Source organism: Lysobacter defluvii IMMIB APB-9 = DSM 18482, assembly GCF_000423325.1.
In the GTDB taxonomy this organism is placed as follows: Bacteria; Pseudomonadota; Gammaproteobacteria; order Xanthomonadales; family Xanthomonadaceae; genus Novilysobacter; species Novilysobacter defluvii.
The window spans coordinates 226,976-281,241 of sequence record NZ_AUHT01000005.1 but is presented as its reverse complement, the minus strand read 5'-3'; the positions used below and the strand labels follow the sequence as shown (position 1 = coordinate 281,241).

At 70.9% G+C, this 54,266-nt stretch carries 59 protein-coding genes and 4 tRNA genes (2 of these 63 running past the window's edge); 34 read left to right on the top strand and 29 right to left on the bottom strand.

Annotation, left to right across the window (positions count from 1 at the left end):
* Both G545_RS0103605 and G545_RS16030 read left to right on the top strand, forming a co-directional pair.
* Positions 1–274 carry the 3' end of a pilus assembly protein gene (locus G545_RS0103605; RefSeq protein WP_161625766.1) on the top strand. 2,999 nt of this gene lie to the left of the window's left edge, so the window shows 274 of its 3,273 coding nt (coding positions 3,000–3,273); the start codon falls outside the window, past its left edge; it ends in the stop codon at positions 272–274.
* Positions 275–276: 2 nt separating this feature from the next.
* Positions 277–711 carry a type IV pilin protein gene (locus G545_RS16030; RefSeq protein WP_027069192.1) on the top strand — a complete coding sequence of 145 codons (435 nt, stop codon included), beginning with the start codon at positions 277–279 and terminating at the stop codon, positions 709–711.
* Positions 712–767: 56 nt separating this feature from the next.
* On the opposite strand, the gene G545_RS0103595 is transcribed toward G545_RS16030, so the two are convergent.
* Positions 768–844, bottom strand: a tRNA-Asn gene (locus G545_RS0103595).
* A 50-nt stretch (positions 845–894) separates the two neighbouring features.
* On the bottom strand, positions 895–1,425 hold the full coding sequence (locus G545_RS0103590) for a GspH/FimT family pseudopilin (protein WP_027069191.1): 531 nt from the start codon (positions 1,423–1,425) through the stop codon (positions 895–897).
* 151 nt (positions 1,426–1,576) lie between these two features.
* Between G545_RS0103590 and uvrB the strand changes: the two genes are divergently transcribed.
* From uvrB to G545_RS13405, 14 genes are all read left to right on the top strand, one after another.
* Positions 1,577–3,637 (top strand): excinuclease ABC subunit UvrB, encoded by a 2,061-nt coding sequence (gene uvrB, locus G545_RS13415; RefSeq protein WP_052106557.1) that lies wholly within the window; start codon positions 1,577–1,579, stop codon positions 3,635–3,637.
* 153 nt (positions 3,638–3,790) lie between these two features.
* Positions 3,791–3,865, top strand: a tRNA-Val gene (locus tag G545_RS0103580).
* 158 nt (positions 3,866–4,023) lie between these two features.
* Complete coding sequence (locus tag G545_RS0103575; RefSeq protein WP_027069190.1) at positions 4,024–5,727, top strand: hypothetical protein; 1,704 nt, start codon at positions 4,024–4,026, stop codon at positions 5,725–5,727.
* A gap of 200 nt (positions 5,728–5,927) precedes the next feature.
* On the top strand, positions 5,928–6,941 hold the full coding sequence (locus G545_RS13410; RefSeq protein ID WP_052106766.1) for a UDP-glucuronic acid decarboxylase family protein: 1,014 nt from the start codon (positions 5,928–5,930) through the stop codon (positions 6,939–6,941).
* Between the two features lie 4 nt (positions 6,942–6,945).
* Positions 6,946–8,097, top strand: a complete 1,152-nt coding sequence (locus tag G545_RS0103565) for an NAD-dependent epimerase/dehydratase family protein (protein WP_052106765.1) — start codon at positions 6,946–6,948, stop codon at positions 8,095–8,097.
* On the top strand, positions 8,094–9,188 hold the full coding sequence (locus tag G545_RS0103560) for an SDR family NAD(P)-dependent oxidoreductase (protein ID WP_027069188.1): 1,095 nt from the start codon (positions 8,094–8,096) through the stop codon (positions 9,186–9,188). Before G545_RS0103565 ends, G545_RS0103560 begins: the two co-directional genes overlap by 4 nt.
* Positions 9,185–10,147: an MDR/zinc-dependent alcohol dehydrogenase-like family protein gene (locus G545_RS0103555; protein ID WP_027069187.1), complete on the top strand. Its 963-nt coding sequence runs from the start codon at positions 9,185–9,187 to the stop codon at positions 10,145–10,147. The genes G545_RS0103560 and G545_RS0103555 overlap by 4 nt, the downstream gene beginning before the upstream one ends.
* The gene (locus G545_RS0103550; RefSeq protein ID WP_027069186.1) at positions 10,144–11,157 is read left to right on the top strand and encodes a Gfo/Idh/MocA family protein; all 1,014 of its coding nucleotides are present in this window, start codon (positions 10,144–10,146) and stop codon (positions 11,155–11,157) included. Before G545_RS0103555 ends, G545_RS0103550 begins: the two co-directional genes overlap by 4 nt.
* Positions 11,147–12,301 carry a glycosyltransferase family 4 protein gene (locus G545_RS0103545; RefSeq protein WP_036137185.1) on the top strand — a complete coding sequence of 385 codons (1,155 nt, stop codon included), beginning with the start codon at positions 11,147–11,149 and terminating at the stop codon, positions 12,299–12,301. Before G545_RS0103550 ends, G545_RS0103545 begins: the two co-directional genes overlap by 11 nt.
* Positions 12,298–13,419 (top strand): CgeB family protein, encoded by a 1,122-nt coding sequence (locus G545_RS0103540; RefSeq protein ID WP_027069184.1) that lies wholly within the window; start codon positions 12,298–12,300, stop codon positions 13,417–13,419. The genes G545_RS0103545 and G545_RS0103540 overlap by 4 nt, the downstream gene beginning before the upstream one ends.
* The gene (locus G545_RS0103535; RefSeq protein WP_027069183.1) at positions 13,412–14,509 is read left to right on the top strand and encodes a CgeB family protein; all 1,098 of its coding nucleotides are present in this window, start codon (positions 13,412–13,414) and stop codon (positions 14,507–14,509) included. The genes G545_RS0103540 and G545_RS0103535 overlap by 8 nt, the downstream gene beginning before the upstream one ends.
* Before the next feature lie 2 nt (positions 14,510–14,511).
* Positions 14,512–15,630 carry a CgeB family protein gene (locus tag G545_RS0103530; RefSeq protein WP_043711350.1) on the top strand — a complete coding sequence of 373 codons (1,119 nt, stop codon included), beginning with the start codon at positions 14,512–14,514 and terminating at the stop codon, positions 15,628–15,630.
* Positions 15,614–15,889 (top strand): hypothetical protein, encoded by a 276-nt coding sequence (locus G545_RS0103525; protein ID WP_027069181.1) that lies wholly within the window; start codon positions 15,614–15,616, stop codon positions 15,887–15,889. Before G545_RS0103530 ends, G545_RS0103525 begins: the two co-directional genes overlap by 17 nt.
* On the top strand, positions 15,882–16,661 hold the full coding sequence (locus tag G545_RS13405; protein WP_036138154.1) for a TIGR04290 family methyltransferase: 780 nt from the start codon (positions 15,882–15,884) through the stop codon (positions 16,659–16,661). The genes G545_RS0103525 and G545_RS13405 overlap by 8 nt, the downstream gene beginning before the upstream one ends.
* Positions 16,662–16,700: 39 nt before the next feature.
* Here G545_RS13405 and G545_RS0103515 read toward each other — a convergent pair whose 3' ends face one another.
* The 18 genes from G545_RS0103515 to G545_RS13385 form a co-directional block, all read right to left on the bottom strand.
* Entirely contained in the window at positions 16,701–17,438 is a 738-nt protein-coding gene (locus tag G545_RS0103515; protein ID WP_027069180.1) for a DUF6683 family protein, read from the bottom strand.
* A gap of 70 nt (positions 17,439–17,508) precedes the next feature.
* A complete protein-coding gene (locus G545_RS0103510; protein WP_027069179.1) occupies positions 17,509–17,832 on the bottom strand; it encodes a hypothetical protein in 324 nt (107 codons plus the stop codon).
* A gap of 134 nt (positions 17,833–17,966) precedes the next feature.
* A complete protein-coding gene (locus G545_RS0103505) occupies positions 17,967–18,431 on the bottom strand; it encodes a hypothetical protein (protein WP_027069178.1) in 465 nt (154 codons plus the stop codon).
* 85 nt (positions 18,432–18,516) lie between these two features.
* On the bottom strand, positions 18,517–18,807 hold the full coding sequence (locus G545_RS0103500) for a hypothetical protein (protein WP_027069177.1): 291 nt from the start codon (positions 18,805–18,807) through the stop codon (positions 18,517–18,519).
* Positions 18,804–19,073 (bottom strand): hypothetical protein, encoded by a 270-nt coding sequence (locus G545_RS0103495; RefSeq protein ID WP_027069176.1) that lies wholly within the window; start codon positions 19,071–19,073, stop codon positions 18,804–18,806. Before G545_RS0103495 ends, G545_RS0103500 begins: the two co-directional genes overlap by 4 nt.
* Before the next feature lie 145 nt (positions 19,074–19,218).
* Positions 19,219–19,818 carry a hypothetical protein gene (locus G545_RS0103490; RefSeq protein ID WP_027069175.1) on the bottom strand — a complete coding sequence of 200 codons (600 nt, stop codon included), beginning with the start codon at positions 19,816–19,818 and terminating at the stop codon, positions 19,219–19,221.
* A gap of 33 nt (positions 19,819–19,851) precedes the next feature.
* Entirely contained in the window at positions 19,852–21,213 is a 1,362-nt protein-coding gene (locus G545_RS16025) for a peptidoglycan DD-metalloendopeptidase family protein (protein ID WP_052347254.1), read from the bottom strand.
* 96 nt (positions 21,214–21,309) lie between these two features.
* Entirely contained in the window at positions 21,310–21,972 is a 663-nt protein-coding gene (locus G545_RS0103480; RefSeq protein ID WP_027069174.1) for a hypothetical protein, read from the bottom strand.
* Between the two features lie 10 nt (positions 21,973–21,982).
* Complete coding sequence (locus G545_RS15585; RefSeq protein ID WP_027069173.1) at positions 21,983–22,474, bottom strand: hypothetical protein; 492 nt, start codon at positions 22,472–22,474, stop codon at positions 21,983–21,985.
* A complete protein-coding gene (locus G545_RS0103470; RefSeq protein WP_036138370.1) occupies positions 22,471–23,805 on the bottom strand; it encodes a FliI/YscN family ATPase in 1,335 nt (444 codons plus the stop codon). The genes G545_RS15585 and G545_RS0103470 overlap by 4 nt, the downstream gene beginning before the upstream one ends.
* The gene (locus G545_RS0103465) at positions 23,802–24,536 is read right to left on the bottom strand and encodes a FliH/SctL family protein (RefSeq protein ID WP_081677698.1); all 735 of its coding nucleotides are present in this window, start codon (positions 24,534–24,536) and stop codon (positions 23,802–23,804) included. Before G545_RS0103465 ends, G545_RS0103470 begins: the two co-directional genes overlap by 4 nt.
* A gap of 13 nt (positions 24,537–24,549) precedes the next feature.
* Positions 24,550–25,173: a hypothetical protein gene (locus G545_RS0103460; RefSeq protein ID WP_043711324.1), complete on the bottom strand. Its 624-nt coding sequence runs from the start codon at positions 25,171–25,173 to the stop codon at positions 24,550–24,552.
* Position 25,174: 1 nt separating this feature from the next.
* Positions 25,175–25,951, bottom strand: coding sequence for a type III secretion system inner membrane ring lipoprotein SctJ (gene sctJ / locus G545_RS13395; RefSeq protein ID WP_081677697.1), 777 nt, complete (start codon positions 25,949–25,951; stop codon positions 25,175–25,177).
* 13 nt (positions 25,952–25,964) lie between these two features.
* The gene (locus G545_RS15775; protein WP_052347253.1) at positions 25,965–26,405 is read right to left on the bottom strand and encodes a hypothetical protein; all 441 of its coding nucleotides are present in this window, start codon (positions 26,403–26,405) and stop codon (positions 25,965–25,967) included.
* Positions 26,406–26,432: 27 nt separating this feature from the next.
* Positions 26,433–26,756 (bottom strand): hypothetical protein, encoded by a 324-nt coding sequence (locus tag G545_RS0103445; RefSeq protein ID WP_052106920.1) that lies wholly within the window; start codon positions 26,754–26,756, stop codon positions 26,433–26,435.
* A 66-nt stretch (positions 26,757–26,822) separates the two neighbouring features.
* Complete coding sequence (locus G545_RS0103440; RefSeq protein ID WP_161625765.1) at positions 26,823–28,085, bottom strand: FHA domain-containing protein; 1,263 nt, start codon at positions 28,083–28,085, stop codon at positions 26,823–26,825.
* Positions 28,086–28,135: 50 nt separating this feature from the next.
* A complete protein-coding gene (gene sctV / locus G545_RS0103435; protein WP_197050232.1) occupies positions 28,136–30,187 on the bottom strand; it encodes a type III secretion system export apparatus subunit SctV in 2,052 nt (683 codons plus the stop codon).
* A 277-nt stretch (positions 30,188–30,464) separates the two neighbouring features.
* Positions 30,465–30,887: a flagellar biosynthetic protein FliO gene (locus tag G545_RS13385; RefSeq protein ID WP_036137961.1), complete on the bottom strand. Its 423-nt coding sequence runs from the start codon at positions 30,885–30,887 to the stop codon at positions 30,465–30,467.
* A gap of 93 nt (positions 30,888–30,980) precedes the next feature.
* Here G545_RS13385 and G545_RS13380 point away from each other — a divergent pair, with 93 nt between their 5' ends.
* From G545_RS13380 to sctT, 6 genes are all read left to right on the top strand, one after another.
* Complete coding sequence (locus G545_RS13380) at positions 30,981–32,078, top strand: sensor histidine kinase (protein ID WP_027069166.1); 1,098 nt, start codon at positions 30,981–30,983, stop codon at positions 32,076–32,078.
* A 72-nt stretch (positions 32,079–32,150) separates the two neighbouring features.
* Positions 32,151–32,744: a response regulator transcription factor gene (locus tag G545_RS16020; RefSeq protein WP_027069165.1), complete on the top strand. Its 594-nt coding sequence runs from the start codon at positions 32,151–32,153 to the stop codon at positions 32,742–32,744.
* Positions 32,737–33,828 carry a type III secretion system cytoplasmic ring protein SctQ gene (sctQ, locus tag G545_RS0103415; RefSeq protein WP_154656505.1) on the top strand — a complete coding sequence of 364 codons (1,092 nt, stop codon included), beginning with the start codon at positions 32,737–32,739 and terminating at the stop codon, positions 33,826–33,828. The genes G545_RS16020 and sctQ overlap by 8 nt, the downstream gene beginning before the upstream one ends.
* A gap of 3 nt (positions 33,829–33,831) precedes the next feature.
* Positions 33,832–34,695, top strand: coding sequence for an EscR/YscR/HrcR family type III secretion system export apparatus protein (locus tag G545_RS16075; protein ID WP_027069163.1), 864 nt, complete (start codon positions 33,832–33,834; stop codon positions 34,693–34,695).
* A gap of 11 nt (positions 34,696–34,706) precedes the next feature.
* Complete coding sequence (sctS, locus tag G545_RS0103405; RefSeq protein WP_027069162.1) at positions 34,707–34,973, top strand: type III secretion system export apparatus subunit SctS; 267 nt, start codon at positions 34,707–34,709, stop codon at positions 34,971–34,973.
* Positions 34,970–35,758, top strand: coding sequence for a type III secretion system export apparatus subunit SctT (gene sctT, locus G545_RS13375; RefSeq protein WP_052106697.1), 789 nt, complete (start codon positions 34,970–34,972; stop codon positions 35,756–35,758). The genes sctS and sctT overlap by 4 nt, the downstream gene beginning before the upstream one ends.
* 30 nt (positions 35,759–35,788) lie before the next feature.
* Here the strand turns inward: sctT and sctU are convergent, their stop codons facing one another.
* On the bottom strand, positions 35,789–36,853 hold the full coding sequence (gene sctU / locus G545_RS0103395; protein WP_027069161.1) for a type III secretion system export apparatus subunit SctU: 1,065 nt from the start codon (positions 36,851–36,853) through the stop codon (positions 35,789–35,791).
* A 180-nt stretch (positions 36,854–37,033) separates the two neighbouring features.
* On the opposite strand from sctU, the gene G545_RS0103390 reads away from it, so the two are divergent.
* From G545_RS0103390 to G545_RS0103340, 11 genes are all read left to right on the top strand, one after another.
* On the top strand, positions 37,034–37,354 hold the full coding sequence (locus tag G545_RS0103390) for a hypothetical protein (RefSeq protein WP_027069160.1): 321 nt from the start codon (positions 37,034–37,036) through the stop codon (positions 37,352–37,354).
* An 85-nt stretch (positions 37,355–37,439) separates the two neighbouring features.
* Complete coding sequence (locus G545_RS0103385; protein ID WP_027069159.1) at positions 37,440–38,144, top strand: hypothetical protein; 705 nt, start codon at positions 37,440–37,442, stop codon at positions 38,142–38,144.
* 222 nt (positions 38,145–38,366) lie between these two features.
* Positions 38,367–40,271, top strand: a complete 1,905-nt coding sequence (thrS, locus tag G545_RS0103380; protein ID WP_027069158.1) for a threonine--tRNA ligase — start codon at positions 38,367–38,369, stop codon at positions 40,269–40,271.
* 63 nt (positions 40,272–40,334) lie between these two features.
* A complete protein-coding gene (infC, locus tag G545_RS0103375; RefSeq protein WP_197050207.1) occupies positions 40,335–40,859 on the top strand; it encodes a translation initiation factor IF-3 in 525 nt (174 codons plus the stop codon).
* Positions 40,860–41,074: 215 nt separating this feature from the next.
* Positions 41,075–41,272: a 50S ribosomal protein L35 gene (rpmI, locus tag G545_RS0103370; RefSeq protein WP_027069156.1), complete on the top strand. Its 198-nt coding sequence runs from the start codon at positions 41,075–41,077 to the stop codon at positions 41,270–41,272.
* 13 nt (positions 41,273–41,285) lie between these two features.
* Entirely contained in the window at positions 41,286–41,645 is a 360-nt protein-coding gene (gene rplT, locus G545_RS0103365) for a 50S ribosomal protein L20 (RefSeq protein ID WP_027069155.1), read from the top strand.
* Positions 41,646–41,765: 120 nt separating this feature from the next.
* Positions 41,766–42,776: a phenylalanine--tRNA ligase subunit alpha gene (gene pheS, locus G545_RS0103360; protein WP_027069154.1), complete on the top strand. Its 1,011-nt coding sequence runs from the start codon at positions 41,766–41,768 to the stop codon at positions 42,774–42,776.
* Between the two features lie 18 nt (positions 42,777–42,794).
* The gene (pheT, locus tag G545_RS0103355) at positions 42,795–45,185 is read left to right on the top strand and encodes a phenylalanine--tRNA ligase subunit beta (protein ID WP_027069153.1); all 2,391 of its coding nucleotides are present in this window, start codon (positions 42,795–42,797) and stop codon (positions 45,183–45,185) included.
* Positions 45,186–45,216: 31 nt separating this feature from the next.
* Positions 45,217–45,519 (top strand): integration host factor subunit alpha, encoded by a 303-nt coding sequence (locus G545_RS0103350; protein ID WP_027069152.1) that lies wholly within the window; start codon positions 45,217–45,219, stop codon positions 45,517–45,519.
* Complete coding sequence (locus tag G545_RS0103345; RefSeq protein ID WP_027069151.1) at positions 45,512–45,868, top strand: MerR family transcriptional regulator; 357 nt, start codon at positions 45,512–45,514, stop codon at positions 45,866–45,868. The genes G545_RS0103350 and G545_RS0103345 overlap by 8 nt, the downstream gene beginning before the upstream one ends.
* Positions 45,869–45,940: 72 nt before the next feature.
* Positions 45,941–46,017, top strand: a tRNA-Pro gene (locus tag G545_RS0103340).
* A 107-nt stretch (positions 46,018–46,124) separates the two neighbouring features.
* Here G545_RS0103340 and dxs read toward each other — a convergent pair.
* From dxs to G545_RS0103310, 6 genes are all read right to left on the bottom strand, one after another.
* Complete coding sequence (gene dxs, locus G545_RS0103335) at positions 46,125–48,044, bottom strand: 1-deoxy-D-xylulose-5-phosphate synthase (protein ID WP_027069150.1); 1,920 nt, start codon at positions 48,042–48,044, stop codon at positions 46,125–46,127.
* Between the two features lie 63 nt (positions 48,045–48,107).
* Positions 48,108–49,205 (bottom strand): hypothetical protein, encoded by a 1,098-nt coding sequence (locus tag G545_RS0103330; RefSeq protein ID WP_027069149.1) that lies wholly within the window; start codon positions 49,203–49,205, stop codon positions 48,108–48,110.
* A 74-nt stretch (positions 49,206–49,279) separates the two neighbouring features.
* Positions 49,280–49,954 carry an HNH endonuclease gene (locus G545_RS0103325; protein WP_081677694.1) on the bottom strand — a complete coding sequence of 225 codons (675 nt, stop codon included), beginning with the start codon at positions 49,952–49,954 and terminating at the stop codon, positions 49,280–49,282.
* Positions 49,955–49,996: 42 nt separating this feature from the next.
* Positions 49,997–51,790: an acyl-CoA dehydrogenase C-terminal domain-containing protein gene (locus tag G545_RS0103320; protein WP_036137802.1), complete on the bottom strand. Its 1,794-nt coding sequence runs from the start codon at positions 51,788–51,790 to the stop codon at positions 49,997–49,999.
* Between the two features lie 24 nt (positions 51,791–51,814).
* On the bottom strand, positions 51,815–52,300 hold the full coding sequence (locus G545_RS0103315) for a hypothetical protein (RefSeq protein WP_027069146.1): 486 nt from the start codon (positions 52,298–52,300) through the stop codon (positions 51,815–51,817).
* Between the two features lie 124 nt (positions 52,301–52,424).
* Positions 52,425–52,500 (bottom strand) — tRNA-Phe (locus G545_RS0103310).
* A gap of 130 nt (positions 52,501–52,630) precedes the next feature.
* Between G545_RS0103310 and G545_RS15205 the strand changes: the two genes are divergently transcribed.
* Complete coding sequence (locus G545_RS15205; RefSeq protein ID WP_052106842.1) at positions 52,631–53,074, top strand: DUF6491 family protein; 444 nt, start codon at positions 52,631–52,633, stop codon at positions 53,072–53,074.
* On the opposite strand, the gene G545_RS0103300 is transcribed toward G545_RS15205, so the two are convergent.
* Complete coding sequence (locus tag G545_RS0103300; protein WP_027069144.1) at positions 53,044–53,325, bottom strand: oxidative damage protection protein; 282 nt, start codon at positions 53,323–53,325, stop codon at positions 53,044–53,046. The two genes, G545_RS15205 and G545_RS0103300, sit on opposite strands and share 31 nt — an antisense overlap.
* Positions 53,326–53,348: 23 nt before the next feature.
* A protein-coding gene (gene mutY / locus G545_RS0103295) for an A/G-specific adenine glycosylase (protein ID WP_027069143.1) crosses the window boundary here: on the bottom strand, positions 53,349–54,266 show its 3' portion. It continues 123 nt past the right edge of the window; the window shows 918 of its 1,041 coding nt (coding positions 124–1,041); the start codon falls outside the window, past its right edge; its stop codon occupies positions 53,349–53,351.

Below are 54,266 nucleotides of genomic sequence, written 5' to 3'. Positions count from 1 at the left end.
CTTCACCGGGGCCAGCGTCCCCGAGCACTTCTTCGATGTCGACGGCGATGGCGAGTTCAGCGACGACGAAGTCGGTGGCGGCGGGCAAGAGGGAGGCGTGGAGCAGTCGGTGCCGGTCGGGTCGGTCGATCTCGGCCTTGGAGGCAACACCGATCCGGGCTGGGTCACTCCGCTGGTGTGCGTCAACGGGGCCGGAGGCGGGACCGGGTGCCTCCCGTATGCATCGAGTGCGATTTCCGGCCGGATTTCCTGGCGCGAGATCCTGAGGAACTGAGCATGACAGCCAAGCGTATTGCCCGGGCGGGTGGCTTCACCCTGATCGAGCTGATGATCGTGGTCGCGGTCCTGGCGATCATCGCGGCGATCGCCTATCCCAGCTACAACAGCCACGTGACCAAGACGCGGCGCGGCGCCGCTGCGTCCTGCACCATGGAAGCCGCGCAATTCATGGAGCGCTTCTATACGACGAACCTGCGTTACGACCAGGACCGGGACGGCAACCCGGTTGCACTGCCACAGCTGCAGTGCGTCAGGGACATCGAGGGTCACTACACGGTCCGGCTTGCCGCCGTGGACAGCGGGTCCTATCTGGTGGAGGCGGAACCGCAAGGCACGCAGGCCGCCCGTGACGAGGCGTGCGGGGCACTGTCGCTGGACCAGACCGGCCAGAAGGACGTGGCTGGAGCAGCAGAGGTGAACGCCTGCTGGTAGCGCGGTCCGGCTCGAAATGCAAAAGGCCTGCAGCGATGCAGGCCTTTCACGTATTCTGGCGCCCGAAGTTGGACTCGAACCAACGACCCCCTGATTAACAGTCAAGTGCTCTAACCAGCTGAGCTATTCGGGCGGGGACGGCAATTGTAAGCGCTGGGGCCGCCCCGTCAAGCGTTCGCAGGATCAGCAGGCGGCGCTCCCGGTCACACGTTCGGTCCTCGTGCGGCCGATGTTGTTCACTACCACCCTGGCCAGCAACTGGTCCTCCCCGCGGCACACCCGCAGGCTCAGGTTGCTCCCCGATGCCTTGCCGTTCGGCAGGTAGCGGACCAACGGCCGGCCGCGGCTGGTGCGCACCTGCAGCCCGCCACCAATGGGATCAGCGCGCCGGAGGACGTCGGCCGGATCTGCCGGCTGGCCGTTCCGTAGTGGGTCTGGAAACACGATCCAGCCATCCTCCCAGACCAGGTCCTTCCGGCAGCGGACCCCGTCCGCGCTGGGGCAGACCGCGACCGGCTCCCGCCGCGTGACCGCCGCCGAGCGGGCCAGCATCAATGACGCGGTCAGCTGGTGGTAAACCGTCGCCGTGCGCGTACGTTCGACCACGCCCTGGAAAGAGGGCACTGCGATGGTGACGGTCACGACCACCACTGCCAACGTGACCATCAGTTCCAGCAGCGTCAGCCCCGCCATGGTGCGTGCGTCGCGCGTCATTCCGGCCTCCCTTCCGTGGCACCGAGTGTCCCCGCACGCTGGCTGAACCGCAGTCGGTGGCACCACCGCTCCGGGGTAGGGAAACGCCGTCGCAGCCCCCACTCCATGCGGGTCCTTACACTGGGGTCTCCCCCGCGTCCCCTGCATGCCGATGCCCAGCTCCGCCACGCGCAGCGCCGCCCCCGAGACCGACCACTCCCCCGGCCGCTTCCAACTCGTCTCCCCCTACAAGCCCGCCGGCGACCAGCCCCAGGCCATCGAGCGGCTGGCCGAGGGCTTCGAGAATGGCCTGGCCCACCAGACGCTGCTGGGCGTCACCGGGTCGGGCAAGACCTACACGATTGCCAACGTGATCGAGCGGGTGCAGAAGCCCACTTTGGTCATGGCGCCCAACAAGACGCTGGCGGCGCAGCTGTACGGGGAGTTCAAGTCGTTCTTCCCGCACAACGCGGTCGAGTACTTCGTCAGCTACTACGACTACTACCAGCCGGAGGCCTACGTCGCGGCGTCGGACACCTTCATCGAGAAGGACAGTTCGGTGAACGAGCACATCGAGCAGATGCGGCTGTCGGCGACCAAGGCGCTGCTGGAGCGGCGGGACGCGATCATCGTCTGCACGGTGTCGGCCATCTACGGTCTGGGTGACCCGAACGAGTACTTCCGGATGGTGCTGCACATGGTGCGCGGCGAGAGGATCGACCAGCGCGAGCTGATCCGGCGCCTGACGGAGATGCAGTACACCCGCAACGAGACCGAGCTGCGTCGCGGTACCTACCGGGTGCGCGGCGACGTGGTCGACATCCATCCGGCCGAGAGCGACGACGAGGCGGTGCGGATCGAGCTGTTCGACGGGGAGATCGAGAACGTCACCATCTTCGACCCGCTCACCGGCGAGACGCTGCGCAAGGTGCCGCGCTACACCATCTATCCGGGCTCGCACTACGTGACCACGCGCCGCACGGTGCTGGACGCGGTCAACACCATCAAGGAGGAGCTGCGCGAGCGGCTGGAGCAGCTGTACGCCGCCAACAAGCTGGTCGAGGCCCAGCGGCTGGCGCAGCGCACCCAGTTCGACCTGGAGATGCTGGCCGAGGTGGGCTACTGCAACGGGGTGGAGAACTATTCGCGGCACCTGACCGGCCACATGCCCGGGGAGCCGCCGCCATGCCTGTTCGACTACCTGCCGCCCGACGCGTTGCTGGTGGTTGACGAGTCGCACGTGACCGTCCCGCAGGTCGGCGCGATGTACAAGGGCGACCGGTCGCGCAAGGAGACCCTGGTGGAGTTCGGCTTCCGGCTGCCTTCGGCGCTGGACAACAGGCCGCTCAAGTTCGAGGAGTGGGAAGGCCGCTCCCCGCGCGCGATCTTCGTCTCCGCCACGCCCGGCAAGTACGAGCTGGAGCACTCGGGCGGAGAGGTCGTGGAGCTGGTGGTGCGGCCCACCGGCCTGATCGATCCGGAGGTCGAGATCCGCCCGGTGGCCACCCAGGTCGACGACGTGCTGGGGGAGATCAACAAGCGCACGGCGATGGGCGACCGCGTGCTGATCACCACCCTCACCAAGCGCATGGCCGAGAACCTCACCGAATACCTCGGCGAGCACGGGGTACGCGTGCGCTACCTGCACTCCGACATCGACACCGTCGAGCGGGTGGAGATCATCCGCGACCTGCGGCTTGGCAAGTTCGACGTGCTGGTCGGCATCAACCTGTTGCGCGAGGGCCTGGACATGCCGGAGGTGTCGCTGGTGGCGATCCTGGATGCCGACAAGGAGGGCTTCCTGCGCTCGACCGGCTCGCTGATCCAGACCATCGGGCGCGCGGCGCGCAACGTGCGCGGCAAGGCCATCCTCTACGCCGACCGGATCACCGACTCGATGAAACGGGCGATCGAGGAGACCGACCGGCGCCGGGAGAAGCAGATCGAGTACAACACCGAGCACGGCATCACCCCGCAGTCGGTGAACCGGCCGGTGCAGGACATCATGGAGGGTGCGCGGGCCGAGCCCGAGCAGGTCAAGGGCCGCGGCAAGGGCCGCCGCGCGGCGGATGCGCCGGCCGACTACGCCAAGCTCAGCCCGTCCGAGCTCGCCGCCCGGATCCGCAAGCTGGAGCAGCAGATGTACCAGCACGCGCGCGACCTGGAGTTCGAGCAGGCCGCCGCCGTGCGCGACGAGCTCCACCGCCTGAAGGAGCAGGGCTTCATCCGGTAGGGTGCAATAGCCGCCCTTGGCGGCGTATTGCGCCGTATGGCGAACGACGGCCGCGTCTCCCGATCCGGCGCAATACGCCGCCGGAGGCCGCTATTGCGCCTTACGGGCGCGGCGGGATAAACTGCGCGGCCTCGCCGGGTTGACCGCGGCGACGGGCGGTTAGCTCAGCGGTAGAGCACTACCTTGACATGGTAGGGGTCACAAGTTCGAACCTTGTACCGCCCACCAGATTCGCATCGAAGCCCCGGCACTGCCGGGGGCTTCGTCGTTCCGGCACCCGGAACCGCGCCCTTGCTCTAGGGTCGGCCCCAGGGTTGCACCGCATGGCGGGGACGGTAGCGTCAGGGGACCACCGCTGCCTGGCGAAGGCCAGTGGAGTGTCCCCCATGCCGATCGACCTTGGTGGCGTGTTGTCACGGCTTCCGGACCCGCTCGGGCTCTTCTCGGGCCAGGGCAACAACGGCGTGGGCACCGGGGCGAAGAGCCATCCGGTCTTCGGGGACCACGGGCCGCCGCGCGGTGCCGGGCATGATGCCGGCCCCGGCCAGGGCCCGGGAATCGGGCACGGCCCCGGCACCGGCCGGGGCCAAGGCCCTGGCATCAACGCTGGTGGACCGCAGCCTGGCGGCCCCGCACTGCAGCTGCCGCCAGCCCCGCCGGTGCCGGTGATCCACCATCCGGCAAGCCCCGTGGCCGTGGCAAACCAGGTGGTGCAGCACGCAACCCAGACCCTTGGCGGATTGCCCGGTGGGCCCGCACAGGGGCCGCTGGGGGTACCGCAGTCGGTGGCGACCGCCACGTCCATGCCGGGCGCCGCCGCCACCGGCTTCCCGGCCGCGGCGCCGGGGGCACCGGCGTTCACCGGCGGTCCCGGGCAGCCGGCACTCCCTTCCATGGGAGGGCACGGGCACGGACTGGTCGGCACCGTGGCCTCGCTCCCCGGCCAGGTGGTCAGCCAGCTGGCGCGTGCCATGAACCACGCGCTGCCCCAGGGGCAAGCGCACGCCAACCCGCAGGGGCAGGCGTTCACCGGCACCCAGGCCCAGTCGGGCCTGTCGCACTCCGCCGCCCATCGGGCGACGGAGACGCCGGTGATGGCGCGCCCGCCGTCCTTCCAAGCCGGCTCTCCCGTTCCGATGGCCCGCGCCAACGCGGTGCCTGCGCACGCGGGGCTGCCGCAGATGGCGGCAGCCCTCGCGGGTCGACCGGCCACCGCGGCTGCGCATGCACAGCCGGCGATGGTGCAACCGGCCATGGCGCAGCCCGCCGCGGCCCAGCCGGCGGCCTCGAATTCGCCAGCGACCCAGCCGGCCGCCTCCCAACCGCTGCCCGGCAACGCCGCCGCGGAAGCGCGCAGCATGCCGGCGCCCGCCCATGTCCCCGCGCGTGCGGCGCAACAGGCGCCGGCCAACCCGTCCGCGCAACAGCCGGCACAGGCGCAGACCGGTTCACAGGCCGCGGCCCGGCCGGGCCAGGCCGTACCAGGCAACCCGGCGGCGCAGCAGGCAGCGACGGCCGCGTCCCAGGCTCCGGCCGGCAATCCCGCGGCCAATGCCGCCAGCCAGGCAGCCAATGCCGTGTCCCAGGCGCAGCTGGCCGCCCCGCTGGCCATGGCGCTCGCCGGCAGCACCGCCGTCGAAGCGCGCCCGGTGCAGCCCGGCTCCGCGGAGCGCACCCAGCTGCACCAGGACAGTCCGCACGCCGCCGGGCACACCGCTGAGCGCGGCGTCCGCCGTGGGCTGCGCAGCCGCGTCGACGGGGTGCGCAAGTCGCTCCTGCAGATGCTGGGCCTGTCGCAGCTCGACGCAGGATTGCGGCGGACGCCGGATGGCCACACCGCCATGGGCGCATTGCCCCACGCCGGCAAGGGCACGTGGTTCGCCCTGCCGTGGCTGTTCTGGCTGCTCGCGGTGGTGGCCTACGGCTGCCTTGCCCTTGCACTGATCGTCATGGCCGGACCGGCCGTCATCGGCGTTCCCTCCGGTGGGAGAGGGTGGGTGATGCCGCTGGTCCTCGCACTCGGGGTGCTCGCCGGCGCGGGCGCCTGGCTGATGGCCCGCGCCGGGCGCGGGCGCCGCACCCGCCGCTGAGGCCCGGAACCCTTTCCGATGCAGGCGCGCGGCCCTCCCGGCCGCGGCGGTCGCGCGTGCGTGCCGGTTCAGCGGGCTACTCACCTTCACAAACCACTGCCGCCGGGGGATGCAAGGTCCTGTTGTTCCAGATGACTCCCCGTGGGCAGCCGCGTACGGCTCGCGCCTGCCTGCCTCCCCAGAACAAGAGGTGAGAAAGTATGGACGCAGCGACCGGGAAGAAGCGGTTCGGGACTGGCCGGAGGGCCCTCGTCACCGGTGGTGCCGGGTTCCTGGGTACCCACCTGTGCCAGCGGCTGTTGCGCGACGGCTGGCAGGTGACGGCGGTCGACAACCTGGCCACGGGTTCGATGGACAACGTGGCCGCGCTGCGCGACCAGCCGGGCTACCGCTTCATGCGGCACGACGTCACCGAGCCCCTGAACGTCGCCGCCGAACGGATCTTCAACCTGGCCTGCTGCGCCTCGCCGGTGCACTACCAGGAGGATCCGATCAAGACGATGCGGACCTGCCTGGACGGGGCCGCAAACCTGCTCGACCTCGCCCGGGCGAACAACGCCACGATCTTCCAGGCCTCCACCAGCGAGGTCTACGGCGAGCCGGAAGTGCATCCCCAGCACGAGAGCTACCGGGGCGCCGTCAGCACCACCGGTCCGCGTGCCTGCTACGACGAGGGCAAGCGCTGCGCGGAGACCCTGTTCTTCGACTACCACCGCCTCCATGGCACCCGGATCAAGGTCGGCCGGATCTTCAACACCTACGGGCCGCGCATGCAGGCCAGCGACGGCCGCGTGGTGTCCAACCTGATCGTGCAGGCGCTGCGCAACGAGCCGATGACCCTCAACGGCGACGGCAGCCAGACCCGCTCCTTCTGCTACGTCGACGACCTGGTGGAGGCGATGGTCCGGATCATGGACACGCCCGACGATTTCACCGGTCCGGTCAACCTGGGCAATCCGTCCGAGATCACCGTCGCCGAGCTGGCCGAGATCATCATCCGCCTGACCGGCACGCGCTCGAAGATCGTGCACCGGAAGATGCCGGTCGACGATCCGACCCGGCGCTGCCCGGACATCTCGCTGGCACGCAGCGCCATGGACTGGCAGCCGGTGGTCCCGCTGGAAGAGGGGCTGCAGCAGACCATCGCCTGGTTCGACCGCTGCCTGTCGGAATCGGAACTCGCAACAAGGGAGGAACGCCGTGGGGTCGCCTGAGTCGATGGTTCACCAGAAGGGGAACGGCGGGCGCGCCCCGTCGGTGGAGACGGTACTGATCACGGGCGGGGCCGGCTTCGTCGGCTCGCACCTCGCCGACCAGCTGCTCGCACGCGGTTACCGGGTCCGGGTGCTGGACAACCTGGCCGAACAGGTCCACGGCACCTCGATCACGCGGCCGGACTACCTCGCGCCGGAGGTGGAACTGGTGCGCGGCGACGTCCGCGACGAGGTCGCGGTCCGCAAGGCGCTCCGCGGCGTCGACGCGGTCTACCACCTGGCGGCGGCGGTCGGCGTCGGCCAGAGCATGTACGAGATCGAGCACTACACCGACGTCAACAACCGGGGCACCGCGGTGCTGCTCGAGGCGCTGGCCAACGCGCCCGTGCAGCGGCTGGTCGTCGCCTCGAGCATGAGCATCTACGGCGAGGGCATGTACCGCAGCGCCAGCGGCGAGGTCGTGGCCCCGCCGGAGCGTTCCCCGGAACAGCTTGCGCGCGGCGAATGGGAACTGTCCGACGAGGCTGGCGTGCTCACTCCGGTCGCCACGCCCGAGACCAAGGTGGCCTCGCCCTCGTCGGTCTACGCGCTGTCCAAGCTCGACCAGGAGCGACTGTGCCTGATCGTCGGCCAGGCCTACGGCATCCCGACCGTCGCACTGCGCTTTTTCAACATCTACGGCACCCGCCAGGCGCTTTCGAACCCCTACACGGGCGTGCTGGCGATCTTCGCCTCGCGCTACCTCAACCGGCGCCCGCCGCTGGTGTTCGAGGACGGGCGGCAGCGGCGCGACTTCGTCAGCGTGCATGACGTGGCCCGCGCCTGCCGGCTCGCGCTGGAGGTGCCCGAGGCCGCGGGCGAGGTGCTGAACATCGGCAGCGGGCGGTCGATCGACGTGCTCGGCGTTGCCGCCGAGATGGCCTCCGCGCTCGGCATCGACGACCTGCCACCGGAGGTCACCGGCAAGTCGAGGACCGGTGACATCCGCCACTGCTTCGCCGACATCGCGCGGGCCGGCGAAGTGCTCGGCTACCGGCCGCAGGTGGAACTGCGCGACGGCATGGAGGAACTGGTCGAGTGGATGCTCGGGCAGCAGGCCTTCGACCGGGTCGACGATGCCGCCGCCGAACTCGTGCGCCGGGGGCTGGCACGATGAACACCGCACGCGGCGAGGCCCGCCCGGTACTCGTTACCGGCGGCGCCGGGTTCATTGGCACCAACCTGTCCGCGCGGCTGGTCGCCGACGGCGAGCGGGTGCTGGTCTTCGACAATCTCTCGCGCGCCGGGGTCACGGAGAACCTGGACTGGCTGCGCGCCCGTTCCGGCGACCGCCTGGAGTTCATCCACGGCGACCTGCGCGATGCGGAGGCCGTCGAGGACGCGGTGGAGCGCGCGGGCGAGGTGTTCCACCTGGCGGCCCAGGTGGCGGTGACGTCCAGCCTCGACGACCCGGGCGCGGACTTCGAGGTCAACCTGCGCGGCACGCTCAACCTGCTCGAGGCCATCCGGCGGAGCGCGCACCGGCCGCCACTGGTGTTCACCTCGACCAACAAGGTCTACGGCGCGCTCGATGATGTCGCCCTGGAGCAGCACGGGCGTCGTTATCGCCCGGTAGACGAGGGGCTGCGCGCACGCGGGATCGGCGAGGACCGGCCACTGGATTTCCACAGCCCCTACGGCTGCTCCAAGGGCGGGGCGGACCAGTACGTGCTGGACTACGCGCGCAGCTACGGGCTCGACACCCTGGTGCTGCGCATGAGCTGCATCTACGGCCCGCACCAGTTCGGCAACGAGGACCAGGGCTGGGTCGCGCATTTCCTGCTGCGCGCGCTGGCCGGCCAGCCGGTCACGCTCTACGGCGATGGCATGCAGGTGCGCGACATCCTCCATGTCGACGATCTGGTCGAGGCCTTCATGGCCTGTCGGCGCTGCATGCCGCGCCTGCGCGGCAGGGCGTTCAACATGGGTGGCGGGCCCGGCAACGCGGTCAGCCTGCTGGAGGTGCTCGAGCGCATCGGCAGCCTCACCGGAGGCATGCCGGAGGTCGGCCACGCCTCCTGGCGCACGGGCGACCAGCGCTACTACGTCTCCGACGCCAACCGGTTCGCCGCCGAAACCGGCTGGGCGCCGCGCATCGGCGCCGCCGACGGCATCGGGCAGCTGTACCGGTGGATGCGGGAGTTCCGCGTTCCGTCCGGCTCCGCTGTTTCCGCTGCGCCGGTCACCGAAGGGAGCGACGTCGCATGAGCTTGATGGAGGCGGCGGTGTTCCAGGGGGATGGTGCGGTGGCAGTCGAGCGGGTGCCGGTGCCGGTGCCTGGCGCGGGCGAGGTGCTGGTACGGCTGCACGGCTGCGGCGTGTGCAATTCCAACCTGCCGGTCTGGGCTGGCAAGCCCTGGTTCGAATACCCGTTCGAACCGGGCGCACCCGGCCACGAAGGCTGGGGCGAGGTCGAGGACGTCGGCGACGGCGTGGAGGGCTGGAAGCGCGGCGACCGCGTCGCGCTGCTCTCGGGCAAAGCCTACGCGCAGTTCGATGTCGCCAATGCGGACGCGTTGGCGCGGCTCCCGGAAGGCCTCGACGGGCGCCCTCTGCCGGGCGAGCCGCTGGCCTGCGCGATGAACATCTTCCGGCGCAGCGACATCCGCGAAGGGCAGGTCGTCGCCGTGGTGGGCGTGGGTTTCATCGGTGCGCTGCTGATCCAGCTGGCGCGCAGCGCCGGCGCGCAGGTGATCGCGCTTTCGCGGCGCCCGTACTCGCTGGAGGTCGCGACGCAGTGCGGTGCGACCGCCACGTTCGGGACCGAAGACTGGTACGCGGCCATCAATGCGGTGAACGAGCTTACCGGCGGGGCCGGCTGCCCCCGCGTCATCGAGGCCGCCGGGGAGCAGGCGACGCTGACCATCGCCAGCGGCATCAGCGGCGAGGGGGGCCGGCTGGTAATCGCCGGCTACCACCAGGACGGGCCGCGACAGGTCGACATGCAGCAGTGGAACTGGCGCGGGCTGGACGTCATCAACGCCCATGAGCGGGATCCCGCGGTCGCGGCCCGGGGCCTGCGCGAGGCCATGGAGGCGGTGGCCGACGGACGGATCGATCCCTTCCCGCTGCTGACCCATGACTACCCCATCGGCCGGCTGGGCGAGGCCTTCCAGGCCATGCAGGAGCGCCCGGACGGATTCCTCAAGGCAACGGTGAGCCTGTGAACGCACAACTGGACGTACTGCCGCGTAAGCCGCGGCTCGGGTTCCTGGGAACGGGATGGATTGGATGCCAGAGGATGCAGGTGCTGGCGGACAGCGGGATCGCGGAGGTCGCCGCGGTGGCCGACGCGCATGCCGGAGCGCTGGACCGTGCCCGCGCCTGCGCGCCACAGGCACGGGTCGCGCGCGACCTGCAAGGCCTGCTGGCCGGCGGTGACCTGGACGGCATCGTGATCGCGACCCCGAGTGGCGCCCACGCGGGGCAGGCGATTGCCGCCTTGGAGGCCGGACTGGCGGTGTTCTGCCAGAAGCCGCTGACCCGGACCGCCGCGGAGGCGCGCCAGGTGCTCGCCGCGGCGCGCCGGGCCGACCGGCTGCTGGACGTCGACTTCAGCTACCGCCACGTCGCCGGCATGGAACGGTTGCGCGAGGCGGTGCGTTCCGGCGAACTGGGCCGGCTGTACTCGGTGGACCTGGTGTTCCACAACGCCTACGGGCCCGACAAGGACTGGTTCTACGACATCACCCAGTCGGGCGGCGGTTGCGTGATGGACCTGGGGATCCACCTGGTCGACCTCGCGCTCTGGATCGCCGGCCCCGCGGAGCCGGGCACCCTGGACGCCCGCCTCCATGCCGGGGGCGAGCGCCTCGGCACGCCCGTGGACCGGGTCGAGGACTACGCCACCGTGCAATGGCAGACGGCCGATGGCGCGAGCGTCCGGATGGCCTGCTCGTGGCGGTTGCCGGCCGGGTGCGATGCGGTTATCGGCGCGGCCTTCCACGGCACCGGCGGCGGCGCGGCGCTGCGCAACATCAACGGCTCGTTCTACGACTTCCAGGTGGAGCGCTACGACGGGACCGCGACCACGGTCCTGGCGTCGCCCCCGGATGCCTGGGGCGGACGGGCGCTGGTCGACTGGGCCGCCCGGTTGGCCGCCGACGGCCGCTACGACCCCTCCGCCGACCATCTGCTGGAGGTCGCGCAGGTAGTGGACTCCGTCTATGGCCGCTGAACCGCTGCAGGCCGCATCGCTCCGGGTGCTGATGACCACGGACACGGTCGGCGGCGTCTGGCAGTACGCCATGGAGCTGTGCGCCTGCCTCTGCGCGCACGGGCACCAGGTCGTGCTGGCCGCGACCGGCGCGGACCCGTCCCCCGACCAGCTGGCCGAGGCGGGTGCAATCGACGGGCTGGAGTTCCATGCCATGCCCTGGCGGCTGGAATGGATGTCGCAGCCGTGGGAGGACATCGCGAAGGCCGGGGACTGGCTGCTCCACCTAGCGGCCCGGACCCGGCCGGACCTCATCCATCTCAACGACTACAGCCAAGGGGTGCTGCCATGGGAGGCCCCGGTGCTGATGGTCGGCCACTCTTGCGTGTTCTCCTGGTGGCACGCGGTCCACGGCGAAGCGCCGCCGGCGGAATGGGACCGGTACCGGGAGCGGGTCGGCGCCGGCCTGCGCGCGGCGGACCTGGTGGCCGCGCCCACCGGCGCCATGCTCGGCGAGCTCGGGCGGCACTACGGGCCGTTCCGGGATACGCGGGTGATCCCCAACGGGCGCTCGCCTGCGCCGGCCAGCGACGCACCGGCGGCGGAAGGCCCCGTGGTGCTGGCCGCCGGCAGGTTGTGGGACACCGGGAAGAACATCCAGGCACTGACCGCCGTGGCCGACCGGCTGCCCTGGCCGGTATGCGTCGCCGGCGAGTCCTGCCACCCGGACGGAGGCCGGTCGCTGCACCCCGGCGTGCGGCTGCTCGGGCAGCTGGACCGCGCTGCGCTGGCGGGCTGGATGGAACACGCGCCGGTGTATGCACTGCCCGCGCGCTACGAACCGTTCGGGCTCTCCCCGCTGGAGGCGGCGATGGCGGGCTGCGCGCTGGTACTGGGCGACATCCCCAGCCTGCGCGAGGTCTGGGGCGACGCGGCGCTGTACGTGGCGCCCGATGACCACGACGGCCTGGCGTCGGTGCTGAACCGCCTGATCGACGATCCGGGCCTGCGGGAGCGGCAGGCGCGCCGCGCACGGGACCGCGCCGCCCGGTACACGCCGGGGGCCATGGCGGCCGGCTACCTGGACGCCTATGCGCGCCTGCTCGCCACCCCGGCGCGGCGATTCGGGTCGCCCGTTGCCGTCGCCGCAGGAGGACGCCCGTGAGGTTCGTGCTGTTCTACCACTCGCTGGTTTCGGACTGGAACCATGGCAACGCGCACTTCCTGCGGGGCATCGTGAGCGAACTGCTGGCCCGCGGGCACGAGGTCGAGGTGTACGAGCCTGCCGATGGCTGGAGCCGGGAGCAGCTCCTCGCCGGCCAGGGCCAGGCGGCGCTCGACGAGTTCCACGCCCGCTTCCCCGGGCTGCGGAGTCACCTGTACGCCGGGGACGGGCCGGACCTGGCACGGGCGCTCGACGGCGCCGACGTGGTGCTGGTCCACGAATGGAACGATCCCGCGCTGGTGGCGCGCATCGGCCGGAGCGCGCCCGCCGGGACCCGGGTGCTGTTCCACGACACCCACCACCGCGCCGCCTCGGCACCGCAGGAGATGGCACGCTTCGACCTGCGCGACTACGACGGCGTGCTGGCCTTCGGCGAGGCGGTGCGCCAGCGCTACCTGGAGCACGGCTGGGCGGCGCAGGCCTGGACCTGGCACGAGGCGGCCGACACCCGCGTGTTCCGCCCGCTCGAAGGCGAGCCGTGCGAGGGCGACCTGGTGTGGATCGGCAACTGGGGCGACGAGGAGCGCAGCCGTGAGCTGCGCGAGTTCCTGATCGATCCCGCCCACCGGCTGGGGCTGCGCGCCCGCATCCACGGCGTGCGCTACCCGGAGCCTGCGTTGCAGGCGCTGCGCGAGGCCGGCATCGAATACCGCGGATGGTTGCCGAACCATCGCGCACCGGAGGTGTTCGCGCGCCACCGCGCCACCGTCCACGTGCCGCGCCGGCCGTACGTGGAAGCGCTGCCGGGCATCCCCACCATCCGCATGTTCGAGGCCCTTGCCTGCGGCATCCCGCTGGCCAGCGCCTGGTGGCCGGACGAGGAGGGGCTGTTCACGCCGGGCCGGGATTACCTGGTGGCCCACGACGGAGCCGGCATGGAGCGGCACCTGCACATGCTCGTGCATGACCGCGACGCCGCGCGCGAGCTTGCCGCACACGGGCTGGCGACGATCCGCGCCCGCCACACCTGCGCACACCGCGTAGACGAACTGATGCAGATCCTGCGCGGGCCGCTCGCCCGCCCCACGCATGAGCCAAGGAGCGTGACCCATGCCTGAGCCCCTCAACATCGCCTTCTTCGGATCCAGCCTGGTGTCCTCGTACTGGAACGGCGCGGCCACCTACTACCGCGGCATCATCCATGCGCTGCACCGGCTGGGGCACCGGGTGACCTTCTACGAGCCCGATGCCTTCGAGCGCCAGCAGCACCGCGACATCGACGATCCGGACTGGGCGAAGGTGGTGGTCTACCCCGGCGAGGGCGAGTCGGGGGTCGAGGCCGCGCTCGAGCAGGCACGCGGCGCCGACGTGGTGGTGAAGGCCAGCGGAGTGGGGGTGTTCGACGCCTGGCTGGAGCGCGAGGTGCTGCGCCTGCAGGGGGAGCGCACCGCCGTGCTGTTCTGGGACGTCGACGCGCCCGCCACCCTGGAGCGGGTGGACCAGGACCGCGGCGACCCGTTCCGCGAGCTGGTGCCGCGCTACGACATGGTGCTGACCTACGGCGGCGGGCCGCGCGTGGTCAGTGCCTATCGGGAGCTGGGCGCGCGCGAGTGCGTGCCGGTGTACAACGCGCTCGATCCGGCGACCCACCATCCCGTGCCCCGCGACCCCCGGTTCGTGGCCGATCTGGGCTTCCTCGGCAACCGGCTCCCCGACCGCGAGGAGCGCGTCGACCGTTTCTTCTTCGAGGCCGCGCGGCGGGCACCCTCGCGGCGCTTCCTGCTCGGTGGCAGCGGCTGGGACGAGGGCGTGCCCTCCAACGTCGAGCGCCTCGGCCACGTGTCCACCCGCGACCACAACGCGTTCAACTGCAGCGCGAGGATGGTGCTGAACGTCAACCGCGAGAGCATGGCGCGCTTTGGCTGGTCGCCGCCCACGCGCGTGTTCGAGGCCGCGGGGGCGGGTGCCTGCCTGATCGTCGATGCCTGGGAGGGCATCGAGGACTTCCTCGAGCCCGGCACCGAGGTGCTGGTGGCCGAGGACGGCCTGCAGGTCGCGGAATACCTGGAGAGCGTCGGTTCCGGCAGCGCCGCCGCGATCGGCGAGCGTGCGCGCAAGCGGCTGCTGGCCGACCACACCTACGACCACCGCGCCCGGCAGGTCGAGGACCTGCTGTGCGCCCGCACCCGCGCGGAGGCGCTGGCGTGAGCATGCCGCTGGACATCGTCATCCTCGGACTTAGCCTGCGCTCCTCGTGGGGCAACGGCCATGCGACCACCTGGCGCGCGCTGGTGGGTGCCCTGTGCGAACGCGGGCACCGCGTGCTGTTCCTGGAGCGCGACGTGCCGTGGTACGCCGGCAACCAGGACGCGCGTGGCGAGCTGCCGGGCCGCCTGGAGCTGTACGGCGGCCTCGACGAGCTGAAGCAGGCCCACGCCGAGGCGGTGGCCGCCGCCGACCTGGTGATCGTCGGCTCCTACGTCCCGGACGGTATCGAGGTCGGCCAGTGGGCGCAGGAGACCGCGCGCGGCGTGGTCGCGTTCTACGACATCGACACGCCCGTGACCCTGGCGGCGCTTGGCCGCGGCGAGTGTGCGTACCTGGACCCGGCCCAAGTCGCCGGCTACGACCTGTACCTGTCCTTCAGCGGCGGCCGGTCGCTGGAGGTGTTGGCGTCGAAGTACGGGTCGCCGTTGCCGGTGCCGCTCTACTGCTCGTTCGATCCGTCGCGCTACTACCCGGAGCCCGCCAAGGCCGAGCACGACCTGGGCTATATGGGCACCTACAGCGACGACCGCCAGCCGGTGCTCGACGAGCTGCTGCTGCAGCCGGCACGCAGCTGGGAGCAGGGGCGCTTCGTGGTGGCGGGGCCGCAGTACCCCGACCACATCCAGTGGCCTGCGAACGTGGACCGCATCGAGCACCTCGCGCCCGCCGCCCACCGCGGCTTCTACAACCGCCAGCGCTTCACGCTCAACGTGACCCGGGCCGACATGGTGGCCGCCGGCTGGTCGCCCAGCGTGCGCCTGTTCGAGGCCGCGGCGTGCGCCACGCCGATCATCTCCGACGCCTGGGAGGGGCTGGACAGCCTGTTCACCCCGGGCAGGGAGATCCTGATCGCCGAGCGCGCCGCGGACGTCACCGGCTGGGTCCGGGACATGCCCGAAGAGGAGCGGCGCGCCATCGGCGAGGCGGCCCGCAGGCGGGTGCTGGCAGAACACACCGCCGCCCACCGGGCGGAGGCACTGGAGCGGTACTTCGATCGGGCCGCGCAGCGCCGTTCCCCAGACCGATCGGCAGCGAGGGTTTGCGATGACAGCCAAGCATGAGGCGAAGCAGACGACGGACCATGAGGAGATCCGGCGCTGGGCCGAGGCGCGCGACGGCCGCCCGGCGTCGGTGAAGGACACGGGGGACGGGGAGGCCGGCGTGCTGCGCATCGCCTTCCGCGACGACCCCGCGCTGGAGGACATCAGCTGGGACGACTTCTTCGACAAGTTCGAGGAAGAGGAACTGGCGTTCCTGTACCAGGAGAAGACCGCGGATGGAAAGCCCAGCCGGTTCTTCAAGCTCGTCAACCGTGAGTAGCAGCGCCCGCTCACTCCAGGCGCAGGTGGACGAGCTGGGGCCCTGGTTCCACAACCTGCACCTGCCCGGCGGCGTGCAGACCGCCCCGGACCACTGGCTCCAGGCGGACTTCCCGGCCTTCAAGTGGGCGGAGATCTCGCCCCACGTGCCGGAGGACCTGCACGGGTGGACGGTCCTGGACATCGGCTGCAACGCCGGCTACTACAGCTTCGAGCTGGCCAGGCGCGGGGCAAAGGTGACTGCCGTCGACGTGGACCCGCACTACCTGCGGCAGGCGCGGTGGGCGGCCGGCGAGCTGGGACTGGAAGACCGCGTCGAGTTCCACCAGATGCAGGTGTACGACCTGGCGCGGATGCAGGAGCAGTTCGACCTGGTGTGGTTCATGGGCGTGCTGTACCACCTGCGCCACCCGCTCCTGGCACTGGACATCATCCGCCAGCGCACCCGGCGGATGATGGTGATGCAGACGCTGACGATGCCCGGGGACGAAGTGGCCGAGGTCCCGGGCGACTTCCCACTGGAAGAACGCGAACGCCTGCGTGGCGCCGGCTGGCCGGTGATGGCTTTCCTGGAGCACCGGGTCGCGCGCGACCCCACCAACTGGTGGGCGCCCAACCACGCCTGCGTCGAGGCAATGCTGCGGAGCGCGGGCTTCCACGTGCGCGAGCGGATCGCCCACGAAACCTATCTGTGCGAACCCGACCAGGGCGAAGGCGGGATGCGGCCGATGATCGAGGCCGAACTGCGCGCCGCGGCTGGGTTGGGCCGCTGAGACGCGGGTGAGCCGACGCGGCTGGCCCGCAGGCGCGGGTCAGCGGCGCACGAAGCCTTCGTCGGTGATCGCAAGCTGGTCGAGCCGCGGTCCACCCGGGACCAGGTACTCCTGGACCCCGGCGCGGTAGGCGGCAAGCTGCGCCGGGTCGTTGCGCCTGAGCAGCTCGGCGTGCGCCAGTTCGGCGGCCGCCACGTGCAGCACGAACGTCTCGGCAAGCTCCTGCTTGCCGGCGTCGTCCATTCGCGAGATCCAGCGGTCGCGGGCGAACTGCGAGCGCAGCTGTTCCCGGACGGCGCGCGCCTGCACGGGTGACACCTTCTTGCCGTGGATGATCTCCCACAGCACCACGTAGCGTGCGGCGCTGACTTCCACCAGGTCGTTGATGTCGCCCAGGCCGTGGCGGGCCATCAGGGCGCGGAAGTGCTCGTGGTAGTCGCCCGAGGCGACCTTTCGCGCCATCACCTGCTGGTCGTCGGGGTCGTCGCCGCCGTAGTACAGGGCGAAGCGATGGTGGACCGTCCTGCTGACCTCGGGCTGCGGCTTGAAGGTGGGGTCGAACTCCGCCACTGGATCCGCCTTGCTCGCCTTCGATGCAAAGGCCTTGTCGCTGTCCTCGCTCAGCTTGCGGGCATTGTTCAGGGCGGCCTGGCTGAGCGCCATTCGGCCATACCCCATGCCCAGGTCGAGCGTGGCCGAAGGCGACCACTGCGCGGAGGCGACCAGCGGGACCACGGGGACGAGCAGGGCGGCGGTGACAAGGACGAGGCGACGCATCTTCGGTGCTCCGGAACGAAAAAGGCGACCCCGGTGGAACCGGGGCCGCCCGTGACTGCCTGCCGCGCGCTTACTGCTTGCGGGCGTTGGAAGTCAGGCCTTCGCCGATCGACTTGATCGCGGTGCTGGTGGCGTTCGAGAGCATGCTGAACATCTGGCTCTCGGCCTGGAACTCGGTCAGGGCGACGTTGAACTCCTTGCCGTTCTCGTCGGCGGCGTTCATCTTGTCGACCAGGCCCTTCATCTTCTCGGCCTTCTCGCCGAGCATGGCGCCGAGCGCCTGGGCGATGGCGACCAGCCAGCTCTTGGAACCGGAGCTGGAGGACTCGTTGGTGCCGACCATGCCCTGGATGGCCAGCTTACCGATGGTGAGGTTGATGCTTGCTTCGGTCATTTCGGTTCTCCTCGGCTACTAGATGCCGCCTGGATGGATCGGGTAAGGCGCGGCGGTTGGTTTGGTTTTGTATCGTGTGGCAATTCTGTGTGTTCGGCCGCCGCGTAACAGCTAGGGCGTGCCCTAGCGAACGTTCAGCCCCGCTGCAGGGCCATCGCCAGGTGGGCGGGCAAACCCTCGGTCCCGCTGGCATGGGCGGCAACGGGGCGCGACTTGAGCCATTCGCCGGCAGCCGTCTGGCCATCCCGGCGGCAGCGCCGCGAGAACTCCATGGCGACCGCCAATGCCTCCGAGTCCAGTCCCGCCATCGCGCGGTCGAACTGCTGCACCAGTTCTTCGCGGTCGTCCTGCCCCAGCATGCCGGCCGCGTGCAGCGAATCCAGCGTCGACAGCCACTGGTCCCGGTCCGGGGCGCCGCCCGCGGTGGCGGTGCCATTGGCGATGGCCTCCGCCTCCTGCTCCAGCGCCAGCCTGAAGTGCTCCAGGATGGTTTCCCGCGCGCTGGCATCCAGGTCGGGATTGCGGGCGAGTGATTCGTCCAGCTGGGCGAGCATCTGCTCGCGCTCGGCAGAGCTCGGAACCTGGGCGGAGGTCGTCATGGGCGGATCCCCTGATTGAGTTGGTGTCGAGACAGGCTACGTTTTGACCTGCAGGGTCAGCAAGTGCCGGCCCGGGAGGGGCGGGTCAGGGCAGGGCGATGCCCATGCCGTCGAGCAGTTCCCGGGTGGCACGCGCGTCGGCTTCCCCAAGCCCGCGTGCCTGCGCCGCGACCCAGTCGTCCGCCGCCGTTTGTCCGTCGGCGGCGAGGCGCCGACGGTACTCCGGCACGAGCGCGGCCATCGATTGCTCGAGGCCCGCCCGCCGCTCGGAGAGGTGGCGGACCAGGGTCGCCTCCTCTTCGTCGTTGATCGCACCCTGCTCGCGGAGGGCCTCCACGCGGGCGATCCAGTCGCGGTCGTCGGTGCTGCTGCTCACCTGCCGCCGTCCCAGCTCACTTCGAAGCCGGCCGAGTAGTTGCTGGCGAAGAGCTGGGCCACGTTGGCCGCGATGTCGTCGGCCACGTCGGCCATGCCGCCGAACAGCGCGTGGGCGAGGCGGTCCGCGTAGTTGCCGAGCACGTCGCCGACGACGTCGCCGATCGCCTGCCCGACGAGGCCGCCAAGCGGACCGCCGTAGGCAACGCCGACCGCGCGGCCGATGGTTTCTGCGAGGGTGTCGACCGCATTGCTGATGAAGGACATGGGCTGCTCCGGTAGAAGGTTGGAGGCCGGACACGCTCGGCCAAGGAAGGGGTGGTGCAGGCTGAAAGTACCGCCCGGCCATCCGGCGCCACCATCGGGGGGTGCCCCAGCTGGGGTTTGCCCGAGGCGGTCGCGTCGCCGCCCGTCACGGCTCCAGGCGGCCCATGGGCACGTAGCGCGCCCCGTCGCTGGCCAGGTCGAGCTGCAGCGGTTCGCCGCGGCCGTTCACCAGGTGCATCCGCAGGTCCGCCATGCCGCCGTGGCGGCCGGGCAGCACTTCCAGCACGCGTCCCTGCAGCGCGCGCGCCAGCAGCTGCATCGTGCCGGCATCCTCCTCGCCCCCGTAGACCCACCAGTAGGCGTGGCCGTCCGCCTGCTGGCGCAGGCAGGGGTGGAGGCCATTGAGGATCCACTCTTCGCGGCCGTCCGAATCCAGGTCGGCGCGATGCACCCCGACCCAGTCCCGGGCAAAGAGGCTGCGGCCGCGGTCCACGCCCTCCGGGCAGTCCAGCACCAGCGCGTCGGTCTGCAGTGCGCGGCTGATCGCGTCCGGCAGCGCGGCGCGGGAGTCGCCGGGATCGCGGTGGTCGAACTCCGGCCCAGTGTCGGCCGGCACGCCGCTTGCGCGCGAGTGCGGGGTGGCGGCGGCCGATGCCTGGCCCGGCACAGCCGTGTCGCTTGCCAACGGGGCACTGCAGCCGGCCAGCACCAGCAGCAGGGCGGCAAGACCGTGGTGCGGTCGCATCACCGGCGAATGCCTGGTCGCGTCCTGGGCCGATCAGCCATGCCGTCCGTCGTAGGTCCCGTCGAGCAGGTCGTTGACCCAGCGGTCGATCACTTCCGACGGTGCCTCGATGTGCACGTGCGGGCCCGTGGAGTTGCCGGTGGACCCCTGGTTGCCCAGGACCTGCCCGTAGTCGATCCGCTGGCCCACCTGCACGTCGATCGACGAGAGGTGGAACAGGGCCACGATCTCGCCGCCATCCCCGCGGATCATCACTGCGTTGCCCGCGCCACCATTGGGCCCGGCCTGGATGACCTCTCCGGCGATGGGGGAGGGGATCGGCTGCCGGTCCTGTGCCTCGCCTTCGCGGTGCAGGACCAGGTCGCGCACCTCGAGCTGTTGCCCCTCGCGGGTGGTGGTCTGGTAGTCGTGGTGCGGCTGCTGGTCGGCGGCGCTGTCGAGGGCGATCGCGGGCTGGTGGCCGGTGCTGTACACCGTGTAGGGGCGCAGCGTCGCGATGTCGCCGTCGTTGGCCGCGGGCAGGCCGGCGCCCGCCCCGCCTGCCGGGCTGCCGCCGCCGGCACCGTCGACGCCGCGGGCGCCGCCCGGCAGGTGCACGATCTGGTCCGGGTAGATCAGGTCCGGGTTGCGGATCTGCGGGTTGGCGTCAATAAGCGATTGCAGGCTGATGCCGTTGGCCATCGCGATGTCCCAGAGGGTGTCGCCGCTGACGACCTTGTGCGTGGGAGCGAGCTGCCCTTCGGTTCCGCCGAGACGCGCCCCGGGACCGGTGTCGGCCTGGTCCGCCAGCGATGCCCGGGTTCCGGCAGGCGGCGCCGCGTCGGAGATCTGGCCGTCGATCCGCTCGCGCACCTTCGCCGTTGCCTCGCCAGCGGTAATGCGTCCATCCCCGTTGAGGTCCAGGCCGGCGTTCTGGCTGTAGGCGGCGCCGCTGTCGAACAGCACCGAGCCCGGATCCGGGCGCGGGCTGCCGTACAGCACCGTGGTGTAGACACCCTCCAGCGTGCCCAGGTCACCGGGGTCGGAGCGGTTGTTGAAGTAGCGCTCGACGTACTCGAGCTGCTCGACCGGGCTCATGCGCGACAGCGCGTCGGTGCTCGTCCCCAGTTCGGCGGCGGTCGCGGGCATGAACTGGATCAGGCCGGTGGCGCCGCTCCCGGCGGCGTTGCGCACCCCGGTGTCGAAGGTGCCGCCGGTCTCGAAGCTCATCACCGCGAGCAGGAACTCGGGGCGGGTGCCAAGCCGCTCGGCCATGGCCTCGACTTCGGCGAGGAACTCTGGCGTAACGTTCGGGTTGCCGCGCACGCCCGCGATGCGGTTGTAGTCGAACCCCGCGCGGTCGGCGTGCTGGCCGGGCTGGATGCCGGTGCCGGCGGCTACGGATTGGACTGGCATGGCGGGACTCCTGCTGGATGCACGTGTCCCGATTACATGCGCAGCGCCGCCGCAGTCCAACTGGTGCTGACCCTATGCGGGCCGCACGCGGGCGGTTCAGCCGTGGTAGCGCGGCTCCACCACCAGCGAGCCCAGGCCGCGCTCGGCGAAACGCTCGCCGAGCTGTCCCGCCGCCTGGCGGATCGCATCGAAGCTTTCGGCGGATCGCACGTCCGCCTGCAGCACCCAACCGTCGGCAGTCCGGCTGAGCATGAGGTCGGTGCCGGGGAGCGTCGACTCGTCCAGGCGGAGCAGTACCTGGCCATCGCCGTTGAGCGTCCCGCCTTCGGATACGGCGAACTGGCGGACGTGGCGCTCCAGCATCCGTGCCAGCGTGGCGGGATTGGCGGGCGGCGGCGGGGCGCTCGCGGGCATGGAGTGGACCTGCGCGGCCATGTGCTGGGCCTGCCACATGGCGGCCGACTCCGGCGGCGGGAGTACGTCCGAGCCGTTGCGGGCAGGGTCGACGGTGTCCTGCTGCAGCCCGTGGCGGAAGGCGGCTTCCCCATCGGAGGCGGCACCCGGCTGCGGTTGCGCGTCGCCCGCCTGGACGTGCTGGCCGGCGGCGCGACCCGCCTGGTGTTGCTCCATCGCCTGGCGGAACGCCTGCACCGACTCGGCGTCGGCGCGGCCCGGAGTGCGCGAGCCGCGCCCGCCTTCCTGCTCGCGCACTGCGCCCGCGTCCGTGCCGGGACCGGAACCACTGCGGATGATGCTCATCGTCGACTCCTCAGTTCATGGTGCTGCGTGCGGTCCGGGACTGCAGGAGCTCCGCGGCGGCGTTCTCTTCCTGGCGCAGTTCGGCTGCGTGCTGCTCGCCGCGCCAGACGTCGCGGCGTTTGACCAGCGCGTCCTCGCGCGCCTTGGTGCGGAAGAACTCCTCGCGCGCCTTGCGCACGGCCAGCTCGGCCTCCCGCAGTACTTCCTGCGCCCTGGCCAGTTCCTGCTGCGCGCGCTCGATCTTCGTGCCCAGCAGCTCGACGTGGGAGTCGCGCTGGGCAAGCGCGAGCGGCCACGCGGTCCCCGGGGGCGGGGGCTCCATCAGGCGCTGGCGCTGCTGCGTCCGCTCCATCCCCAGCGACATGATCTGGCCTTCGATGCGCAGGCAGGCGTCGCGCTGCTCGCGGGCCGCGCGCTGGCATTGCAGCACCTTCTGGCGCGCTTTCTCGCTGCGGTGTTCGCGCAGCTGGATGAGCTTGGCCAGCGGGAAGCGCTTGCTCATGCCGGGAACAGCTTGCGCAGCGCCTGCGCGGACTGTTCGAACGGCACCAGCTCCGAGGCCGGCTGCTGCAGCAGCTGGCGGATCGGGCCGATGCGGTCGATGGCGATGTCGGCGTCCGGGTCGCTGCCGCGCTGGTACTCGCCCAGCTGCAGCAGCAGCTCGATGTCCTGGTGCTTGGCCAGGTACTTGCGCAACTGGCCGGCCGCGCGCTGGTGGGCCGGGTCCACCACCCGCGGCATGGTGCGGCTGAGGCTGGAGAGCACGTCGATGGCGGGGTAGTGGTAGGCCGCGGCGAGCTTGCGCGAGAGGACCACGTGGCCGTCGAGGATCGAGCGGACCTCCTCGGCGATCGGGTCGCTCCCGTCCTCGTCCTCCATCAGCACGGTATAGAAGGCGGTGATGCTGCCCTTGTCGTTGTTGCCGGCGCGCTCGAACAGCCCGGGCAGGGCGCTGAACACCGAGGGCGGGTAGCCGCGCCGGGTCGGCGGTTCGCCGATCGCCAGTCCGACGTCGCGCAGGGCGCGGGCGAAGCGGGTGACGGAGTCGAGCAGCAGCAACACGCGCTTGCCGCGGTCGCGGAAGTGCTCGGCGATGGCGGTGCCGACCCAGGCAGCGCGGCTGCGTTCCAGCGCCGGACGGTCGGAGGTGGCGACCACGACCACGGAGCGGGCCAGCCCCTCCGGTCCCAGGTTGTCCATGATGAATTCGTTGACCTCGCGGCCGCGCTCGCCGACCAGCACGATCACGTTGACGTCGGCGTCGCCGCCGCGCGCGAGCATCCCCATCAGGGTGCTCTTGCCGCCGCCGGCGACGGCGAAGATGCCCAGCCGCTGGCCCTCGCCGACGCTGAGCACGCTGTCGATCGCGCGGACGCCGGTGGAGAACGGGCGCTCGATCACCTTGCGTGTCAGCGGGTTGGGCGAGGGCGCATAGATCGGGGCCTCGGCCATGGCGCGAAGCGGCCCCCGATCGTCGATCGGCTTGCCGTGGGCATCCAGCACCCGTCCCAGCAGTGCGTCGCCGGCGCCAATGGTGGCCTGGCGGCCGCTGGCGTAGACCTCGGTGGTGGCGGAGACCCCGTCCAGTGCACCCAGCGGCGTCAGCAGCGTGTGCTGCCGGGAGACGCCGACCACCTCGGCCGGCAGGCGGAACCCGGGCGGACCCTCTCCCGGCGGGTTGCGCAGTTCGCACAGCTCGCCGATGGAGGCCTTCAGCCCGGTCGCGCGGATCAGCGTGCCGTACGCCTCGGCGACCTTGCCGACGCGCTCGACGGTACGCGCCTTGTCGAGCGCACCCTTGACCAGGGCATCGGTGGCGGGCAGCGACGTCATTCCCCTGCGTCCCCGTCGGCTTCATCGTGGGCCCGCGCCAGCGCGGTGCGGATCGCCTCGATCTGCTGGGCGATCCCGGCGCGCACCTGCCCGGCCTCGGAAACCACCACGCAGCTCAGCGGGTCCAGGCTCTCGTCGTCGACCAGCTCGATCACCCCCACCGCCGGGTGTGCCTGGCGCACCGCGCCAAGGCCGGCGCTGACCGACTCGCGGACCGACGGATGCACGCGGATCAGCAGGAACTGCTCGGCCTGCGCCGCCTCCACCGCGTCGCGCACCAGCGCGGGAGCGACGGCGTTGGCGTCGAACCCGGGCGCCAGCCGCGCCACGATGGCGCAGGCCAGGTCGGTGATGCGCCCGTGGGCTTCGCCCAGCACGCGCGCGCGGCGCTCGTTGAGCGAGGCCAGCTGCTCGGCCATCTGCTGCTGGGCACGGGCGAATCCTTCGGCGAACCCGGCGGCCACGCCTTCCTTGCGGGCCTGTTCTATCTCCGCCGCGGCGCCCTCGTAGAGCGCGTTGACCTTCTCGACCAGCTGGTCGACCTCTTCGAGCGCCGCCCATGCGGTGGGCGGGATGATGTTCCCCGCGACCACGCGCTCGAACCGGCGTGGCTCGAAGATCCCCACGCCGCCATGGCCCGCGGAGGGTGCCCGCGGGCGTGGCGCCGCGGTGGACGCGGCGCTGCCGGCCGGGTCGGGGGCAGTGGGGCGGGGGGAAGTATCCGTGTGCATTTCGATACCCGCGTCAGGCTGGGCCGGCCGGGGCGGCGTGGTGGGCGTGCAGGCGCGCGACCGCGCCCGCCGGCAGGTGGCCGCGGGTGCCCGGGTCGGCGGGGTACAGCAGCAGCGTCCAGTCGGCCAGTGCGGGCTCGTGGGTGGCGCCCCACTGGCGAAGTTCCGCGCGCCCGTGCCGGGCGAACAGCGCCCGCAACATCGCCGGCGCATCGGGGTCGGAGACTGCGGCGGCCAGGCGCTCCTGCAGCCGGGCCAGGAGCCCGGGCGGAACCTGGCCATCCCACATCTGCCGGTCCAGCGCGAGCAGGTAGCGCTTGTCCAGCGCCGCCTTCAGGCGCCGCACCGGCTCGCGCCCGATCTCCGCACGGATGGCGGGTGCGAACGCGAGCACGCCGAGGTTGAGCAGGAACGAATCAAGCCGCTCGCGCGGCCAGGCCGCCGCGATGCGGTCGAGCACCGGCTCCGGGGCAGGGGCGAACAGGGCCCTGGCCGGTGCCTGCACAAGGCAGCGCAGCAGCACCTGCCGGCCCAGCCGGGTCTCGCGGCCGGCGGCCAGCAGGGCGGGGTCGATGCCCTGCAGCCAGTGCGGGTCGATCTCCCTCAGCAAGGTACCCAGCCCCTGTCCCCCCGGCATCTCACTCGTCCTTCCAGCTCGGTGCCTCGGGGGCGGCCGGGGCACGCCGCGGCAGCGGCAGCCGCTTGCGCATGGCCACCAGGCCACCGGCCAGGGCCATCAGGGCCAGCACGACCAGCGCCACCGGGCTGAACGAGGACATCGCCACCGGCATCTGCTGCTCGCGTGCGCCCGCCGGGGGCACGGCCCGGGTGAAGAACTTCACCGAAACGCGGTTGGGGTCGTTGAGGTACTCGATGCCATCCACGACCAGCACCTTGACGTCGGTCTCGCGGTTGCGCAGCTCGTAACCCGGCAGCTCGTAGATCACCACCGAGGCCGAGGCCTCGCGCGGGTTGCGTCCCAGCGGATCGTCCTCGGGGATGGCCACGTGCACCCGGGCATCGACCACCCCGTCGATCCGCATCAGGGTGGCCTCGATCTCCTGCTGCTGCCCGCACTTGTAGCGTGCGCGCTCCTCCAGCGCGGAAGAGGCGAAGCCCTCCTTGCGGAACACGTCGCACAGCGTCACCCGGGCGGAGCCGGGGAGGCCGTTCGCGTCCAGGACCTGCATGGCATAGGAGAAGTCGGCCTTCTCGACCTGGACCTCCCAGCCCTTCTTGCTGGCCGCCGGTGCCTTCTCGGCCGCCACGCCCGCGGCCAGCAGCGCCGCCATGACCTGGTTGGCCTGCTGCTCCTCCAGGTCGGTGTAGAGCGTGGAGCGGCTGCAGGCCGCCAGCAACAGGCAGGCGAGTACCGCGGCAACCGGGCGCCAGGCGCTTGGGAATGGACGGCTCATGCTGGGGCCTCCGTTACGACTGCTGGCGGAACAGCTGCTGGATGCCGTCCGAGGAACGGTTCGCCACGTTCGAGGTCAGCTGCGCGGTGAACATGAACTGGTGCGCGCGCATGGTCAGCTGGATCATCTCGGCGGGGGTGAAGTCCGACGACCCGGCGGCCAGCGAGTGCGACATCGACTCGATCCGCTCGGCGCCCCCGTTGAGGCTTTCCAGCGCCTGGAGCACGGCGCGGGTGCCCTCGGGCTTGCCCGCGGCCTGCACCGACAGCATGGCCATGTCGCCTTCGCCGCCGGTCGGGCCGACCTGCCCGGCGCGCTCCATCGACGCGGCGAACTCGCGCATCTGCTCGCCCGCGGCCTGCGGGCTGTGTTGCGCCTGCGATTGCGATGCCGCCGTGGCGCCGGTACCCGCCTGGGTACTCGCGGCGACGCCGGCCTGGATGGCTTCGATCATGTTGGTTCTCCCGTCGTGGGGTGCGCCTTACTGGCGCTTGCCCAGGGTTTCCAGCGCGTGGCCGACCGCGTTCTGCGAGGTCGCCGCGTTGTTGGAGATGAACTGCATGCGCAGGCTCTCGGCGGTGAGCTGGACCATGTTGGAAGGCTGGTCGCCACCCTGCGCGATGGTGTCCGACAGCTGGGTGACACGGGCCGCCTGGCCGTCGAGCGTCTGGCCCCAGGCCTTCGCCATGGCCTCGTACCAGCTGGTGCTGGCGCCCGAGGAGGCGGGCTTGCGGGTGGTGCCGGCGTTGGCCGAGGCGATGAAGGTGGTCAGGCCCGCGTTCGGGTCGGTCGGGTTGATGCTCATCAGCGTTCTCCTTGTTGCGGATGGAACTTCTGGTGCGGACATCCGGCCTGCCCGCGGAGGCCTGGTTCAGTGGGGCGTCGCCGGGGCGTCGGTCGAGGGAGCCTCCCCGGCGCCTGGCTGCGGACCGGTTGCCTCCCCGTCGGGGGAATCCGCGGCGGCAAGGTCGCCGGGGAGTTCGTCCGCGGCCTCGTCGTCGGGTGGCGGGGCAGGCTCGATCTTCAGCTTGCGGACCTCGCCGCCCACCATGGTCAGCGCGCCCTTCTCGCTGATCCCCGACAGCCGTCCGCGACCGTCCGGCAGGATCTCGCCGGGGCGGTACTCCACTCCGTTGGAGGCAAGCACGTGCGGGTCGTCGCCGGTCACCACGGCGATCATCCGCACCGGCTCCTCGACCTTGCGCGCCGGCCGGCCCGGCGTGGGCATCGGCGCGTTGCGCGGCGGGAGCAGCTCGGTGAAGCCATTGACGTCGCGCATCACGCGCGAGCTGCCGGCCTCGGCCAGCAGCGCCCAGTCGTCGAACCCGCCCATGGGTTCCACGCGGACGGCGCCGTTGCCCTGGTAACTCGTGGTCGCGCTGATCCCGAAGGTGCGCAGCACCTCGCGGACGTCGTTGGCCACGTCGTCGCCCGTGCGCAGGCGGAGCTCGATGGCGAGCCCCTCCTCGTCGATGCGCTGCCGCAACCGTTCGGCGGTGGCCGCGTCCTCGACGGTGCCGGCGAGGACGAGCGAGTCGCCGCTGCCTTCGAACAGCTCGCTGTCGCGGATGCCGTATTCGTCGACCATCACCTCGATCCGCTCCTCCGGGGTGGCGGACGGCTCGTCGGCGGGGCGGACCATCGCGTAGATGCCCACCGAGACCAGCGACAGCAACGCCACGGCGGCGAGCGCGGTGGGCAGCAGCGGACGCGAGGCCGGCGGGGCAGGCGGCGGGGTGGCCGCGACCGCGCCGGGCGTGGCGCCCAGCGCCGTCCAGCCCGGCGCGTCGGCCGGCCCGATGGCGATCGAGACGCCGCCCAGGCGGGCCGGCTCCAGCAGCGGGAAGCCGATCGGGTCGCCGGGCTCCAGCGGATCGCCGGCGAACTCCATGGCCGCGTCGATGGCCCGCAGCGAGAGCGTGTCGCCGTGGCGCAGCACCATCGCGTGGTGCCGCGCGACGCCGGGGTCGGACAGGATGATGTCGCAGTCCTCGCCGCTGCCGATCAGCAGCATCTCCTGCTCGGAGAGCACGCGGCTGGCGCCGTCGTGCAGGCCCGACAGGATCCGCAGCACCAGCGGGGCCGGCTCCTGGGTCTCTTCGACGACCGTGTTGTCGACAACATCCTCGGCCATGTTCCCCACCTTGGCGTCCGCTGCGGGAGCGGGCTGCCCTTCATGCGAACTCATGCGTTGATCTGCCCGGCCTGCACGATGCGCAGGTCGGGGGCCAGTTCCTGGTACGACAGCACCGGGAGGCTGAAGAAGTCGTTCTCCAGCAGCTTGCGCAGGTGCCGGCGCACGTCGAGTGAACACAGCAGCACCGGGGCGGTCCCCTGCTGCTGGCGGGCCAGGTGGCCGCGCACTTCGCCGCTCAGGCGGGCGGCGGTCTCCGGCGCGATCGCGAGCTGGCTGGCGCCGCCCGCCACGCGCACCGACTGGCGCAGCCGGTCCTCCAGTTCCGGATGGATCAGCAGCACGTGTAGCGTGCGCTCGTCATCGGCGTAGCGTTCGGCGATCTCGCGCTTGAGCGCGACGCGCACGTACTCGGTCAGCAGCACCACGTCCTTCTCGCGCCCGCCCACGTCGGTGATCGCCTCGAACACGTCGCGCAGGTTGCGCATCGGCACGCCTTCCTCGGCCAGCCGGCGCAGCACGTCAGCCACGCGCTGCGGTGCCACGACGCGGAGCATTTCCTTGATCAGGTCCGGGTAGTCGCGCTGCATCTTCGCGAACAGCCGGGAAGTCTCCTGGATGCCGATGAAACCGCCCATGCGGCGTTCGATCGCGTGTTGCAGGTGCGACTGCAACGCCTCCATCGGCGGTTGCGTGCCTTCGGCGGGCTCCACCCATTCGCCGGGCAGGGCGGGATAGAAGCCGGCCGGCGACTTGCCCGGCTCGGTACCGGCCCGCGCCGGGCGGAAGTGCCGGCCCGAAGGCAGCACGCCGGAGGCGATCCGCCCGCCGAAGGCGGTGAGCCGGTACCCGTGGGGCTCCAGGCTGGCGTCGACCTTGAGCGCGGGGGTGGGGAGCGGCACGCCGGTCCGTTCGCGCAGCTGCTGGGCGGTCGCCAGCAGCAGGTCGAGCACCGGCTGCTTGCCGCCGGCGGACTCCACCAGCGCAGGCGACACGGAAAGCTGCAACGGTGCCGGCGGGGCGAGGTCGTCGACCTCCTGCGGCTCGTTCACCGTGGCCATCTCGGCATCGGTGACGCGGAAGGCGCGCCGGAGCACCTCGTACTCGTGGCGGTAGCGCCAGGCCGAGAAGCCGAGCAGCGCCACGCCGATCACGCCGAACACCAGGGTCGGGAAGCCCGGCACCAGCATCATCAGGAGCGACAGCACGCCGGTGATCAGCGCGATGCGTGGCTGCGCCGAGACCTGGCGGGTGATCGCCGCGCCCAGGTGCGCGTCCTCCTCCTCGCCGGCGGTACGGGTGACCACCAGGCCGGCGGAGATCGCCGCCAGGATCGCCGGGATCTGCGAGACCAGCCCGTCGCCGATGGTGAGGATGCTGTAGGTCTGGGTGGCCTCGCCCAGCGGCATGTCGTGCTGCAGCACGCCCACGGCCAGGCCGCCGAGCAGGTTGATGATGATGATCACGATGCCGGCGATCGCATCGCCCTTCACGAACTTCATCGCGCCATCGAGGCTGCCGTAGAGCTGGCTCTCGGTCTCGAGCAGGCGGCGCTTCTTGCGCGCCTCGTCCTTGTCCAGCAGGCCGGAGCGCAGGTCCGAGTCGATCGACAGCTGCTTGCCCGGCATGGCGTCGAGGGTGAAGCGGGCGGCGACCTCGGCCACGCGCTCGGCGCCCTTGGCGACGACGATGAACTGCACCACGGTGATGATCAGGAACACCACCAGGCCGACCACCAGGTTGCCGCCGGCGACCATGTTGCCGAAGGTGTCGATGATGTGGCCCGCGTCGGCGTTGATCAGGATCGACTTGGTGATCGCGATCGAAAGCGCCAGCCGGAACAGCGTCGTCAGCAGCAGCACGCTGGGGAAGCTGGAAAAGGCGACCGGCGAGGGGATGTAGATCGCCAGCAGCAGCAACGCGAAGCCGATCGCGATGTTGAAGGCGACCAGGGTGTCGATCACCGCCAGCGGCAGCGGCAGGATCATCAGCGTGATGATCGTCACCGCGCCGATCGCCAGCACGATGTCGCTGTACCCGTTGCGGCGCCGCGGGCCGGCACCCTGTGGTGGTGCCAGCAGTGTACCGATCAGCTCGCGCACGCCCTTCCCCCCGTTTCCGTAGCGATCCTTCCGCCCGACCGTCCGCGGCCATCCTCCTGGAGTGCCGCCGCGGGGCCCCTTGGCCCCTTCGTCTCCCTTCGGCGGGCCCGCTATACGGGTCTGGATCCGCCGCCGGGTTTGATCGTGTTGTCCTCCAAAGGCACTATCTGCCGCTGAGGGACAGGTCGGAAGCTAGCACCATTGCCCCGGCGATTGCCACCCTGCCGGAGCGCGGGGCAGGTGGCCGGGGCCTTCACGGGGCGGACACACGGACGTGCTACCCGTTCCGGCCGGAAGTTCCGCTGGAAGGGGCCGCGGAAGCAGTACCGATGGAAGACGAAGGGGGGTCGAGTGCCACATCCAGGGGATCGAGTTCCGCGATCAGGCTCAGCGCCTGGGCGCCGACGCCCACGGCCAGGTAGCGGTCGTTTCGGGTCCGCACCACGACCACGCGCTCGCGCGGCCCGACCGGCAGGATCTGCACCACCGAAAGCGCCGCGCCCGCGCCGGTCAGCCGGTAGCGGCGCCGTGCGTAGTACAGCACCGCAACGAGGACGGCCATGACCAGCACGAGCGGGATCAGCACCGCCAGCACGTCGGCGGCGATGCTGCCGCCCCCGGCGGCGGGTGCCGCTGCATGTACCGACAACGGGGTGCATGCGGCCAGCAGGCCAAGGGCGGCGTGGAGGCGTGCGGACATCGGGGCTGGACTCCTGCAGGATGGTGCGCGGTACCGTAGCAGCCGCCGGCGAGCGCACGTGAGTCCGGCGGACCGGCCAGGGGGAGGGTGCTGATGGGGGTCGACGGGGGGGCGGTGCACGGGCAGGGCACCGCGCACGCAGATGCATCGCCGTCGCTGGACGCGCTGCTGGAGGCGCTCCCGGTGGCGTGCGCGGCATTCGATTGCGAAACCGGGCGCCTGGTCGCCGGCAACCGGCGCTACCACGACCAGTTCGGGCCCGTGCCCGGCCACGTTTCGCGTGACCGGCTGATGCGCGAACTGCACCCCGGTTCGACCGGCGATACGCCAGGCCGGCGGGACGTGCGGCTGCCGCACAGCGGGCGCTGGTACAGCCTGCACTGGGGGCGGGTCGAGGACACCGGCCAGGCGCTCGACCTGCTCAGCGCGGTGGACATTTCCGAGCGCATCGAAGTGCTCGATTCGCACAAGAGCCGGCAGGAAAAACTGCTGTTCACCTCCCGCCTGATGTCGGTTGGGGAGATGGCGGCGACCCTGGCCCACGAGCTCAACCAGCCACTGGCGGCCATCGTCAACTACCTCAACGGCAGCCTGAGGCTGGTCGGCCAGGCGGGTGGTCCGGTGCAGGTGGAGCGCGCGCTGCAGGCCGCGCGGACGCAGGCCGAGCATGCCAGCGCGGTGATCGCCCGGGTGCGCGAGTTCGTCCGCGCCCGCGAGCCGCGCCGGTCCGCGCACCGGCTCGCGGGCATCGCCGACACGGTGCTCGAACTGCTGCGGCTGGAGGCCGAGCGCCAGGAGCTGTGCATCGAGCTGCGCCTGCCCGAGGACCTTCCCGACGTCTATGCCGACCGGGTCATGGTCGAGCAGGTGCTGTTGAACCTGGTCAAGAACGCGATCGAGGCGATGCGCGAGACGCCGCCCGGCGAGCGCGCGCTGCGGGTGGACGGGCGGGTCAACCTCGACGGCGACGTGGAGGTCCGCGTGGTCGACCGCGGCAGCGGCCTGAGCCAGGCCGAGCAGGACCAGCTGTTCTCGCCCTTCTTCACCACCAAGGCCGACGGGCTCGGGATCGGCCTCGCGATCTGCCGCTCGATCATCGAGTACCACGAGGGACGGATGTTCTTCGAACCGTCACCGGAGGGCGGCAGCGTGTTCGGCTTCACCCTGCCGGTCGCGGAGGGGCGCACCTGATGCTCGCCGCCCGCCCGGCCGACCGCGCCGCCGGCCAACGCCGGACGGCACCGACGATGGAGGAACCAGGCCATGCCTGACCATGCCGCCACCCGGGTCCACCTCGTGGACGACAACGATGGCTTCCGTGAATCCACCGCCTGGCTGCTGGAGACCGCGGGTTTCGAGGTCGAGTCGTACCCGTCCGCCGGCGCCTTCCTGGAGAGCCGCGGCGAGCGGCCGCCGCCGGGGACGGTCGAGTGCCTGGTCTCCGACATCCGCATGCCACAGATGAGCGGCGTGCAGCTGCAGGAGGAGCTGCGCCGGCGTGGCGACGCCATCCCGCTGGTGTTCGTGACCGCGCACGGCGACGTGCCGCTGGCGGTCGAGGCGATGCGCAAGGGCGCGGCCAACTTCCTGGAAAAGCCGTTCGGCGACGAGGTGCTGGTCGATGCGATCAATGCCGCGCTGGCCCGGGTCCGCGGTGCCAGCGAGGCCCTTGCCAGGCTCAGCCCGCGCGAGCGCCAGGTGCTCGACCTGGTGGTCGCCAGCAAGCCCAACAAGATCATCGCCGACATCCTCGGCATCAGCATCAAGACCGTCGAACTGCACAGGGCCAACATGATGAACAAGCTGGGCGTGCGCTCGCTCCCGGACCTGATGAAGGTGGCGCTGGGACATGGCTGAGTCGCAAGTGGCGGCCGAGCCGCGCGTGGAGCACGACCCGGGGGTGCCGGTCGAGGGCATTGCGACCCGCCTTCCGCAGGTGCCGGAGCCGCAGGCGGTCGTCATGCAGGCGCTGTTCCGGCAGCCGCGCAGGTGGTCCGTCGAGGGAGGCGGGGAACTGGTGCTGGAGCCGGGTGAACCCGCGTCGGAGGCCGAGGCCTTCGCCGTCGACTCCGACGGCGCGCGCCTGGTCGTCGCCTTCGATCCCCGCGACGGCTCGATTCCCGACGCGATGCACTGGAACGATCACGAGGGCCGTGCCCGGGTGCTTGCCTGGAGCCTGGCCCACGAGCAGGCGCTGGTGCGGCTGAGCCAGGCGCTGGGAATGGCCCTGATCCCCGTGGTCGGGGGCGGGGACGAGCCGGTCGCCGAGGCCACCGCGGGGGAGGGCGCGTGGCTGCGCTTCCTCGTCCGGGCCGACGGCGCGGGCGAGGACATCTCCGGCCTGGCCTGGTTCCCGCTGCCGCGGTTGCGCGCCCTGCTGGCCCGCGCCGACGCACCCGAAGACTTCACGGCGGACGGGGTGCCGGCGGGCTGGCTGGGTTTGCCCGTCCCGGTGGTGGTGGCGATCCACGGCCCGCGCGTGCCGCAGGCGGAGTGGCGCGGGCTGGTACCCGGCGCGGTGATCGTGGCCGGACGTGTTTCGCACCCGCCGCAGGTCCGTGCGCGCGCCGCCGGCCGCAGCTGGCCGTTGCAGCCGTCGCCGGGCGGCTGGCGCATCGAAGGACCCGCGGTACCCGACAGTGATGACCAGGAGAAAGCAATGAGCGAAGACGAGCAGCAGGCCGGCGAAGCGACCGCCACCGACGGGGCGGCCACGCCGGACCCGGTGTCCGGCCTGCCGGTGCAGGTGCAGTTCGAACTGGGGCGGCTGGAGGTCGCGCTGTCCGACCTGGCGCAACTGCAGCCCGGCTACGTGTTCGCGCTGCCGGCGCACCTGCAGGGTGCCAACGTCGCGATCCGCGCCAACGGCCGCGAGGTCGGCCGTGGCGAGCTGGTCGCGGTCGGCGACACGCTCGGCGTGCGCCTGGTGGGCTGGAGCTGACGGATGGAGTCGTTCTCCCCGGCACTCATCATCCTGGTCGTCGTCAGCCTCGCGCTGGCGCCGTTCGTCGCGGTGATGGTCACCTCGTTCACCAAGATCGTGGTGGTGCTCAGCCTGCTGCGCAACGCCCTGGGGCTGCAGCAGGTGCCGCCCAACGTGGTGATCAACGGGCTGGCGATCGTGCTGTCGATCTACGTGATGTACCCGGTGATCCTGGATACCCACGCGGTGGTGAGCGCGCACATGGACGGGCGGCCGCTGCCCGCGCACATCGTCGAGCAGCAGGATGCCCGCGTGGCACCGCCGGAGGTTGCGGCCATCGTCAATCCGCCGGGGGTCACTACGGCGGTCGACAGCAGCGCGGCGCTGGTCGGCCTGCCCGCGACCGCGGTGCGCCCGCCGCCGGCGGCCGATGAACCCGTGGAGGCTCCGCCGACGGGCGGGGAGGCGGGATCCGGGCTGGACGGGATGACCGTGGAACGCATGCTGGCGCTGGTGGACGTGGGCAAGGAGCCCCTGCGCGCGTTCCTGATCCACCATTCCAGCGACGCCGAGCGCGCCTTCTTTCTTCGCAGCGCGCAGCGCCTGCTGCCGCCGGGCAAGCGTGACGACGTCGGCGTGGACGACTTCATCGTCGTGGTGCCGGCCTTCACCGTCAGCGAGCTGACCGCGGCGTTCCAGATCGGCTTCCTGATCTTCCTGCCGTTCCTGATCATCGACCTGGTGGTGGGCAACATCCTGCTGGCGCTGGGCATGATGATGATGTCGCCGACGACGGTCTCGCTGCCGCTCAAGCTGCTGCTGTTCGTCCTCATCGATGGCTGGGCCAAGCTGGTGCATGGCCTGGTGCTGACCTACAGCATGTAGCGGAGACCGCCATGACCGAGGTGCTCGAACTCACCAAGCAGGCCCTGTGGCTGGTGCTGCTGCTGTCCGGCCCGCCGATCGCCGCGGCCGCCATCATGGGGCTGGTCGTGGCGTTCCTGCAGGCGGCCACCCAGCTGCAGGAGCAGACCCTGGCCTACGCGGTGAAGTTCGTGGTGATCATCGTCACCCTGTTCGTCACCGCGGCCCTGATCGGCGGCACGCTGTACACCTTCGCGGAGCGGTTGTTCATCGACTTCCCGGGACTCGTCCAGAGGTGATCGCCGGCTACGATTCGATCGGCAACGCGATGCTCGCGCTGGGGCTCACCGTGCCCCGGGTCATCGGGGCGTTCCTGATGCTGCCGTTGCTGACCGCGCAGACGGTCCCGGCGATGGTGCGCAACAGCTTCCTGGTCAGCCTGGCGATCGTCGCCATGCCGATCGCGATGGCGGGCGCGCCGGTCGACGTCATGGACAACCCGCTGTGGGTCGCGCTGATCCTGAAGGAGCTGTTCCTCGGCATCTCGCTGGGGTTCTGCTTCGGGATCGTCTTCTGGGCGATCGGCGCGGCGGGCAGCGTGATGGACAGCCAGGTCGGCATGGGCATGGCGTCGATCTTCGACCCGATCCAGGGACACCAGATCTCGCTGCACGGCCAGTTCCTGTCGCAGCTGGCGGCCTGGCTGTTCATGGCCAGCGGCGCGTTCCTGATCTTCCTGGACCTGCTGCTGTCGAGCTATGTGCTGTGGCCGGTACTGTCCTACACGCCGGTGCTCAATAACACCGGGGTGCACCTGTTCGTCGGCCACTTCGACTACCTGATGACCACGCTGCTGGTGATGGCCGCCCCGGCGATGGTCCTGCTGCTGGTGATCGACCTGACCTTCGGCCTGGTCAACCGCTACGCGCCCCAGCTCAACGTCTTCGCCCTGACCCTGCCGATCAAGGCCTGGATCGCCACCGCGGTGATCCTGCTTCTGGTGGGGGTCTACGTGGAGATCGTGCTCAAGCGGCTGGCCGCGAACCGCGGGCTGCTGAACCTGCTGGACCACGTGTTTTCCTGACCGGCGGGGCAGCGCCGCCGGTCGCCGTACTCAGCCACGGGCGTCGCGCACGCTCTCGGCCCATTGCAGCACTTCGGCGACCGCCTCGAAGAACTCCTTGCCGATGTAGTCGTCCAGGTCGACCTTCTCGTGCAGCCCGCGCGCCAGCGGGATGTTCTGCATGATCGGGATGCCTTCCTCCTCGGCGGCCCGGCGGATCATCTCCGCCTCGTGGCCCTCGCCCTTGGCGACGACCACCGGCAGGTCGGTGACCCCGTGCTCGTACTGCAGCGCGACGGCGATGTGGGTGGGGTTGGTCACGACGACGTTCGATCCGCGGACGGCACTGAGCATGTTCTGCTGCGACCACTCCTGGTGCAACTGCTTGCGGCGCTGCTTGATGTAGGGGTCGCCCTCGTTGTCCTTCACCTCCTGCTTGATGTCGCGCTTGCTCATGCGCAACTGCTTCAGATAGGAGTACTTCTGGTAGGAGGAATCCAGGGCGGAAATGAAGAAGAACACGAACACCGTCCAGATGACGATGCGGACCAGACCGGTCCAGATCGCCTCGCCCATGGCCGCCGGCGGCGCATAGGGCAGCAGGAGCAGCTGTTCCATCAGCCCCCACAGCACCACCAGGCCGATGCCGATCAGCGCGGTGCTCTTGACGATGGACTTCACCAGCTCGACCAGGTTGTCCATCGAGAACATCTTCTTGATGCCCTCGGCCGGGTTGAGCTTCTCCATGTTCGGCGTGACCTTCTTGAAGGCCAGCAGGGGACCCACCTGCAGGAACTCGACCAGCAGGCCGAGCATCACGGCCAGGATGGCCAGCGGCAGGACCAGCCACGCCAGGGTCTGCACGCCGGCCCAGCCCAGTTCGACCAGCGCCGGGAGGAAGGGCTTGTGCATGGCGTCCAGGCTGAGCTGGAACAGTGCCTTCACCTGGCCGCCCATGAAGCCCATCAGCATCCAGCCGCCCAGCAGCCAGCCCAGCACCAGCACGGTGCTGGTGAGGTCCTTGCTCTTGGAGACGTTGCCTTCCTTGCGCGCATCGCGGATGCGCTTGGCGGTCGGTTTTTCGGTCTTGTCGGCGCCCTGGTCCTTGGATGCCATGGCTGCCTCCGGGTATCCGCGGCGACCGGCGCAGGCTAGCATGCGGCAGGCGCCGTCCAACGCCCGCTGAACCCGCCGGGCGCCCTCGGGGCGACCCTAGATGGCAAGCCCCGGGGCCGGGGTTACATTGCAGTCGTGTTTCACAGCTGAACGGGCAGGAGCCACCCCACACCGGCCACCATGAGCAGCATCAGCAACAATCCGGGTCTCGATCCGGCCGCCCTGCGGCTCGGGCTGGACCAGGTCGCGTTCGACGACCCGCGCCAGCGCGGGGCCGGAGAGCCAGCCGAGGTCACCGACAGCGCCAGCGTCGAGGTCATCGAGCAGGTCCGCGGCCCGCTGGCGGACCCGGGCGAGACCGTGTTGCAGCTGCAGGCCTGGGACGGCGTCGCTCCGCGGCTTCTGCAGGGCGAGCCCATACTGGAGCAGCAGCTCGCGGCCCAGCCGCTCGCGACCGCCGCCGACCAGGGCGTCGAAGCGGTTCTCGCCGCACTCTACTGAGGCAGGCGCGCCCCGGATGCCGCCGGCGGTGGGCTAGCATTGCGCCCGTGCCGCGCGGTCCCGTCCGCGCCCGCCCGGAGCCACGATGCACACCCCCGGATCCCCTGATCCCCTGCCGTCCGCGGAAGCGCTCCGCGCGTCCGCCGCCCGCCTGGTCGCGGCGCTGGCGGCGCATGCCGATCCCGAGTACCGCCTTACCGTCCTCAAGCGCCTGGCGCGCCGGCTAGGGGAAGACCGGTACCCGCTGTTCATCCGCATCCTTGGCGTGGTCGCGGAAAGCGACGACAGCCGTGCCCACCGGGTGCTGGCCGAGACCTTCGGCACCGCGCTGCGGCGGATGGACCTGCCGGGCGGGGCGCTGAGTTCCTGGGGCGCCACGCGCCTGCCCGACAGCACCCAGCCGGTGGCGGCGAGCACTTTCTCCGGCCAGTTCTTCGGCGCCACCCCGCAGCGCCTGCTGGGGCCGGTGGAGTACCTGACCGTCTGGCACCTGCAGCGCACGCAGCGCCAGCCTCTGGGCGCGGAGGCGTACCGCACCGCGCTGGCGCGGCTGATCGCCCTGCTCAACCACAGCGAGGAGGCGCGCACCCTGTACCCGCAGAAGCTCGCGGTGGACGCGCAGAGCGAAATGGAGGGCGCCTACACCCGGACCACGCGCGACCGGCTCGCCGCGATCGCCGCCGCGTGGGCGGCCGGGCAGCCGCCGGAGGAAGTCGCTGCGGCCGCGCTCGCGGTGGACGGCGACGCCACGGCGCCACCGCCGGCGGCCTGGGTGGTGCGCGACCTGTAAAGGGTTTGACTTGCCGCGCCGGCTCGCCAAACATCTGCATCCGGAACCATCCAGCCAGAGGTGGCCCGCGCCAACGCGCCGGCCGAGCGTGCGACATGGACACTACCACCGCCCATTGCTGACACCCGCCCGTGGCCGACCCGGAAGGCGCCCGCGTGGCGCCTTTTTCGTGCCCCGGGCTGCCCACGCGCCGCCGCCCGCACCTCCCGACGCCGAGTACCCATGATCACCATCACCCTCCCCGACGGCAGCCGCCGCGAGTTCGAAGCCCCCGTCACCGTCATGCAGGTCGCCGAATCCATCGGCCCCGGCCTGGCGAAGGCCACCGTCGCCGGCAAGGTCGACGGCCGCCAGGTCGACGCCTGCGACCTGATCGAGCACGACGCCAGCCTGCAGATCCTCACCCCAAAGGACCCGGAGGGCCTGGAGATCATCCGCCACTCCTGCGCCCACCTGGTCGGCCATGCGGTCAAGCAGCTGTACCCGGACGCCAAGATGGTGATCGGACCCGTGATCGAGGACGGCTTCTACTACGACATCTGGCGCGAGCAGCCGTTCACGCCGGACGACATGGCCGCGATCGAACAGCGCATGCGCGAGCTGATCGACACCGAGTACGACGTCGTCAAGCGCATGACCCCGCGCGAGCAGGTCATCGAGATCTTCACCGCCCGTGGCGAGGACTACAAGCTGCGCCTGGTCGAGGACATGGGCCCGGAGGTCACCGCCATGGGCCTGTACCACCACCAGGAATACGTCGACATGTGCCGCGGCCCGCACGTGCCGAACACCCGTTTCCTCAAGTCGTTCAAGCTCTTGCGCATCTCCGGGGCGTACTGGCGCGGCGATGCGAAGAACGAGCAGCTGCAGCGCATCTACGGCACCGCATGGGCCGACAACAAGCAGCTGAAGGCCTACATCCAGCGCATCGAGGAGGCCGAGAAGCGGGACCACCGCCGCATCGGCAGGCAGCAGGAGCTGTTCCACCTGCAGGAAGAGGCCCCGGGCCTGATCTTCTGGCACCCGAAGGGCTGGGCGGTGTGGCAGGTCGTGGAGCAGTACATGCGCCGGGTCTACCGCGAGTCCGGTTACCAGGAGGTGCGCTGCCCGCAGATCCTGGACGTCTCGCTGTGGAAGCAGTCCGGCCACTGGGACAACTACCAGGAGAACATGTTCTTCACCGAGTCGGAGAAGCGCACCTACGCGCTCAAGCCGATGAACTGCCCCGGCCACGTGCAGGTGTTCAACCACGGGCTGCACAGCTACCGCGACCTGCCGATCCGCTACGGCGAGTTCGGCGCCTGCCACCGCAACGAGCCGTCCGGTGCGCTGCACGGGATCCTGCGGGTACGCGGCTTCACCCAGGACGACGGCCACGTGTTCTGCACCGAGGGCCAGATCGAGTCCGAGGTGACCGCCTTCCACGCCCAGGCGATGAAGGTCTACGCGGATTTCGGCTTCACCGACGTGCAGGTGAAGCTGGCGCTTCGCCCGGAGCCCCGGCTCGGGGACGACGCCACCTGGGACAAGGCCGAGGAGGCCCTGCGCGCCGCCCTGCGTGCGGCCGGGGTGGAGTGGCAGGAACTGCCGGGGGAGGGCGCCTTCTACGGCCCGAAGATCGAGTACCACCTGCGCGACGCGATCGGCCGCACCTGGCAGCTGGGCACCATGCAGGTCGACTTCATGATGCCGGGCCGGCTGGGCGCCGAGTACGTGGACGAGAACAGCCAGCGCCGCAACCCGGTCATGCTGCACCGCGCCATCGTCGGGTCGATGGAGCGCTTCATCGGCATCCTGATCGAGCACCACGAGGGTCGGTTCCCGGCCTGGCTGGCGCCGGTGCAGGCGGTGGTGATGAACATCACCGACGCCCAGGCCGACGCGGTCCGCGGGGCCCGCGAAACCCTTGCGGCTCAAGGCTTCCGGGTGGAGGCGGATTTGCGCAACGAGAAGATCGGCTATAAGATCCGCGAGCACACGCTGCAGCGCGTGCCGTACCTGCTCGTCGTCGGTGACCGCGAGAAGGAGAACGGCCAGGTCGCGGTGCGTAGCCGCGAAGGGGAAGACTTGGGCGCGATGACCGTCGTCGAGTTCGCCGCGCGTTTACGCAGCGAGGACGTGCACTGACGCACGCTGGCGCAAGAGTGTCCCGGCCCGCGGGCCGGGTTTGACCCCTACGGAGATTGCAATATCAGCACCCCCGACAAGCGAAACCGCAGGAACCATGAGATCCGCGTCCCCAAGGTACGCGTGATCGGCAGCGACGGAGAGATGGTCGGCGTGCTTTCGCGCGACGAGGCCCTTTCGCTCGCCCAGGAGGAGGGCCTCGACCTGGTCGAGATCCAGCCCCATGGCGACCCGCCGGTCTGCCGGATCATGGATTTCGGCAAGTACATGTTCGACCTGCAGAAGAAGGCCAACGCGGCCAAGAAGAAGCAGAAGCAGGTCGAGATCAAGGAAGTGAAGTTCCGCCCGGTCACCGACTCGGGCGACTACGCCATCAAGATGCGCAAGATGCGCGAGTTCCTCGAGGAAGGGGACAAGATCAAGGTCAACATCCGCTTCCGGGGCCGCGAGATGCGCCACCAGGAGCTCGGCCGCGAGATGGCAGAGAAGATCGAGCGCGATCTTGGCGACGACATCGTCATCGAGTCCCGGCCCCGCTTCGAGGGCCGGCAGATGGTGATGATGATCGCCCCGAAGAAGAAGCAGTAGCGCCGCCGCGGCCGCCGCCATTGCGCGGCGGCCAGCTTGCCGGCATACTGGGCGGCCCCGGTTTTCGCCGGGGTCGCTGCTTTTTGGCAGCCAACACGGACACGCACCGCGCCGCCGCCCTGGTGGCGCGTGGCGCATGACCGGTCGGGGCAGGACGGAAAGCGTGGCGCAGCCACCGCCCAGGCCAGTGACAGAAACCGAAAGGACATCCCGCAATGCCCAAGATCAAGACCCATCGCGGTGCGGCCAAGCGATTCCGCAAGACCGCGTCCGGCAAGTTCAAGGCCGGCCACGCCAACCGTAGCCACATCCTCACCAAGAAGGCGACCAAGCGGAAGCGCAACCTGCGGCAGACGAACCACGTCCGCGCCGAGGATGCCGGCCGCCTGAACCGCATGCTGCCGTACGCCTGAGGAGGACTGAGAAATGGCACGAGTAAAGCGTGGCGTGCAGGCACGCCGTCGTCACAAGAAGGTCCTCGCCCAGGCGAAGGGCTACTACCACGCGCGTCGCAAGGTTTTCCGCGTCGCCAAGCAGGCGGTCATCAAGGCGCAGCAGTACGCCTACATCGGCCGCAAGCAGAAGAAGCGCAACTTCCGTTCGCTGTGGATCACCCGCATCAATGCGGCGGCCCGCGCCAACGGCATGAGCTACAGCCGCTTCATGAACGGCCTGATGAAGGCCGGCATCACCCTGGACCGCAAGGTGCTGGCGGACATCGCCGTGCACGACGCGGCGGGTTTTGCCGCGCTGACCGAGAAGGCCAAGGGCGCGCTCGCAGCGTAAGTAGCCGGCACCGGCCGGCCGCGGTTCGCGGCCGCCGGCGCGAGGACACTGCAGTACACGCATGGGGAAGGGCGCAAGTCCTTCCCCATGTCCGTTTTCGGGGTACGGGATCCGTTCCAAATGACTGACATCCAGGCGTTGACCACCCGGGCGCTGGCCGACATCGCCGCCGCCGATTCGCCCGCCGCCATCGAGGCGCTCCGGGTCGCGCTGGTCGGCAAGTCCGGCAGCATCACCGGGCAGCTCAAGCAGCTGGGCAAGCTTCCCGCGGAGGAGCGCAAGGCGGCCGGGGCGGCGATCAACCAGGCCCGCGACGAGGTCGGCGCGGCGCTCGCGGCCCGCAAGCAGGAACTGGAGTCGGCGGCGCTGGACGCGCGCCTGGCATGCGAGACGATCGACGTGACGCTGCCGGGCATCGACGCGGGCCGCGGCGGCCTGCACCCGGTCAGCCAGACCATCGAGCGCATCGCCGACATCTTCGGGCGACTGGGCTTCGAGTCCGCCCGGGGGCCGGAGATCGAGGACGACTGGCACAACTTCGAGGCGCTGAATTTCCCGCCGCACCACCCGGCGCGGGCGATGCACGACACCTTCTACTTCGGCGACGGCCGGCTGCTGCGCACGCATACCTCCGGGGTGCAGGTGCGCTACATGCAGGACCTTCTCGCGTCGGGCGGCGAGCCGCCGCTGCGGATGATCGCGCTGGGCAAGGTCTACCGCAGCGACTCCGACCAGACCCACACCCCGATGTTCCACCAGTGCGAGGGCCTGCTGGTCGACGAGCACGCCAGCTTCGCCGATCTCAAGGGCACGCTGGCGGCGTTCGTGAAGGCGTTCTTCGGGCGTGATTTCCAGATGCGCTTCCGCCCCAGCTACTTCCCCTTCACCGAACCCTCCGCCGAGGTCGACATCGCCTGGCAGCAGGCCGATGGCAGCACCCGCTGGCTGGAGGTGCTGGGCTGCGGCATGGTCCACCCCAACGTGCTCAAGGCGGTCGGCATCGATCCGGAGCGCTACACGGGCTATGCCTTCGGCCTGGGCGTGGAGCGCTTCGCGATGCTGCGTTACGGGGTCGACGACCTGCGCAGCTTCTTCGACAACGACGTGCGCTTCCTGCGCCAGTTCGCCTGACCGGGGGAGGCGATACCGATGAAGTTCTCCGAGAACTGGCTCCGCCAGCACGTGCCGACCACCGCCAGCCATGACGAGCTGGTGGCGACGCTGACCGCGATCGGCCTGGAGGTCGAGGAAGTCACGCGCCTGGGCGAGGGGCTGGACAACGTGGTGGTGGCCGAGATCGTGGCCGCGGAAAAGCATCCCGAGGCCGATCGCCTGCAGGTCTGCACGGTGGATGCGGGTGGCGGTGCGACGGTGCAGATCGTCTGTGGTGCGCCCAATGCACGGGTCGGGCTGAAGGCCCCGCTGGCGAAGGTCGGCGCGGTGCTGCCCGGCGGCATGGAGATCCGGCCCGCGAAGCTGCGCGGCGTGGAGTCGTTCGGAATGCTGTGCTCGGCCAAGGAACTGGGCACCGATGCCGATGCCTCGGGCCTGCTGGAACTCCCGGCCGATGCCCCGGCGGGCCAGGCGATGAGCGAGCTGCTGGGGCTTCCAGACGCCAGCATCGAGATCAAGTTGACCCCGAACCGGGCCGACTGCTTCGGCGTGCGCGGGATCGCCTACGACGTGGCCGCGGCGCTGGATGGCGAGGTGGCGCCGCTGGACGTGCCTCCGGTGGAGGCCGCGACCGACGCCGCCCTGCCGATCCGCCTGGAGGCCGGTGCCGATGCGCCGCGCTACTGCGGCCGGGTGATCCAGGGTGTCGACGCGGCCGCCCCCACGCCGTGGTGGATGGCCGAGCGGCTGCGCCGCAGCGGCGTGCGCCCGGTGAGCCTGCTGGTCGACATCACCCAGTACGTGATGCTCGAACTGGGCCAGCCGATGCATGCCTTCGACCTGGACCGGCTCGGCGGCCCGATCGGCGTGCGCCGCGCGCGCCAGGGCGAGTCACTGGTGCTGCTGGACGGCCGCGAGGCCGCGCTGGACCCCGGCTTCCTGGTCGTGACCGATGCCGACCGGCCGGTCGCCCTGGCCGGGGTGATGGGCGGGCAGGACACCCGGGTGACCGAAACCACCCGCAACGTGTTCCTGGAGTCCGCGCACTTCGCGCCGGCCGCGGTGATCGGCCGCAGCCGCAAGCTGGGCCTGCACACGGACGCCGCGCACCGCTTCGAGCGCGGCGTGGACCCGCAGCTGCCGCGGATCGCGCTCGAGTACGCCACCCGGCTCATCCTCGATGTGGCCGGCGGCACGCCCGGACCGGTCGTCGAGGAAGCCCTGGGCGAGCACCTGCCGGCGAACCCGCCGGTGCTGCTGCGCCGTGCACGCCTGGCGCGGGTGCTGGGGCTGGAGGTGGACGCGGCGAAGGTGGAGCGCATCCTGCGCGCGCTTGGCATGCAGGTCGAGACGGTCGCCGAAGGCTGGCAGGTCGTGGCGCCGAGCCGTCGCTTCGACATCGCGCTGGAGGAGGACCTCGTCGAGGAGGTCGCCCGCATCCATGGCTACGACGCCATCCCGGCCACGCTGCCGGGTGGCGCCACGGTCCTGCGGGTGCCGGCGTCCGGGCGAGTGGACGAGGCGGACGCCCGGCGCCACCTCGCCAGCCGCGGCTTCCTGGAGGCGGTCAACTACGCCTTCGTCGACGCCGGCCTGCTTGCCGCCTGGAAGGCCGACGCGGACGCCGTGCCGCTGCTCAATCCGCTGAGCGCCGAGCTGGGCGTGATGCGCACGCTGTTGCTGCCGGGCCTGGTCGCGGCGCTGGGGCGGAACACCGCGCGCCAGCAGCCGCGGGTACGGTTGTTCGAGTTCGGCAACGTCTTCACCGCGCCGGCGGTGGAGGGCGAGGCCCCGGTGGAGCGCCTGCGCGTGGCCGCGGTCGCCTGCGGTGGCGCGCGCGCGGAACAGTGGGGCGAGCCGGCCCGCGAGGTGGGCTTCCACGATCTCAAGGGTGACCTGGAAAGCCTGGCGCGCCTGTCGGCGGCGACGCTGGAGTTCCGTCCCGCGGCGCCCGCCTGGGCGCACCCGGGCCGTTCGGCCGAGGTGTTCCTCGCCGGTGGCGAAGCGCCCTTGGGCTGGATCGGCGAGCTGCACCCGAGGCTGCTGGAAGCCATGGAGATCGACGACACCCGCGTGGTCGCCTTCGAGCTGGACCTGGAGCCGCTGCTGGAGCGGGCCGTGCCGCGTGCAGGCACCCTCTCGCGCCAGCCGTCGGTGCGTCGCGACCTGGCCTTCGTGCTCCCGGAGGACGCCCCCTGGGCCGCGGTCGAGGCGAGCATCCGCTCGGCGGCGGGCCCGGTGCTCCGGGACCTGGTGCTGTTCGACCGGTACCAGGGCAAGGGCGTGGAAACGGGCTTCAAGAGTCTGGCTATGGGCTTGATTTTGCAGGAAGAAGCGCGCACGCTGACCGACCGCGAAGTCGATGCGGCAGTGGAGGCGGTGACCGCCGCCCTGCAGAGCGACCATGGCGCGGTGATCCGGGGCTGAGAGGCCCCAGCGGTGGCTCGTAGGTGACGGCATGGCGTTGACCAAGGCGGAGATGGCGGAGCGTCTGTTCGACGAGGTCGGCCTGAACAAACGCGAGGCGAAGGAGTTCGTCGACGCGTTCTTCGACTCCTTGCGCGGCGCGCTGGAGCAGGGCCGCCAGGTCAAGCTGTCGGGCTTCGGCAACTTCGACCTGCGCCGCAAGAACCAGCGCCCGGGGCGCAACCCCAAGACCGGCGAGGAGATCCCGATCTCCGCCCGTACCGTGGTCACTTTCCGCCCGGGACAGAAGCTCAAGGAGCGGGTCGAGGCTTTCAGTGGAGTCGAACATGCTTGACCCGGGCAGCAACCGCGAGCTTCCGCCGATCCCGGCCAAGCGCTACTTCACCATCGGCGAGGTCAGCGAGCTGTGCGACGTCAAGCCGCACGTGCTGCGCTACTGGGAAACCGAGTTCCCGATGCTCAACCCGGTCAAGCGCCGGGGCAACCGCCGCTACTACCAGCGCCACGAGGTGCTGATGGTGCGCCAGATCCGCGGCCTGCTGTACGAGCAGGGCTACACCATCGGCGGCGCCCGGCTGCGCCTGGAGGGCGACGCGGGGCGCGACGAGTCCGCGCTGAGCACGCAGATCGTCCGCCAGGTGCGGATGGAGCTGGAGGAAGTGCTGCAGCTGCTGCGCCGATGACGGCGGGCGGCTGCTACAAAACCGGCGAGGCGCGGTATACTTGCCGGCCGCCGCGAGGCGGGACTGATCTTTCGGGGTGTAGCGCAGCCTGGTAGCGCACCTGTCTGGGGGACAGGTGGTCGTCGGTTCGAATCCGGCCACCCCGACCAACTTGATCAGCTGATACGGAAAAGGGGCCTCGAGGCCCCTTTGTCGTTTCCGGACTCTTAGTTCTGGCCGCCGCCGGTGCCTGCCTGGCCGGCGGAAGCCCGACGCCTCAGGAAGCCGCGTTGCGCTTCGGAGCGCTGGCCAAGGCGGGCCAGCGGGCCAGCACGGCGGCCCGGATCCCGTCCACGTCCAGCCCGGCCTCGGCCAGCAGCTGTTCGCGGCTGCCGTGGTGCTGGAAGGCGTCCGGAAGCCCCAGGTGGAGGACCGGCACGCACAGGCCCTCCGCCGCCAGCAGCTCGGCCACGCCGGAACCGGCACCGCCCGCGATGACGTTGTCCTCCAGCGTCACCAGGCCGTCGTGGCTCGCCGCCAGCTCCAGCACCAGGTCGCGGTCCAGCGGCTTGACGAAGCGCATGTTGGCCACCGTCAGGCCCAGCTCGGCCGCGACCTGCTCGGCCGCCGCCAGCGGCGCGCCGAAGGCGAGCAGGGCGACGCCTTCCCCGCGGGCGCGGACCTCGCCCTTCCCGATCGGCAGGGTGTCCAGCCCCGGCTCCACGGGCAGCCCCGGACCGGTTCCGCGCGGGTAGCGGACCGCCGCGGGACCGGCATGGCGCAGGCCGGTGCTCAGCAGCTTCCGGCACTCCGGTTCGTCCGCCGGCGCCATCACCACCATGTTCGGCACGCAGCGCAGGTAACTCAGGTCGAGGTTGCCGGCGTGGGTGGCGCCGTCGGGACCGACCACCCCGCCTCGGTCGATGGCGAACAGCACGTCCAGGTCCTGGATCGCCACGTCGTGGACCAGCTGGTCATAGGCGCGCTGCAGGAAGGTGGAGTAGATCGCCACCACCGGCTTGGCGCCTTCGCAGGCCATGCCGGCGGCGAGCGTGACCGCGTGCTGCTCGGCGATGGCGACGTCGAAGTAACGCTCCGGGAATTCCCGGCTGAAGCGCACCAGGCCGGAGCCCTCGCGCATGGCCGGGGTGATGCCCATCAGCCGGGGCTCGGCGGCGGCCATGTCGCACAGCCAGTCCCCGAACACGTCCGTGTAGGTCGGCTTCTTCGCCCCGGGCTTGCTGACCATGCCGCGGACCGGGTCGAACGGGCTGACCGCGTGGTAGCCGATCTGGTCGCCCTCGGCCAGCTCGTAGCCCTTGCCCTTGGTGGTGATGATGTGCAGCAGCTGCGGGCCTTTGAGGCCTTTGAGCGTGCGCAGGGTGGACACCAGTGCGTCCATGTCGTGGCCGTCGATCGGGCCGGTGTAGTGGAAGCCCAGCTCTTCGAACATGGTGGAGGGCACGAACATGCCCTTCCACTGCTCCTCCCAGCGCTTGACGAAGCGCGCCGGCGCGCCGTGCTTGTCGCCGAGCAGCTTCTTGCCGCCCTCTCGGATGGCATTGAGCGTGCTGCTGCCCGACAGCCGGCCGAGCATGCGGGTGACGCCGCCGACGTTCTCGGAGATCGACATCTGGTTGTCGTTGAGGATCACCAGCAGGTCCGGCTCCTGCCGGCCCGGCTCCTCGCCCAGGCCGCCGCCATGAGCCAGCGCCTCGAAGGCCATCCCGGCCGTCATCGCGCCGTCGCCGATCACCGCCACCACCTTGCGGTCGTCGCCGGTCGCCTGCAGCGCCAGTGCCATGCCCAGCGCGGCCGAGATGCTGGTGGAGCTGTGGCCGACGCCGAAGGTGTCGTACTCGGATTCCTCGCGCTTGGGGAACGGCGCGACGCCGTCCTTCTGCTTGACGGTGTGGATGCGGTCGCGGCGCCCGGTGAGGATCTTGTGCGGGTAGGTCTGGTGGCCGACGTCCCAGACCAGGCGGTCGACGGGGGTGTCATAGAGCCAGTGCAGCGCGACGGTAAGCTCGATCACGCCGAGCCCGGCGCCGAAGTGGCCCCCGGACTGGGCGACCTGCTCGATCAGGTAGGCGCGGAGTTCATCGGCGATCGCCGGCAGCTCCCCGGCGGGGAACGCGCGCAGGTCCGCGGGGACCTGGATGCGGGAGAGGCGGGGATAGCGCTGCGGGTCGATCATCAATACGGAACCGGACGGCAAGTAGGCCATTGTCCCGCCGCCGCCCGGGGGGGGCAAGGAGACTCAGCGGCCGCGCAGCCGCCCGAACAGGCCTTGGCGCGGGGCCGCCGGTGCCGGGGTCTCCGGCTGCTCCGGCCGGGCGAAGCCGGTCGCCAGGTTGGCATTGACGAAGTCGACCACTTCCTCGAGGGGGACGCCGGTGGTGGCGGCGATCTCCTCCAGCCTGGCCGCGCCGCGCATCATCACCGTGGCGATGCGGAAGTGGCGGGGGAACTCGCGCTCGGTCTGCGGCCACTTCAGCAGCTGGTAACGCGCGCCGGGATCGAAGCCGGGCAGCAGCTCCCCGTTGCCGGCCTGCAGCGCGGCGAACCACAGCAGCCGCGACAGTGGCTGGGCCGGGCCGATCGCGGCGGCCCGCGTGTCCCAGTCCTCCGGCTCGGGGCCCAGGTCCTCGGCAGTGAACTCCGCCGCGGCCAGGCCGGCCAGCGGCTTGAGCAGGGCGGGGCCGTGGTACCGGCCCGCCGCAGGGTCGACCAGGATCTCGACGCCATCGCGCTCCAGCGCGAAGCGGTGGCCGGGGCCGCCGGATGCAAGCCACTCGTCCAGGCGCCGCGGGCGCCGGTCGTCGGAGGGCCGCGTTGCCGCGGGGGTGGCCGGATCCACGGTGGGCGCGGCCGGCATGACCTGGCCCACCGCGGTGCTGCCGGGTTCGGCGGGGTCGCCGAGCTCCTCGGTGGCGGGGGGAATACTGCCGAACACCCCCGGCGCGGCCTGCTCCTCGTCGGGCGGGGCCGTGCGCTCCTCGGGGAGCTGGTCCCCGGCTTCGGGGGCCGGCGTCCGGCCCGCCGGATGCGGCTCTACCGGTGCGATCTGCCGCAGTACCGACGCCAGGATCCCGGCGTCCGCGGGCTGCGGTAGGTGGTAGTCGGCCTGGGTGCGCGGCGCGACGGTCAGGCCGATGACCTGCTTGCCGTCGGCATGCAGCCGCAGCCAGCTCATCGGGCCGTACATGCTGTCCATGTCGACGATGACGTGGCTTGCTTCGTCGTCCGTCACCAGCTGCCAGCCGTTCCCGGCGAGTGCGTTGGCCTCGGCGAAGGTCGACTCCAGCCTGGCGCGGGTCGACTGGTCCATGCCTGTGAGGCCAAGCTTCAGGGGCATCTGGCGGGTTCCGGTGGTAAGGATCGCGGCAGTGTTGCGGACCCCGCCAGCGCCGTCAAACGACTGCGTCGCAATCACACCGCGATGCGTGCATCCCGCGGCAGCTGTGCCTTCAGGAACGCCATCTGGTCGGCCAGGATGTTGCGGTTGGACAGGATCAGGTGCTCGATCCAGCTGGGCCGGTACGGCACGGCGAGCAGCGGCATGCCGGCCTGCTGCGGGGTGCGGTTGCCCTTGCGCGAGTTGCAGGCGAAGCAGGCGCTGACCACGTTCTCCCAGCAGTCGCGGCCGCCGCGCGAGACCGGCATGACGTGGTCGCGGGTCAGCTGCGGCCGGTTGAAGCGGTTGCCGCAGTACAGGCACAGGTACGCGTCGCGCGCGAAGAGCGCCGGGTTGTTGAGCGCGGGCGTGGGGTCGAGCGCCTTGCCGCGGGCGTGTCCGCGGCTGGCGACGATCGGGTGGAGCTCAAGCAGGCTGCGCCGCCCGCTCCAGCGGTTGGTGCCCCCGTGCACGAGCAGGCAGGGGTCGCCGAGCGTCCAGGCCACGGCGTCGCGGGCGTAGAGGCAGGCCGCGTGCTGCCAGCCGATCCATTCCAGCGCCCGCCCATGGGCATCCAGGGAAAGCAGCCGGACCGCATCCAGCGGGCGCCGGGGCGGCGTTCCCTCCCGATCGGCCGAGTGGACGTGCATCCCCGGCGGCGCATCGCCGCCGGAGACGGCCGGGTCCAGCATCGCCGGGGCAGTCTCCATGTCGCCCGAGCTTACAGCCAGATTGTTGCGGCAGGGAAACCGTCAGGCGTCGAAGTCCGCCTCGTCCAGTCCCATCAGCGATGCCGAGCCACTGCGGATCGCCGCCGCATGGGCCCGGGTGCGGGGCAGGATGCGCTCGAAATAGAAGCGCGCGGTTTCCCTCTTGCCGGCCTTGAAGCCCTCCGGCTGGCCCGAGGCCTCCGCCGCCGCGGCCATGCGCGCCCACCAGTACGCCAGGGTCACGTAGCCGCTGTACATCAGGTAGTCGTAGGAGGCCGCGCCGACCTCCTCGGGATTTTTGGCCGCGGCCTTGGCGATGGAGACGGTCAGTTCCTCCCACTCCTTGGCGGTGGTGGCCAGGGTGCCGACCATCGCGCCCAGCGCCTGGTTGCCGCCGTTCTCCTCGCAGAACGCGCGGATCATCCCGCCCAGCACCTTCAGCCCCGCGCCCTCCAGCTTGAGGATCTTGCGGCCGACCAGGTCCAGCGCCTGGATGCCGGTGGTGCCCTCGTAGAGCGTGGTGATGCGCGCGTCGCGGGCGAGCTGCTCCATGCCGTGCTCGGCGATGTAGCCGTGCCCGCCGAAGCACTGCAGGGCGTGGTAGGTGCACTCCACCCCCCATTCGGTCAGGCAGCCCTTGACGATCGGGGTCATGAAGTCGACCAGCGCCAGTGCACGCTCGCGCTCGGCCGGGTCGCTCGCGCCCTCGGCGGCATCGACCATCAGGCCGGCGTGGTAGGCCATGACCCGTCCGCCCTCGACCAGCGCCTTGCAGGTCAGCAGCATGCGGCGCACGTCGGGGTGGACGATGATCGGGTCGGCCGCCTTGTCCGGCTGCTTCGGGCCGGAGAGGGCGCGCGACTGCAGGCGCTCGCGCGAGTAGGCGAGGGCGTTCTGCAGGGCACGCTCCGATAGTCCCAGCCCCTGCAGCCCGACCGCTAGGCGCGCTGCGTTCATCATGGTGAACATGTGCGACATGCCCTTGTGGGGCTGCCCGACGAGCCAGCCCTCGGCGCCGTCGAAGTTCATCACGCAGGTCGCCGAGCCGTGGATGCCCATCTTGTGCTCGAGCGAGCCGCAGGTGACCGCGTTGCGCTCGCCCACTTTGCCCTGCCGGTCGACCTTGAACTTGGGCACCGCGAACAGCGAGATGCCCTTGCTCCCCGCCGGTGCGTCCGGCAGCCGGGCCAGGACGAGGTGGACGATGTTGGACGCCAGGTCGTGCTCGCCGGCGGTGATGAAGATCTTGGTGCCGGTGATCGAGTACGAACCGTCGGCCGCCGGCTCGGCACGGGTCTTGAGCAGGCCCAGGTCGGTGCCGCAATGCGGCTCGGTCAGGCACATGGTGCCGGTCCACTCGCCGGACACCAGCGGCTTGAGGAAGACCTCCCGCTGCCAGTCCTCGCCGTGGTGGCGCAGGGCCTCGGTCGCGCCGTGGCCGAGCAGCGGGAAGTTGCCCCAGGCCAGGTTGGCGCTGTCGATCATCTCCTTCTGCACGAAGCCGACCACGTGCGGCAGCCCCTGGCCGCCGAACTCGGCCGGCGCGGTGAGGCCGGGCCAGCCGCCTTCCACGTACTGCTCGTAGGCCTGCCTGAAGCCGGTCGGGGTCTTCACCTCGCCGGTGGCCTTGTCAAGGCTGCAGCCCTCGCGGTCGCCCACCTCGTTGAGCGGCGCCAGGACCGTCCCGGCGAAGCGGGCGGCTTCCTCCAGCACGGCGTCGACCAGCTCGCGTCCGGTCTCCTCGTGCCCGAGTGCCGGCAGCACCCGGTCCACGCCCAGCACGTCGTACAGCGCGAACTGCATGTCGCGGATCGGGGCCTCGTAGCGGTTGCTCATGTCGTCCTCTCGTATCGGATGGGATCAGCGCAGCACGCCGGGCAGCCCGGGGGCCGGGCTGAGCGCACTGCGGCGTGGATCGGTCTGGAAGCGGCGCTGCTTGCCCTCGTCGGGCGTCGCGGTGATCGCGCCATCAAGGGTGTATTCGACGCTGCGGCCCGCCGCCAGTGCGTCGGCGATCGCCAGACGTGCACCGGCGGACGGCACCAGCCGGATCGCCGCCACGTCGGCGGACTCCCCGCCGATCAGCAGGTCGGGACTGGCGGCGAGGGTGCCCGCGTCCTGGCCGGCGATGGTGAGCTGCAGCTCGACCGCATCGAAGCGCATCGGGATGCTGCTGAAGTTCTGCAGGCGCAGCTCCACGTCCCAGCGGCCGTCGGCCTGCACGGTGAGCTGCTGGATCCGCGCGGCCGGCTCGGACACACGCCGCACCGGGCCGCTGGCACAGGAGGCCAGCAGGGCCGCGCAAAGGGCCAGGACCAACCACGCGATCGGGCGTGCAGGTTTCATCCGGATGCTCCGCTTGGACGTGACCGGGCCAGCATACTACGGCGCATGGTGGTGGGAGCGGCCGGCGCAAGGCGTAAAAAAGAAAGCCCCGCAAAGGCGGGACCTTTGCGGGGCTTGCAGTGCCTGGTGGCCAGGGAGGGAATCGAACCCCCGACACGGGGATTTTCAATCCCCTGCTCTACCAACTGAGCTACCTGGCCGCGTCACGGGCGGGCCGTGAAGGAGCGGAATCATAGCGGCCGGGAGTGGGGTGGGCAAGGGGCGGGCACGCAATTGCTCCACCACGGGAGTACGCTCGACCTACTTCCATGCGCAAAGGAGTCCCGCGTCATGTGCACGTTGTTCCTGCGTCACCGCGCATTCGCGGTGCTTGCCGCCGGCCTGCTCGCTGCCGGCGCCACGGCCGCCCAGGACGTCGACCCGGAGCAACGGCTGGCGCGGTACCAGCGGGCGGCGGGCGAGCCGGTGCAGAGCTTCCGCCTGTTCGGCGCGCTCAATCACTGGGAAGCACTGGGGCAGTCCCACGTGGTCGTCTGGGCCAGGCCGGCCGAGGCCTACCTGCTCGGCCTCGACGCGCCTTGCCCGGACCTGGCGGAGGCGAGGGCGATCGGGCTTGGTGACCAGCGGGGCCGCGTCGAGGCTCGCAGCAGCTCGATCACCGCGATCGGCGACGTCGCGGGCCTGCCATGCCGGGTGCAGACGATCCAGCCGGTGGATGCGGAGGCGCTGCGCGCGCTGGACGGTCAGCCGTCGGAGGGTTCCGGCGGCACGTAGCCGGCGACGCGTGCCGCCTCGCCCTCGAACAAGAATTTCTCCATCTGCTCCTCGAGGAAGGCGCGGTGCTTCGGGTCCATCGGCGACAGCCGGTTCTCGTTGATCAGCATGGTCTGGTGGGCGAGCCAGGCCTCCCATGCGGGCTTGCCGATGTTGGCGTAGACGCGCTTGCCCAGCTCGCCGGGCCAGGGCACGAAGTCCAGTCCTTCGGCGTCGCGTTTGTGGTGCTGGCAATAGACCTGTCGGGGCATGTCGGTTCCTGGCGGGCGGCCTGTCAGGCGGGAACCAGCAGGCGGCGGATCGGGGCGGGGATGCCAAGGCGGTCGAGGTCGCCGGGTGCGACCCACCGCAGGCCCTCATTGTCGCCCACGGCGAGGCGGCTTTCGATTCCGCGCCAGCGCAGCGGTTGCAGTTGCAGCCGGTAGTGACTGAAGGCGTGGTCCACGGGGGGCAGCGCCTCCCCAAGCCCGAAGTCGCCGTGCAGGTGGCGCGCGAACCACTCGCGCGCCGCATCCGCGTCGTCCGCCTGCGGTAGCGTCCACAGGGCGGCCCAGATTCCGGCCGGCGGACGCTGCTGCAGCAGGATGCGTCCGTGCGCATCCTCCAGCCACAGCACCGTGGCGTGGCGTTGCGGCAGGACCTTGCCGGGGCGCGGCGTGGGCAGTTCCGCGGTACGGCCCTCGCGCCTCGCAACGCAGTCGTCCCGCAGCGGGCAGAGCAGGCAGGCGGGGTCGGCGCGGGTGCAGACGGTCGCGCCCAGGTCCATCTGGGCCTGGGTGTAGTCCGCCAGGCGCGCGTCGGGCAGGTGCCCTTCGGCCAGCGCCCAGAGCGCCTTTTCGACCCGGGGCAGGTTCGGCCAGCCCTCGACGCCGTGGTAACGCGCCAGCACCCGCTTGACGTTGCCGTCGAGGATCGCGTGGCGGGCGCCCCAGGCCTGGGCCGCGATGGCAGCGGCGGTGCTGCGGCCGATGCCGGGCAGTGCCTGCAACTCGTCGATGCCGCGCGGAAGTTTGCCGGCGTGTCGCTCCGTGCAGAGCTTCGCGGCGGCATGCAGGTTGCGCGCTCGTGCGTAGTAGCCGAGGCCCGACCACAGCGCCAGAACCTGTTCCTGGGATGCCGCGGCCAGCGCCGGCAGCTCGGGCAGGGCGGCGACGAAGCGCTGGAAGTAGGGGATCACCGTGGCGACCCGCGT

Excerpts from the sequence above, each read along its gene's own strand:
- G545_RS0103555 (WP_027069187.1), top strand. The coding sequence starts at position 9,185 with ATGAGCTTGATGGAGGCGGCGGTGTTCCAGGGGGATGGTGCGGTGGCA.
- G545_RS0103525 (WP_027069181.1), top strand. The coding sequence starts at position 15,614 with ATGACAGCCAAGCATGAGGCGAAGCAGACGACGGACCATGAGGAGATC.
- thrS (WP_027069158.1), top strand. The coding sequence starts at position 38,367 with ATGATCACCATCACCCTCCCCGACGGCAGCCGCCGCGAGTTCGAAGCC.
- uvrB (WP_052106557.1), top strand. The coding sequence starts at position 1,577 with ATGCCCAGCTCCGCCACGCGCAGCGCCGCCCCCGAGACCGACCACTCC.
- G545_RS16025 (WP_052347254.1), bottom strand. The coding sequence starts at position 21,213 with ATGCCAGTCCAATCCGTAGCCGCCGGCACCGGCATCCAGCCCGGCCAG.
- G545_RS15585 (WP_027069173.1), bottom strand. The coding sequence starts at position 22,474 with ATGAGCAAGCGCTTCCCGCTGGCCAAGCTCATCCAGCTGCGCGAACAC.
- G545_RS0103350 (WP_027069152.1), top strand. The coding sequence starts at position 45,217 with ATGGCGTTGACCAAGGCGGAGATGGCGGAGCGTCTGTTCGACGAGGTC.
- G545_RS0103300 (WP_027069144.1), bottom strand. The coding sequence starts at position 53,325 with ATGCCCCGACAGGTCTATTGCCAGCACCACAAACGCGACGCCGAAGGA.
- G545_RS0103480 (WP_027069174.1), bottom strand. The coding sequence starts at position 21,972 with ATGAGCATCATCCGCAGTGGTTCCGGTCCCGGCACGGACGCGGGCGCA.
- G545_RS16075 (WP_027069163.1), top strand. The coding sequence starts at position 33,832 with ATGGAGTCGTTCTCCCCGGCACTCATCATCCTGGTCGTCGTCAGCCTC.
- G545_RS13410 (WP_052106766.1), top strand. The coding sequence starts at position 5,928 with ATGGACGCAGCGACCGGGAAGAAGCGGTTCGGGACTGGCCGGAGGGCC.
- G545_RS0103530 (WP_043711350.1), top strand. The coding sequence starts at position 14,512 with ATGCCGCTGGACATCGTCATCCTCGGACTTAGCCTGCGCTCCTCGTGG.
- G545_RS0103515 (WP_027069180.1), bottom strand. The coding sequence starts at position 17,438 with ATGCGTCGCCTCGTCCTTGTCACCGCCGCCCTGCTCGTCCCCGTGGTC.
- G545_RS0103575 (WP_027069190.1), top strand. The coding sequence starts at position 4,024 with ATGCCGATCGACCTTGGTGGCGTGTTGTCACGGCTTCCGGACCCGCTC.
- G545_RS0103385 (WP_027069159.1), top strand. The coding sequence starts at position 37,440 with ATGCACACCCCCGGATCCCCTGATCCCCTGCCGTCCGCGGAAGCGCTC.
- sctJ (WP_081677697.1), bottom strand. The coding sequence starts at position 25,951 with ATGAGCCGTCCATTCCCAAGCGCCTGGCGCCCGGTTGCCGCGGTACTC.
- G545_RS16020 (WP_027069165.1), top strand. The coding sequence starts at position 32,151 with ATGCCTGACCATGCCGCCACCCGGGTCCACCTCGTGGACGACAACGAT.
- G545_RS0103345 (WP_027069151.1), top strand. The coding sequence starts at position 45,512 with ATGCTTGACCCGGGCAGCAACCGCGAGCTTCCGCCGATCCCGGCCAAG.
- rpmI (WP_027069156.1), top strand. The coding sequence starts at position 41,075 with ATGCCCAAGATCAAGACCCATCGCGGTGCGGCCAAGCGATTCCGCAAG.
- G545_RS0103495 (WP_027069176.1), bottom strand. The coding sequence starts at position 19,073 with ATGTCCTTCATCAGCAATGCGGTCGACACCCTCGCAGAAACCATCGGC.
- G545_RS0103320 (WP_036137802.1), bottom strand. The coding sequence starts at position 51,790 with ATGAGCAACCGCTACGAGGCCCCGATCCGCGACATGCAGTTCGCGCTG.
- G545_RS0103560 (WP_027069188.1), top strand. The coding sequence starts at position 8,094 with ATGAACACCGCACGCGGCGAGGCCCGCCCGGTACTCGTTACCGGCGGC.
- G545_RS16030 (WP_027069192.1), top strand. The coding sequence starts at position 277 with ATGACAGCCAAGCGTATTGCCCGGGCGGGTGGCTTCACCCTGATCGAG.
- G545_RS15205 (WP_052106842.1), top strand. The coding sequence starts at position 52,631 with ATGTGCACGTTGTTCCTGCGTCACCGCGCATTCGCGGTGCTTGCCGCC.
- G545_RS0103440 (WP_161625765.1), bottom strand. The coding sequence starts at position 28,085 with ATGGCCGAGGATGTTGTCGACAACACGGTCGTCGAAGAGACCCAGGAG.
- G545_RS0103390 (WP_027069160.1), top strand. The coding sequence starts at position 37,034 with ATGAGCAGCATCAGCAACAATCCGGGTCTCGATCCGGCCGCCCTGCGG.
- sctU (WP_027069161.1), bottom strand. The coding sequence starts at position 36,853 with ATGGCATCCAAGGACCAGGGCGCCGACAAGACCGAAAAACCGACCGCC.
- G545_RS0103330 (WP_027069149.1), bottom strand. The coding sequence starts at position 49,205 with ATGCCCCTGAAGCTTGGCCTCACAGGCATGGACCAGTCGACCCGCGCC.
- G545_RS0103535 (WP_027069183.1), top strand. The coding sequence starts at position 13,412 with ATGCCTGAGCCCCTCAACATCGCCTTCTTCGGATCCAGCCTGGTGTCC.
- G545_RS13380 (WP_027069166.1), top strand. The coding sequence starts at position 30,981 with ATGGGGGTCGACGGGGGGGCGGTGCACGGGCAGGGCACCGCGCACGCA.
- G545_RS0103470 (WP_036138370.1), bottom strand. The coding sequence starts at position 23,805 with ATGACGTCGCTGCCCGCCACCGATGCCCTGGTCAAGGGTGCGCTCGAC.
- G545_RS13385 (WP_036137961.1), bottom strand. The coding sequence starts at position 30,887 with ATGTCCGCACGCCTCCACGCCGCCCTTGGCCTGCTGGCCGCATGCACC.
- G545_RS0103545 (WP_036137185.1), top strand. The coding sequence starts at position 11,147 with ATGGCCGCTGAACCGCTGCAGGCCGCATCGCTCCGGGTGCTGATGACC.
- G545_RS0103315 (WP_027069146.1), bottom strand. The coding sequence starts at position 52,300 with ATGAAACCTGCACGCCCGATCGCGTGGTTGGTCCTGGCCCTTTGCGCG.
- pheT (WP_027069153.1), top strand. The coding sequence starts at position 42,795 with ATGAAGTTCTCCGAGAACTGGCTCCGCCAGCACGTGCCGACCACCGCC.
- rplT (WP_027069155.1), top strand. The coding sequence starts at position 41,286 with ATGGCACGAGTAAAGCGTGGCGTGCAGGCACGCCGTCGTCACAAGAAG.
- G545_RS0103445 (WP_052106920.1), bottom strand. The coding sequence starts at position 26,756 with ATGAGCATCAACCCGACCGACCCGAACGCGGGCCTGACCACCTTCATC.
- dxs (WP_027069150.1), bottom strand. The coding sequence starts at position 48,044 with ATGATCGACCCGCAGCGCTATCCCCGCCTCTCCCGCATCCAGGTCCCC.
- G545_RS0103465 (WP_081677698.1), bottom strand. The coding sequence starts at position 24,536 with ATGCACACGGATACTTCCCCCCGCCCCACTGCCCCCGACCCGGCCGGC.
- G545_RS0103460 (WP_043711324.1), bottom strand. The coding sequence starts at position 25,173 with ATGCCGGGGGGACAGGGGCTGGGTACCTTGCTGAGGGAGATCGACCCG.
- G545_RS0103565 (WP_052106765.1), top strand. The coding sequence starts at position 6,946 with ATGGTTCACCAGAAGGGGAACGGCGGGCGCGCCCCGTCGGTGGAGACG.
- G545_RS0103505 (WP_027069178.1), bottom strand. The coding sequence starts at position 18,431 with ATGACGACCTCCGCCCAGGTTCCGAGCTCTGCCGAGCGCGAGCAGATG.
- G545_RS0103590 (WP_027069191.1), bottom strand. The coding sequence starts at position 1,425 with ATGACGCGCGACGCACGCACCATGGCGGGGCTGACGCTGCTGGAACTG.
- sctQ (WP_154656505.1), top strand. The coding sequence starts at position 32,737 with ATGGCTGAGTCGCAAGTGGCGGCCGAGCCGCGCGTGGAGCACGACCCG.
- pheS (WP_027069154.1), top strand. The coding sequence starts at position 41,766 with ATGACTGACATCCAGGCGTTGACCACCCGGGCGCTGGCCGACATCGCC.
- G545_RS0103490 (WP_027069175.1), bottom strand. The coding sequence starts at position 19,818 with ATGCGACCGCACCACGGTCTTGCCGCCCTGCTGCTGGTGCTGGCCGGC.
- G545_RS0103325 (WP_081677694.1), bottom strand. The coding sequence starts at position 49,954 with ATGGAGACTGCCCCGGCGATGCTGGACCCGGCCGTCTCCGGCGGCGAT.
- G545_RS0103510 (WP_027069179.1), bottom strand. The coding sequence starts at position 17,832 with ATGACCGAAGCAAGCATCAACCTCACCATCGGTAAGCTGGCCATCCAG.
- G545_RS15775 (WP_052347253.1), bottom strand. The coding sequence starts at position 26,405 with ATGATCGAAGCCATCCAGGCCGGCGTCGCCGCGAGTACCCAGGCGGGT.
- sctS (WP_027069162.1), top strand. The coding sequence starts at position 34,707 with ATGACCGAGGTGCTCGAACTCACCAAGCAGGCCCTGTGGCTGGTGCTG.